The organism is Terriglobales bacterium (assembly GCA_035561515.1).
Classification (GTDB): Bacteria; Acidobacteriota; Terriglobia; order Terriglobales; family Acidobacteriaceae; genus DATMXP01.
Genome location: DATMXP010000039.1, coordinates 1 through 57671, shown reverse-complemented (window position 1 = coordinate 57671; position 57671 = coordinate 1). Strand labels below are relative to the sequence as shown.

The window sequence follows — 57671 nt, the reverse complement described above, 5'->3', positions numbered from 1 at the left end:
CGCGGAAATATTGTGCGCCCGGACACAATCCTGGACGTTCTTGGCGCCGACGCCATGCGCTACTTCCTGCTGCGCGAAGTGGTATTCGGTCAGGATGGATCGTTCTCGTTCGATGCGCTGGTGCAGCGGTTTAATGCCGATCTCGCCAACGGCCTCGGGAATGCGGCCAGCCGCACGCTCACCATGATCGACCGCTACTTCAAGAGCGAAATCCCGTATCCATCGGCGACAGCAACACGCACCGAAGCCGACAAGGCAATGGCGGAACTGGCAACTAGGACGATCGAAGAGACGAACCGACTTTTCGACGAGTACCAGTTCTCGAAGGCGCTGGAGACCATTTGGGGGCTGATCGGCGCTGTCGACAAGTACATCAAGGACAACGAGCCCTGGACGCTTGGCGATAAAACCGACGACGCAAGCCGCTCACGCCTGGCAACGATCTTGTACACGTCGGCAGAAGCACTCCGAATCGTGACGACACTTTCGCATCCGGTGATTCCGGAATCGACGGCAAAGATCTTTACGCAGCTTGGACTGGGAGATATCACCAAGGTCCGGCTCGATCAATTGAAATGGGGACAACTGGAGGTCGGCACCAAGCTGGGTAAAGTGGAACCGGTGTTTCCGCGTGCCGACAAATCAGTGATTGAAAGAATGCAAAACCTCGAAGAGCAGAACAAGCAAACCGTAGCGCCACAGGCGCAGGCAGCCGCAGCTGAACCGGCAGGGGCCGGGGCACAGGCCGGTCAGCCGGCGGCACAATCGGCAGCGGGTCCAACGGAAGCTGCCCCCGCAGCAACAAGTCCATATGCCGCGCCGATGGAGAAGATCACCATCGACGACTTCCTGAAGGTCGATCTGCGAGTTGCGCAGATCAAGGTCGCCGAAAAGGTAAAGGGCGCAGACAAGCTCTTGCGGTTGGAAATCGACCTCGGCTACGAACAGCGGCAGATTCTAGCCGGAATCGCGAAAGCGTACGATCCGCCGGAGCAGCTTGTCGGTCGGAAGATCATCATCGTCGCCAACCTTCAGCCCCGCAAGATGCGTGGGTTGGAGTCGAACGGCATGTTGCTGGCCGCATCGTTGGGCGAGGAAGGCAAGCCGATCCTCGCAAGTTTCCTGGAGGAAGTACCACCCGGGGCGAAACTGAAATAGCGTGATCCGTGGTTCGTGACCGGAGAGCCACGAATTACGAGCCACCATATGCTCGTTGATTCCCATTGCCATCTTGAAGGGCCGAGGTTCGCAGAAGACCGCGCGGACGCGCTTCGCCGTGCACACGAAGCCGGTATCGTCGCGTTGCTCGCGATCGGGAATGGCGATGGGCCCGACACTGCCGATTGCGCCGTCAAGTTCGCGGAAGCACAGGTAGCAGGCGAGTTCCCTTCCACGCCAAAAATCTATGCGTCTGTCGGCGTACATCCGCACGAAGCCCGGCTGGCGGACGCCGCTGCCCTCATGCGGCTGGAACAATGGGCGAAAAGTCCGCATGTAATTGCCTGGGGGGAAATTGGGCTCGACTACCACTACGATCATTCGCCGCGAGACGTACAGCAGCGCATCTTTGTAGAGCAGATGGAGATGGCGAAATCGGCTAGGTTGCCGATCATCATCCACAATCGACCGTCGGACAATTCTGAGAACGCTTGGGACGACCTTCTCCGACTCCTCCGTCAGCATTGGGCGACGAGTGGACTCGGTGGAATCCTGCATTGCTTCACCGGCGAGAAACATCATGCGACGTCGGCATTGCACATGGGTTTCATGATTTCGTTCGCCGGAAACGTTACGTATCCTAAGGCCATGAACATCCAGGAGGTCGCCCGAATGGCGCCACTGGAGAGGATTCTGGTGGAAACCGATTCGCCTTACCTGGCGCCCATACCCTGGCGTGGCAAAAGGAATGAGCCCGCGTACTTAGCGGAGACAGTGAAGTACATAGCGACAATTCGGGGCTTGACGGCAGAAGACTTGGGGCGTCAGACCGCGGAGAATTTCTACCGCTTCTTCAAACTCGAAATTCCAACCGGGGAAATCGTGCGATAGCGTACACTAGAAGTTTATGCCGGAGAACACCTTCGACATCGTCAGCAAGATAGACCACCAGGAAGTGAGCAACGCCGTCCAGCAGGCGCTGAAGGAGATCCATACGCGCTTTGACCTGAAGGACTCGAAGTCCGACATCACGCTGGACAAGGACTCGATCACGCTCGCCTCCGCGGATGAATACAAACTGAAAGCCGTTAACGACGTGCTCCAGGGGAAACTGGTGAAGCGCGGCGTTCCTCTCAAGGGGTTGAATTACGGTACGATTGAGCCTGCCGCGGGCAGCACCGTGCGTCAGAAGATCACGATGCAGCAGGGGATCCCGATCGAAAAAGCACGCGAGATCGTGAAGGCCATCAAGGACACAAAGAAGAAGGTCCAGGCATCGATCCAGGGTGATTTGGTGCGCGTGAGCGGCAAGGACCGCGACACGCTGCAGGAAATTATCACCCTCCTGCGTAACAAGGATTTCGGCATCGACATGCAGTTTACAAATTATCGCTCTAGTTAACGGGGAAACGGGGCTTGGCCACACCGGCAACAGGAAACGCGAAGGAAGTTTTCGATCTGCTGCGCGACGATCTCGCCGCTATCGAGCGGGAATTCGGACGCGGAACGGTCTCGAACGTGAAGGTCATCACGGAGATCGGTGAATACCTTCGTGCTGGAGGCGGAAAGCGCCTGCGCCCTGCCCTTTTATTGCTGTCAGCGCGGCTTTTCGAGCGCACAGGACGGACGCCGGTACGACTTGGAGCTGTGGTCGAAATCATCCACACCGCCACACTCGTTCACGACGACATCATTGACGAAGCTCAGACCCGCCGGGGACGCGCCGCCGCCAACACCCAGTGGGGCAACTCGAAATGCGTCCTTGCCGGTGACTGGCTCTACATGCAGGCCTTCAAGATCGCTCTTGAAGAGCGCAATCTGCGGATTCTCGACGTCCTAATCGAACTGACGCAGCAGATGGTGGAGGGCGAACTGCTCCAGATGCAGACGCTCGGCAAGTCGGTTTCGATGGACGAGTATCTCGATCTGATCTATCGGAAAACGGCCTGCCTGTTTTCCGTTTGCATGCGACTGGGCGCAATCGTGGGCAACGGCACCCCGGAGCAGGAAGAGAAACTCGGGTCGTACGGGAGAAATCTCGGCATGGCGTTCCAGATAGTGGACGACGTGCTCGATCTCACCGCGTCGGAAGAAGTGCTGGGCAAGCCAGTAGCCAGCGATCTACGCGAAGGCAAGGCAACGATGGCAGTTATCCACGCCATGGAGAATTGCACTCAAGCCGAGCGGTCGAAAATCAAAACCGTGCTTCATGAGCGGAAGTTCAACGGCGTGAGCCATTCGGAAATTCTCGACATCCTGACCCGCTACGGATCGCTGGATTACGCTATCGCGCGGGCCACCGAGTACGCCGAAACGGCGAGCAAGGCAATCTGTTCCTTCCCCGACTCAGAAAGCAAGCGGGCCCTGTTATGGGCGCCCGAGTTCGTGGTCGCGCGCGAAAAATAAAGGCGACCCTTTTCGGATCGCCCCTTCACTTCCGTTCGAACTAGTTCAGTCGCGCCACCTTATTCCCCTGCATCTCCGGCACAAACTGGTCCATCACCGCTTTGCGGAGCAGGTTCGGCGGCAGTAACCCCTGCGACAAGATGAAGTCATGGAACTTGTGGGCGTCGAATTTCTTTCCGAGCGCCTTCTCCACATCACTGCGCAGGGCGACTAGTTTCGTGTAGCCGTAAAAGTATGAGGTCGCCTGTCCGGGTGAGCGGAACGTGTAGCGCTGCACTTCGCTCGTCGCCATGGCGTCCGACAGCACAACGTCGTCTGTCAGCACTTTGTGCGCCTGTTCCGGTGTCACTTTGCCCATCTGGAGTTCGGGATCAAGGAATGCCCGGGCAGCGCGGTGCAGCCGGAACTGCAGCGATACCAATTGCCCTTCCAGCGGCATATAGGGGAGCAGTATCTTCTCGGCGTAAAGGCCCCACCCTTCCACGTTGGTGCTGTTGAACGCGTACAAAGCACGTGCGATCGAGATACCGTTCTCCACCATCGCGTCGAACTGTAGCTCGTGCCCAGGACGACCCTCGTGCGCGGTCAGTGTCCACGAAGCGGCGGCGTACGTGAAGTCGTCGAACTTTTGTTCCTTCCCCTTTTCCTTCGACGGGAAACTCAACGGAAGAACGAATTCTCCTGCTTCTCCGGTATTTCCAATCAGGCGTGGCGGACGCATATTGGGAGCCGGCACGGCGGCGCTTTCCGCCTCGCTCGCCAGACGTATACGCATCGGGCGCGACGGCAGCGTCACCAGTTTCTCTCGCCGGATGATGTCTTCAATTTCACCGATACGCTTTTTGTAGTTGGCCAGGATCGATTCGCCCGTCCACTGCTCTTTCTTCAACTCGCGAATAACATCGCGGTAATCGGTCGATTTCCAGCCACGCTGGCTGGCGATCTTCGGCGCCAGGGCTTGCATTTCCTTCTGGATATCGTTGAAGGCGGCATGCGCCACATCGGCGAGTTGTTGTGGCGGCAAGTCCACGCCAACCCGCTCCAGCGAGTACGCGTAAAGCTCCGGAGGAAGCCGGAAATCTGTTCGGGCTTTGGGCAATACCTTCGCGCGCACAAAGTCGTTGTATTCGGCCAGTTGTGCTTTCAACTTCGCCAAGGGTTCTTCGTAACCCGTGATCCCGTATTTCTTAAATAGACCCTCAATTCCGCTTATGAACGAGGACCCGTTGGCGAGATCTGTTTCCAGTTCTCCCTTAAAAGGACCGATTCGACCTGGAAGATTGAGCTTTTCAGCAATATGCGCTTCTGCCAGTTTTGTGACAGGGGTATAGCCTTCTTCCATTCCGGCGTATTTACGCAACCGGACAAGTGCCGCTTTGCGGCGTTCGGGAGCGATCTGGTCATCCAGCAGAGATCTCAGACCGTAGAACACGGTTCGGTTCATGTCGAAGTAAGGTATTTCTAGTCTCTCGGAAAGATCGATGCCGTGAATGTCCTTTTTGGCATTGTCGATCATGATCGCGAGGTCCTGGCGTACGTGCTCGTCCTTTTCCTTCGCAAGCCTGGACTGAAGTTCCTCGATCGCAGCCAGCAGATCCTTTTTGTACCTTTGTTCACGGTTCGGCTTGAGGTCGAAGATCTGCTCGTCAACCCCGTCCACCCCGCTCTGCTGAGCACCTTCGGGGTTGTACCTAGCTTCCAGGTCTAGCAAGACCTTGGCATTTTCGTTGCTGCGCTGGACCCAGGCAGGCACCACGTGCGAGACTCCTTGCTTCTCCTGCGCCATCGTGAACGAGCACGTAAATGAAAGCGCCGCAATTGCCCCGAGCAGGGCGCGAGTTATCTGCATTCCAATGTTCTCCAAATTGTGAGCGTCTCCCGAAAACCGAATCTATTCCAAGAATAGACGATTGGTGTTCCGTTAGGTTATGTACGCACTGCAATCCCCTGAAGTTCGAACCTGCCGTTGCGCAGGAGCGGTCCGGAACCGATGAATGCCCGAGCGGGCAGCGGGCCTTTGAAGCAAGCGCGATAGCGTTCATTGAATTGGTCAAAAAGTGAGAGATCCGGGCAGAATATCTGTACGTACACGAGGTCGTCCATCGTTAGACCGGCCGTTGCGAGCACATCTTGCACGCCATCGAGCAGCAAGGTAATCTCCGCGTCGACATTCTCGGGCACCACGCCCGTCTTCGGGTCGATTCCAATACGGCCGGAAAGGTAAAGAGTATTTCCGACAAGGACAGCGTCGCTGAACGGCAGGTTGTGCCGGCGGTCGGGAAGGTTGATATGCCTTGTTTCCTGCAAAGATTCCTCCTGCTGAGGCTATTTAGATGTGTACTTAGGAATCCGGCTGCAGATTCGGTACACTTGCCCGCAATGCCGAGCGAAGTCGAAGTCAAATTCCATGTCGACGATTTGAACGCACTGCGCGAGCGTCTGCAGAAAATTGGGTTCCAGGAGATTACGCCCCGGACGCACGAATTCAACACTCTCTATGACAGCAACGGACGCCTGCGGCGTCGTGGCGAGTTGCTGCGTATCCGGAAATATGGCGACCGCTGGGTGCTGACTCACAAGGCCAAGTCACACGACGCACGACACAAAACGCGATTGGAGACGGAGACAAGAATCGAAGACGGAGAGGCTCTGGGCAGGATTTTCGAATCACTCGGATTCGATCCGCAATTCAGCTACGAGAAGTTCCGTAGTGAGTGGACTGATGGGCAAGGCCACGTCGTACTCGACGAAACCCCCATCGGCGACTTCGGCGAGATCGAGGGTAGCCCCGGCTGGATCGATGCCATCGCACAAAAGATCGGAGTAGACGAAGCCAACTACATCACCAAGAGCTACGCAGATCTCTTCTTCGACTGGACGAACAAACACAACAGTTGGGCCAAAAACATGACCTTCGCCGAAGTCAAATCGAAATAGCCTAGGCGGCTGTGTGAGCCAGACGCTGCCTGGCTTCGCTGTACCCAACACTGGCGTAATAGATCGCCCGATCGTAAAAGTTCGTCAGCGCCTGCAGAAACTCCAACTCACCGTACAGGGCGAGCGCACCGTCCGACATCGCCTCTCGCCGCAAATAAGCCCAGAGATGTTCCTTGGTCATCAGCATGGAGGCAAGAAACTGGTGCAACGGGACCTCTGCCGCGCGCCGTGCCCCTAGCTCCTTGTAACGGACTTCCACGTCGCTGTCGGTCTTCGTCATCAGCCACTCGCCCAGGTTCTGATAGACCTGGAGCACGGCTTCGCGCAGCTCGTACACGGGTATCTCCCGGTACGCCGTGGTGCGTTCCGATGTTTGCAGCTTCTGAACAAGGCTGTCAGCCAGTTGTTCCGAATGAGATTCGATCAGTCTAACCAGTCGAAGAGCTACCATACTTTTTCGATGAGGGCGCCCCGCTTGTGGATCGATAAAATGTTGTTATACGAACAATAAACGGGGGCTGCCATCCTCGCCTCCACATCATGTACTAACCCCGTCAGAAGGCGAATGACTCACAAAACGAAAGCCCCAGCCGAATTTCGACTGGGGCCTTCAGTTGCCTTTTAAATCAGGCGTTTATACCGCAACACTTTTTGTACTTCTTGCCTGATCCGCATGGGCAGGGATCGTTGCGTCCGACCTTTGCGGCCGCACGAACCACCTGCTGCACCTGTCCGGCATCACCCGAACCCGCCATGCGCGCCTGCTGTAGCTCGCGCTTTTTCTTGCGAAGGAATTCTTCTTCCAGATCGTCCACGCTGGTCTGGTGACGCCGCGGACGGCGGCCGTCGCCATCATGGCCATGTTCAACCACAGGTTGCGGTGCCTGCTGCGCCTGTTGCTGATCCGCACCAATCACCTGCATCAGGTACAGATATCGCGTGGTGTCTTCTTCGAAGCGCGACATCATGTCTTCGAACATGCTGAAGGATTCTTTCTTGTACTCTACAAGCGGATCGTGCTGCCCATAGCCGCGCAGTCCGATGCCTTCCTTCAGATGATCCATGTTCAACAAGTGCTCTTTCCAAAGTTGGTCGAGCACGCTGAGCATGATCATGCGCTCGTGATAGCGCATCGCTTCAGAACCGATCAGTCTCTCCTTGGCCTCGTAGCGCTCCTTCAGCTTTTCGAAGACGCGGTCACCAAGTTCCTGACGGCTGAGTTGAGTGGCATCTATGCCTTCAGCCAGGATGTCCACACCAAAGCGGGTGAAGATCGCATCCTTCAGGCCCTTGGTATCCCAATCCTCGGGATGGACGTCCTTATCGGCGAACTTGTCCATCTGCTGGCCAAGGATGTCAGCCACGTAGTCTTCCAGGATGAGGTCTTTCTGATCGAGCCCTTCAAGCAGTTGATGACGAAGGCTGTACACCGCCTCGCGCTGCTTGTTCATGACGTCGTCATACTCAAGCAGGTGTTTACGGGCTTCGAAGTTCTGTGCTTCGACCGCCTTCTGGGCTGCTTCAATACGGCGCGTGATCAACCCGGACTCGATCGGAATTCCTTCTTCCATCCCCAGCCGTTGAAGCAGGTTGCTGACCCACTCCTTGGCGAAGATCCTCATCAGGTCATCTTCCAGAGACAGGTAGAAGCGGGAGGAACCCGGGTCGCCCTGGCGGCCGGCGCGTCCGCGAAGCTGGTTGTCGATGCGCCGCGCTTCGTGCCGCTCCGTGCCGAGGATGTGCAGGCCTCCGGCACTCACGACCTGCTGGTGCTCGGCGTCCGTCTCCGATTTGTAACGGGCGAAGGTGCTCTCCCACTCAGAGGTCGGACACTCAAACTCCGCACCCTGGTAGTACCAGAGCGTAATTCCCTCGCGATGCCGGTGCTCAATTTCGCCGCCCGTCTGTTGAACGGCGGTGGCGATGCCCTTCTTGACCAGTTCCTGCTTCGCCATGAATTCAGCGTTGCCGCCAAGCAAGATGTCCGTGCCGCGGCCGGCCATGTTGGTGGCAATCGTTACCATGCCCAGACGCCCGGCCTGTGCAACGATTTCAGCTTCCTTCTCGTGGTATTTGGCGTTCAACACCACGTGCTTCACGCCTTTGCGCTTCAGAATGTCGGAGAGCCGCTCGGACTTTTCGATCGAGGTAGTACCGACCAGGATCGGCTGCCCTTTTTCGTGCAGTTTCGCAATCTCGTCGGAAACCGCGAAATACTTCTCCTTCTCCGTCCGGTAGACGATGTCTGGATTTTCAACGCGCAAAAGTGGGCGGTTCGTCGGGATGACAACTACTTCCAACTTGTAGATCTTGTCGAATTCCGGAGCTTCCGTTTCCGCCGTACCGGTCATGCCGGCCAGTTTCTTGTACATGCGGAAGTAGTTCTGGAAGGTGATGGTGGCGAGCGTCTGGTTCTCGCGCTCGATCTTGACGTTTTCCTTCGCTTCGATCGCCTGGTGCAGGCCGTCGGACCAGCGGCGTCCCGGCATCAGTCGACCGGTGAACTCATCAACGATGATGACTTCACCATCTTTCACCACGTACTCGACATCGCGGCGATACAGCGCATGGGCTTTGACGCCGGTCTCCACGTGGTGTTTCAGGTCCCAGTTCTCAGGATCGGCGATGTTGTCGATCCCGAGCATCTGCTCAACTTTCGCCCAACCTTCTTCCGTGATCGTGATCGTCTTGTGCTTCTCGTCCACGACGAAGTCGCCCGTGTACTGCTTCGGCTCACCCTGTGGAACGGGGATTTCCTCGCCCTTCTCCATCCGGGGAATGATCTTGTTGACGCGAGCGTACTTGTCGGTGGATTCCTCACTGGCGCCGCTGATGATCAGCGGAGTCCGGGCTTCGTCGATCAAGATCGAGTCAACTTCGTCCACGATGGAGAAGTTGTGCCCGCGCTGCACGCAGTCGCGCAGGTCGAACTTCATGTTGTCGCGGAGATAGTCGAATCCGAACTCGTTGTTGGTGCCGTACGTAACATCGGCCCCGTAAGCGGCACGGCGCTCTTCGTCATCGAGATCGTGGATGATAACTCCGACCGTCAATCCGAGGAAGGTATAGATCTTGCCCATCCACTCGGAGTCGCGCTTCGCCAGGTAGTCGTTGACCGTGACCACGTGGACGCCACGTCCGGGCAGTGCGTTGAGGTACACGGGGAGGGTAGCCACCAAGGTCTTACCTTCACCGGTTTTCATTTCGGAGATCTTGCCCTGGTGCAGAACCATGCCGCCGATCAACTGCACATCAAAGTGACGCATGTTCAGGATGCGGCGTCCGGCCTCGCGCACGACGGCGAAAGCCTCAGGCAAAAGCTCGTTCAGAACTTCGTTCTCGATGCGGCGCTTTTCGTCATCAAGCGTCTTGGCGCGGGAAAGGTCATTGACTTCCCCGTTTTCCTCGTCGACCGTGGCAGTTTGCGTTTCGAGCGACATGTGCTTGGTACGCTCGACGATGCGCTGGCGAAACTCTTCTGTCTTGGCACGCAACTCGTCGTCAGAAAGCTTCTGCATCTCCGGTTCCAGCGCGTTGATCTGCTGGACCACGGGCATCATCTTCTTGATTTCCCGCTCGTTCTTGGTACCGAAAACCTTACCTAAAAGGGTGTTGATCAAGCTGTTTTTTCCTTGTGCGGATCAGCGGAACTGGTCTTCAACCGTTTGCCCTTGCTACAGGGCAGTTCAGGGCACAGTAGTCCTCCATATAGGCTATCACGCTACTCAGGTATTAGATGACCTTGCGGGGCGAACGGCGCGGGAGTCGAACAGGTATAATTTCCGGCAAGAAGGGGTGAGCATGAAATCCGCACGTGTCATTTGGCTCGTAGTTCTCGTCTTTGCCGGCGTCCTGCTGGCGCAGGTCGCAAAAGAGTTTGGTTCCAAGGACTCCTCGAAATGGACTGCCACCACCCAGGAATCCGCCACGAACGACGCCCAAAAGGAATGGCTGAACAAAGGAAAAGCCGAGACCATCCAGGGAGAAGTGGTAGACGTCTCCTGCTACATGCAGCTTGGTAAGACCGGCGAAAAGCACATGGATTGCGGCGCCAAATGCGTACGCAACGGACAGCCCATTGGCATCCTGACCTCGTCGAAGGAGCTTTACCTCGTCATCCCGGAAGAACATCATCCGCGGCGTGACGGGCAGACCAACATCCGAGATGCCTTTGCCGCCCAGATGGGCAAGCAGGTAAAGGTCACTGGAATGGTCCAGCAAACGCCCCAGGGCAAGGCCATCTTTGTCAGCAACATGGAAGTGCAGAAGGCTGGAGCTTAGCTCCGTTTTCCGGAAGCCGGTCGGTTCGCCGACCGGTTTCTCTATTTTTGGACGGAAGTTCCGATTAATCGGGAGAAAACCTCGTTGGACACCAGTCGGCCCCGTGCCGTCAGCCTCACGTAGCCATCCTCAACTTCAATCAGGCCAACCTCAGCCATTTCCGCCAGTTCCTCCCGAAACGCGATGTTGGCGGCTGTGCCGTAACGCTCTGCAAGTTCCTCCAATTCCACCCCCCTAACCGTGCGCATGCCCAGAAAGAAAGCCTCTTCGATGGCCGCATCAAGGCTGATGGGGGTAGTCTCCACGGTTGCGCCGGATACGTACTGCTCCAGGTTGTCGCTGGTTGCGAATCGCACGGCGTCGAGGCCCGTCCCGGTCGGGGCTGGAAGCATGGAATGAGCGTCGACTCCAAAGCCGAAATACGGCTGACGGGTCCAGTATTTTAGGTTGTGCTTCGATTGCCAGACGTCTCGGGCGAAGTTAGAAATTTCGTATTGGCACACCCCGGCACCGTTCAGGCTCTCAACTGCGCGTTCGTATAAATCGGCGGTCAAGTCATCATCGGGAACGTGATGGGCATGGTAGCGAGTGCCTCCGGCGATCAGTTCTCTTCCCAAGCGCGAATCTTCATCAACCTCGAGCATGTATACGCTCGCGTGGGGCACGCCTGTCCCTATGGTCTGCGATAAGGACTGCTCCCAGCTTTCGCGTGTTTGGTGCGGAAGGCCAGCTATCAGGTCGATACTGATATTTGTGATCCCCGCTGACCGAAGCCGCTCGATCTCTTCCAGTGTCACCTGTCGGGTGTGCAGACGCGCGACGCTGGACGCTTCTTTATCGATGAACGACTGCACACCCAGGCTGACCCGGTTAACGCCGCAATCGAGCAGGGTTTCGATGACTTCATGCGTCAGCGTGCCGGGGGCGCATTCGACAGTGACTTCCGCATTCGGCTCTACCGTGAAAGTGTTTCGGACTGCCTCGAAGATGCGCTTCAACTGTTCGGGTTCGAGCAGGGTGGGCGTACCCCCGCCCAGATAGATGGAGTCAGCCTCGCGCTCCCATTCACCGCCGACCTGAGCGGCTAGTCTCTCGGAAGCGGAAATATCCGCAACGATTCGATCCACGTAGCGTCTGAAGACCTGCTTGGAGAAGACGCCCGAGGCGAAGTTGCAGTATGAGCATTTCGTCTTGCAGAACGGGATCGAGATGTAGATGCCGAGGGGCACATCCAAAGTATCTCAGTTTTTCGGTATGTCGGTTCATCAGTTCTGGCAAAGCCGCTTACAAACGAATGCCAACCCCTCCAGAGCTTACTGACAGACTGATGAACTGATAGACTGACGAACTCTTCATGAAGCGCGTCGTCATCACCGGCATGGGGGTTGTTTCCCCCAACGGCATCGGAAACCAGGCCTTTACCGAAGCCGTGCTCGCGGGCAACAGTGGGGTGCGGCGTATTTCCCGGTTCGATCCCAGCGAACTCGCCGTACAGATTGCCGGCGAAGTACCGGATTTCAATGAGGAAGCCTGGTACGACCCCTTTGAGCGCAAGCATGTGTCGCGCTCGGTCCCGATGGCGATCTGTGCCACCGCCGAAGCGCTCGCCGATTCCGGCCTGAATCCCGACTCCATGTCGATCGACGACAAGCGGCAGGTCGGTGTCGTCCTCGGTACAGGCGGCGGTGCGCAGGACTTTTCCGAAGCCCAATACATCAGCTGGCTGACCGGCAAGGAACGGCAGGCGAGCCTCTACGCCATCCCGAGCGGCACGATGGGGACGATGTCGAGCGAAATTAGCATGCGCTTTGGATTCCGCGGCATGTCGCAAGTAGTGACCAGCGGCTGCACGTCTTCTACGGACGCCATCGGATACGCCTATCGCCAGATCCAGGCAGGAGTCTTGCCCATGATCGTGACCGGCGGCGTGGATACACCAATAGCGTTGGGCATCGTGAAGGGCTTTTGCCTTATGCGAATCATGACCAGTTCCTGGAACCACGCGCCAGAACGTGGCTCGCGCCCATTTACGGCGAATCGCGATGGCTTCGTGCTTGCCGAAGGCTCATGGATGTTTGTGCTCGAGGAACTGGAACACGCCCGAGCTCGGGAGGCGAAAATCTACGCGGAGGTCGCCGGTCACGGTTCGACATGCGAGGCTTTCCACCGTGTTCGCCTCGAGAGTCCCGAGGAGCCCGCTCGCGCGATTCAATTGGCTTTAGGGGAAGCAGGAATAACCTCAAGCGATATCCAGTACGTCAACCTGCACGGTACCTCGACGGTTCTGAACGACCGCATCGAAACTCAGGCAATGAAGATTGCCTTCGGCACCCGCGCCTACAAGATCCCCATGTCGTCATTGAAATCCCAGATCGGACATCCTCAGGGTGCGTGCGGAGCCGCTGGAGTGGCCGCTACCCTCATTGCGATGGAGTGCAGCCAACTTCCGCCCACGATCAACCTCGATTTGCCCGATCCGGAATGCGATCTCGACTACATCCCGGAATCGGGCCGGCGAGCGAAGGTCGAACATGCCGTCTGCAACTGCATTGCCTTCGGATCGAAAAACTCCGCATTAGTCCTTCGCAAAGTCAGTTGAGTTAAATTCCTGCGCCCTTGAGCACCCGCCCACCATCTAAAATAGTTCGCAATGGCCGCAGAAGAGGAAGTACTAGGAAAAGCATATGACAGCCGCTTGATGAAGCGGTTGCTCGGATACTTGCGGCCATACCGCTGGCAGGTTCTTACCGCGCTTGGCGCGATTATCCTGAAAGCCGCCGCCGACGTGGTCGGTCCGTATCTCACCAAAACCGCGGTAGATAAGTATCTCGTCAAGGTACCCGGTAGCCATTCTGTTCTTGATCCCTGGCTCAGCTCTTCTCCCCTGACGGGCATTGCCCAGATCGGCGCGATGTATGTCGGACTGCTCGGGCTCAGCTTCTTCCTCGAATTCCTTCAGACCTACTTCATGCAGTGGACCGGTCAGAAGGTGATGTTCGATCTGCGCTCGCAGATCTTCCGCCACCTTCAGGAGATGCACGTAGGCTTCTTCGACAAGAATCCCGTGGGCAGGCTTGTCACCCGCGTGACCACTGACGTGGATGCGCTGAACGAAATGTTCACTGCCGGCGTGGTCTCCATTTTCGAGGACATCTTTGTGCTGATCGGCATCCTGCTGATCATGCTTCAGATGGACTGGAAGCTGGCGCTGCTCACGTTCGCCGTGCTTCCCCTCATCATGTTCGCCACGCGCATTTTCCGGCGTAGCGTTCGTGAAAGCTATCGCCGGATCCGCATTGCCATTGCTCGGATCAACTCGTACCTGCAGGAACACGTCAGCGGCATGATGGTGCTTCAGCTCTTCAACCGCGAGCAGAAGGCTTACAACAAGTTCGAGGACATCAATAGGGCCCACATGCTGGCGTTCAAGGACGCCATCATGGCTTACGCGGTTTACTACCCTATCGTCGAAATTCTTTCGTCAGTCGCAATCGCGTTCGTCATCTTCTTCGGCGGGCATCAGGTTCTCCGCGAAGCCACCACCCTTGGGGTATTGGTCGCGTTCATCCAGTATGCGCAGCGATTCTTCCGGCCTATTCAAGACCTGAGCGAAAAATACAACATCCTGCAATCGGCCATGGCGTCCAGCGAGCGCATTTTCAAGCTCCTCGATACCCCTGCCGAAGTCACTTCTCCGGAACACCCGCAGAAAGTAGAGGGGCCGGGTCGGATCGAGTTCGACCACGTCTGGTTCGCCTATCGGACCATCCCGGCTGAAGACGAAGCAAAAAAGAACGGCGATAAGCCGGTTCCGATTACCGATGGCAAACCTGGCGATCCCGACTGGATTCTGCGCGACGTGTCGTTCACCGTCGAACCGGGAGAGAATGTGGCCATCGTCGGCCATACCGGTGCGGGTAAGACGACCATCATCTCCCTGCTTATGCGCTTCTACGACGTGCAAAAGGGAGCGATCCGTCTGGATGGAGTGGACATCCGAAAAATGGAGTTGAGCGACCTGCGCCGCCGCATCTCAGTCGTTTTACAGGACCCGTTCCTCTTCACCGGGACGATAGAGCAGAACATCCGTCTCGGCTCCGACTGGATCTCCGACCAGATGCTCCAGGATGCCGCGGAAGAGGTCAACATTGCCGAGTTCATTCGCTCCCTGCCGAACGGTTACAAGGAACCGGTGAACGAGCGCGGCACCACGCTTTCGACTGGGCAAAAACAGCTCATTTCGTTTGCCCGGGCATTGGCTCACAATCCCAGGATTCTCATCCTCGACGAAGCGACTTCCAGTGTGGACACCGAAACGGAAATGCGAGTTCGCGAAGCTCTGACGAAACTCGTGGAAGGGCGCACGTCCGTGGTCATTGCGCACCGCCTTTCTACGATCCAGCGCGCCGACAAGATCATCGTGATGCACAAGGGCCGGGTCCGCGAGATGGGCTCGCACCAGCAACTGCTCGCGCAGCGCGGCATTTACTACAAGCTGTATCAGTTGCAGTACAAGGATCAGGAACTCCCGGCGGCCAATGCGACTTCGCCACAGCTAACCATCAGCGGCGACGATTAGTCGCATCTATGCCGATTTCTGGGGCACCGGCCGCTTCCATCCCTTCAGCCATCCCGGCTCTCGAACCGCTTCTTCGTGCATGCGTTTCAGTCGCGCGGAGAGGATCCCGGCTCTGCCGAGATATCCAACCGGCACTCTCGGGTCTTCGCGCTTGACCACCGGCAATCGTCCGATGTCGTTCCCCAACATCTTCACCGCCGCGTCGTGTAGCGATTCGTCCGGATATGCCACAACCAGTTCCGTCCTGCCCGCCTGCAAAACGGTACCTTCTCCTGACATTTCTTCCTCGAAGTTCCGCAGGAGGTCGCCACGCGTGATAATGCCGGCCAATTTCCCGTCTTCGTTCACAATCAGGAAGCCCTGGTGGCGAAGGAATTCCGGGTCGCGGTTGGAGATCCGGTCCGCCAGATCGCGAACCATCATGTCAGCACGCACAGATGGCGGGTTCGTATCCATCACTTCCGCCACGCTCACTTCCAGCAGGACGTCGGCCTCGTAATCCTGGTTGATGCGGAGTCCCCGGCGCGCAAGCTTTTCCGTCATGATGCTCGTCTTCATGAACATCATTCCAATCCCGTCCGCGATGACGCATACCAGCATTAACGGGAGCACAGAGTTGTAGTCTCGCGTCAATTCGAAGGCAAAAATGATGAACGTGAATGTCGCTCTCGATGCCGCACCGAATACCGCGCCCATGGCCACCAGAGCGAATGCACCCGGCGCAAGATGGACTCCCGGTATGAGACGGTTCGTAATCAGTGCGAATGCCGATCCCATCGCGGCACTCGCCATGAACATGGGTGCCAGCAGCCCGCCCGAAGTACCTGAACCGATACTGATGACCAGCGCCAGAGACTTGAAGACAAGCACAATGAGCAACGTCTCAAGCGCGAGTTTCGATGTCAGGATGTCGGAGATAGTGTCATATCCAACGCCGAGTACCCGCGGCACGAAGTAGCCGATAATGCCCAGTCCCAATGCTCCGATCGCGGGCCACCACAATGGATCAACCGGCAGCCGTTCAAAGCTGTCTTCAACCCAATACAGCACTTTCGTAAAACCGACCGCGGCAAACCCGCAAACCACCCCAAGCAGGACATACCATGGCAACGATCCGGGAACGCCGAAATCCACAGGACCGACCTGAAACATCGGTCCTCCTCCCATGAGCAACAGGTGCACACTGGTCGCGAGAGTAGAGGCAATCACCAGCGGGATAAATGACCGCGAACGAAACTCAAAGAGCAGCAGTTCGATGGCAAGAATCACGGCAGCGATCGGCGTGCTGAATGTTGCGGCCATGCCTGCCGCGGCGCCGCAGGCAAGCAGGACTTTTCGCTCCGCCGCGGTCGTGTGCAGAATCTGACCCAGCAATGATCCGACCGCTCCGCCGGTCTGGATAATCGGGCCTTCCGCACCGAACGGACCACCCGTCCCGATCGCGATCGCCGCAGAGATCGGCTTCAGAACCGCCACACGGGGCTGGATACGGCTTCGCCCCGTGAGCACAGCCTCCATCGCTTCCGGGATCCCATGGCCGCGTATTTTCGACGAGCCGTACTTCGCCATGAAGCCCACGATGATCGCGCCAACCACCGGAACTACAATCACCCACGAACCGAGCCTATGCAACTGCGGACTGCGGAACACGAATGACCACTCCTGGAAGAACGCCAGGTTCGTCAGCAGCCCGATGAGGTTGTAAAGAAGGTAAGCGATCACTCCAGCGGCGAGTCCGATTACGGCGGACAGGCAGCTGACCATCAACATCCGAAAGTTGACGGTATCGGATGGCGGAATACGGCTGGGCGCTTGTGAGACGGAGGTATCCTTCGAATTCAATTGAGCAGTCTTCCTATCCGGATCGAATGGAAGTCGCTCGTTGCTCCGCTATTTCTGGGAGGCCAGTACCTTTTTCAGCGCACCCACCAGCGCGGGCCCCTTACTGCGCAATTCGTCCCGGTGCAGCAAGGCCATGGCGCGCAGCAGCTTTTCCCCTTTGGGCGTCAGTTCGAGCAGCACCTGCCGGCGATCTTCTCCGCCGCGGGTCCGCTTTACCAGCCCACGCACCTCCAGCCGATCCACCAGTTCCACCGTGCTGTGATGGTGAATCTGCAACCGTTCGGCGATGTGCGTGATGGTGGTCGGAACACCTGCGGGAAGCCCTTTCACTGAAAGCATCAGCAGATACTGCTGTGGCTTTAAGTCATGTTCCCGCAGTATCTCCTCGCTTTTCCGAAGAAAACGCCGGATGTTGTAACGGAACTCCGCCAGAGCCTGAATGTCCTGCAAACTGATCTCTTCCTTTGAGACGGCCATTCGATCCACCCACATTATATCGTATTACGATAGAAATCAGGCCCACAGGAATTGCACTCAGGCAGGCGCATCCCCAAAAACACGCTTGCCCGACTCCTCCAGCCTGTAAGGTACGTTCTGGTCGAAAAGGCTAGCGTCCGGCTGCCCTCAAGTCAATGAGACAAATCCAGGTTTGCCGCAAACTCGCTCACATTTAGAATGTTCAGTTCTCACTCCTGTGTTGTGCGCGACAGGGGGAGCCCGAGGAGATAACTGAGTGATTGCCCGCTATACCCGTCCCGAGATGGGCCGCATTTGGAGTGATGAATCCAGGTTCCGGAAATGGCTTGAGGTCGAACTTGCTGCAACGGCAACTCTGTCGGAAGCCGGACTCGTGCCAAAACATGCCGCCGCCATGATCCGGCGCCGTGCCGATTTCGAGTTGGACCGCATCCACCAGATCGAAGCAGAAGTGAAGCACGATGTGATCGCTTTCACCACAGCCGTTGCCGAAAAAATCGGCCCCGAATCGCGCTGGTTGCACTACGGACTCACCTCGAACGACGTCGTCGACACGGCCCAAGCCCTGCTCGTAAAGGATGCATCGGCCATCATCCGCAAGGACCTCGAGGAATTGGAAGCAGTGTTGCGCCGTCGCGCATTGGAGTTTCGGCACACCCCCCAGATCGGCCGCACGCACGGTGTGCACGCCGAGCCGATTACCTTCGGGTTGAAACTCGCCAATTTCTACGATGAGGTCACGCGCGACATCGCCCGGTTCGAGCGTGCATCGGAAGAAATGCGCGTCGGCAAGTTCTCGGGGGCCGTGGGCAACGGTGCGCACCTGGATCCTGACCTCGAAGTAAAGATTTGCCGCCGGCTTGGCTTGGAGGTCGCTCCCATCACCTCGCAGGTGATCCAACGCGACCGCCACGCGAACTACGTCGCGGTGCTCGCCGTGATCGCCTGCACGCTTGACCGGATCGCCACTGAAGTTCGTCACTTGCAGCGCACCGAGGTACGCGAAGCCGAAGAGTTTTTCAGCGAAAAACAAAAGGGTTCGTCCGCCATGCCGCACAAGCGGAACCCAATCACTTGCGAGCAGATCAGCGGACTGGCTCGGGTAATCCGTGCCAATGCACAAGCAGCCTTTGAGAACGTTGCGCTGTGGCACGAACGCGACATTTCGCACTCATCGGTCGAACGCATCATTCTCCCCGACTCGACCATCCTGCTTGATTACCTGCTGGTGAAAACCACCGACCTGATCGACCGCCTGTTGGTATACCCGGAGCGCATGCAAGCCAACCTCGACAGCACTGGCGGACTGGTATTCAGCGGCCAGTTGCTGCTGGATCTGGTCGAGAACGGGGTCCTACGCGAAGACGCTTACCGCATCGTCCAGCGCAATGCCATGCGGGCATGGAAGGAAGGGCTGAACTTCAGGGAACTCGTGCTTAGCGACCCCGAAATTGCGGGACGTGTGTCCGCAGCGGACCTGGAGTACGCTTTTGATCAGAGCCGCCAGCTCAAGAACGTCGACAAGATTTTCGTCCGTGTCTTCGGCAAAGAGGTTCTCCGGAAACCGGTTCGCACTCGCTCCGGCAAACCCTCGAAAAAGCGGGGTAGATAGGCCTGTTTTGCCAATCCATCACGCTGCGATGTGACGGATGACAACGACGTTGTTTTGCACCCTGCATAGGATGGAGCTGTTGGAATCGCATCCTGATCTCTAGACGGGGGCTTCAATGTCGGAACTTTTTGAGCAAGAAGTGGAAATGGAAAAGAGGTCATCTTGGGGACCTCTTCTGCTGGTTGTTCTCCTCGTTGGGTCGGTGCTGGGCGGCATCGGCTATTACGTTTTCCAGATGAAAAAGGGACTGTCGCAGGATGAAGCGACCTCCGTTATCAGCACAATGCTGAAGTCGAAAGGCACCAGCATTCATTTCCACGTCGGAAAAGTCGTATCGGACATGGACGAGCAGGCCAAAGACCCTCATTACAAACTGCTCGCAAAAGCCGGCTACCTCGAGGTAAAAGATCTTGCGTGGAACTCAATCAACGTCAGCGTCACCCCCGCTGGCGACAAGGAATTCGCCTCTGTCCCTGGTTTCAAGAAATGGGAGAATCCGGACAAGACGACTTCTTACGAGATTCCTCTGGCGACCCGCGAACTGGTGAAGGTCAACTCCATCACCATGCATGGCCCGAGTTCGGCCAAGGTGGAGTACGAGTGGAATTGGAAGACCACGGACGTTGGCAACTTGTTCGACGCCTCCAGCCCGACTGTTAAGGCCTTTACCACCTGGGATCGCAGCAAACTGATTGAAAAATACGGAGCCGACTTCTACAAGGGCGACAATAAGAAGGAAACCGTCGTAATGGTGAAGGGCGACAACGGTTGGAAAATCTCTGCTGAATAATAGAAGGCCATCCGGCTTTCAGGCGCAGCGGCTCGCTGCGCCTTTTCATTGCCGGTTGATCATCGAAGCGACAAAACCCGCGCCAAACCCGTTATCGATGTTTACCACGCTCACGTTCGACGCACAGGAGTTCAACATTCCCAATAGAGCTGCAAGCCCTTGGAATGACGCTCCATAACCAATACTGGTGGGCACCGCGATTACTGGCACCCCGACCAAACCGCCCACCACGCTTGGTAATGCGCCTTCCATGCCCGCACACACAATCACTACTCGCGCCTTGCTGAAGACATCGCGACTCGCAAGCAGGCGGTGGATCCCCGCCACGCCGACGTCGTAAAGATGATCGACATCGTTCCCCATGATTTCCGCAGTCACCACTGCTTCCTCGGCGACCGGGATGTCGCTGGTGCCGGCGGAAATCACGGCTACCCTGCCCTTGCCGTACTTTTTGCGATCCTGTTTCAACGTGATGCAGCGGGCCAGGGCGTGATACTCGGCCTTGCTAACCTTCTTACGCACCTCCTCGAATTGCTCGATCGTGGCGCGCGTCGCAAGAACATTGTGGCTGCGGGCGGAAAGGCGCTCGAAAATGTTTGCCACCTGTGAGGCTGTTTTGCCCTGGGAAAAGATCACCTCCGGCATGCCCACCCGGACGCTACGGTGGTGATCTACCTTGGCAAAGCCGAGGTCTTCGAATGGCATGTGCTGGAGCTGCTGCACCGCCTCGTCCGGCGAGAGCTTGCCTTGTTTTACTTTCTGGAACAGCTTCTTAAGTTGATCGGCATTCATGAAGCACGAGCCCGAATCAGCTTACCATCTGCTGCTGTCGGCTTGCTCGTGTGGGCACAAGTCGCTCGGTGGTTTGAAGATACAGCGACTTTGCCGAACCTGGTTTTGATAGGTCCTTGAAATACACTTTGCGCAACAACCGCTTGCCGACAGTTCCGCGAAGATAGGCCATATACAATTCGCTGCCCAGCAGTTGGCCCAGCATTGTGGCTGCAGCTGCACGGTGCGATTCACCCCACCGCTCCTGCGCGCTCATTGTTTTGGCGACTCTGCGGAACTCAGCACGGTTCTTCTCATAGTGTTTGTGGACCAGGACCCAATCGAGAAGCGAGTGGAACGCTTGCCGGGAAAGCCCAGCCTGTTCGGTTTCGGCATCCGACTTCAGGTATTCGGAATAGACGCTCGCCTCGGTGTAAAGCTTTCGGCTCGGGCACAGGACCTTCGATCCGAAGTAGCCAAGCGCGACCTCGATTACTCCGGCATAAAAGCGGTCTTCCTCTCCAGTCAGCTTGGGAATTCCGCCTCGACATGCGCTGAATACGAACCGTGAAGCCTGCTCGGCGGCCCATGGCATGCGGAACTCGTGCGCCACGATCACGTTACGTTCAGGTACGTAGTAGCTGCCCAGTTCACGGATGGCGGTGGTCACTTCCTGCACTCTGGTGCTCATGCGGCGATATAACAGGCGCTCGAGTTGTTCTTCTCCCTTGACGCACCAGACCTCCGGCAACTCATCCACGAGGAACGAAGGCGCACGGTCTCCACGAGCGGCGTACAGGTTCAAGTTCAGGAACCGAAAGAGAGTTCCGATGAGGTTATAGAAACTTGGGGCCAGATCTAGCTTTCCCGCGCGTTCCAGTTTCCATCGCTCGATGCAGAGCCGGTAATGCTCGTATTTTTCAAGCGGAGTGGCTGAAAAAACGCACACCACGCCGTGATTTACTTCCACGGCTTCGACCAGATCCTGTGGCTCGCCTGCCGAAAGCCAATAGAGTGCGTCCACGTTTTGCAGCACCGTGAGCATCTGATCGCGCGGCCGCAGTTCTCGGATAAGCTTTGGCAGGTGATTCGGCGCTAGGTGCGATTCGCCGAACAGAACCACGGTGACCGCGTTCGGATGCGTCTTCCGAATTTCAGAAATCTTGGCGGCAGCGTGCCGGTCGCGGGCACGGATGCTGCGCATGTCTTGTCTCGGCGTACAGTCGAGCCCAAACACCTTCACGCCGGCGGCACGGGCCCGTTCCATCAATTCGCGGAACGGCTGCCAATCGTATCCCCAATCGGTCTCGAAACGGATTCGGCTGCGCAGCTCATCACTATCGATTTCTCGACGTTGCCACTCATCCAGAATGTGCTGATCGCTGGCGACAATCGCCTCCACCCCAAGCACCACTTCTTTTCCTGTCGTGACAAGTTTCTCAACCAGTTGCGCGGTGAAACGTTGCGAGGCGGGCAACGCGTGGTAGTCTCCAACCAGGATCGTTTCCGCCGAGGAGAGCATTTGATCGATGTCGCTCGTAGCGAGTACGCGGCGGTAGGTCTGGAACGCATCATTGAAGTCGCGCAGGTACTTGCGCCGGCACTTGCTATCGGTAGCTCGAATCGTACGCTCCACTTCGGCGAGCGCATGCAGTTGTGCAGCGCTGCGGCGGAAGCGTAGTAGTGGATTCGTAGCCATGTCCCCAGGCAGCTGCGCACGCAAGACACTTGACTTGGGCGAACTGCTGTTCCTATCCTCACCCGTCCGGAGGAACTTCGGAGGGATTCTTTAGGAGATTAGATGCAAGTACATTGGCATGGAGACACACTGAATTTGACCGTCGCCACAACCGGCGCCAGTGGCTCCATATTCCTCCAGCAACTGCTACGGATCCTCGATACCGACCCCCGGGTCGGCTGTGTGAACCTGATCGCCTCCGACAGTGCTCTGCGCGTCATGGCCGAGGAACTCGACCTCAAAGGCCGTAGTAATCTCGTGGAGCAGGTACTTGGGACGAAGTCTTCGAAGGTTGTTCAGCAGAGCAACGATGACATCGGTGCCAACGTGGCGAGTGGTTCGTATCCAACCGACGGAATGATCGTCATCCCTTGCAGCATGGGAACCCTGGCTCGCATCGCGAACGGAATCGCTGAGCGCCTGATCGAACGCGCGGCCGATGTGTGCCTGAAAGAAACACGTCGCCTGGTACTCTGCGTCCGCGAAACACCGTTGAACAAGATTCACATTCGCAACATGTACCGTGCCGCGGATGCAGGAGCAACCATCTTCCCTCTCATACCTGCACTCTATAATCGTCCCGACTCGATCGAGGAAATCGCGCGCCAGTTCGCTTACCGCGTGCTCCAGCACGTTGGACTGCCGAACGACGGGATGTATCGCTGGAAGATATAGCTGCGAAATCAAGTGACATGGAAGTTACCTCCCGTCTCAAGAAAGGCACTCTAAAAATTCCAGAGCTGGCTTTGACAGCCCAAAACACTGTGTACTAATCTGTAACTACACTGAGAGAGGAGGTGGTCCAGACAATCTATGAGTTCTGATAGTCATAGTTACATTAGCCACAGTGAGGTGCTTGAGGTCTAAGGCGTCTCGCCTTAACTCCTCCGCTCGGCTTTCGGTTTGAGTTCAGTGGCGGCAGCAGTTGCTGTAAGCCGAAAAGCCCAGTGTCTGAGACCCCGTAAGGGAGACCGCCTCAGGCCAATTTCAACGAGCTACCGGACGCCCCGGAATCCTACCGCTACGGATTCTGGGGCGTTGTTATTTGCAGGCTATCCCCTTCTTCTCAAATCCCTTCCGGATCGCTTCGGCCGTTTTGCCTATGAGTTCCAGGGAAGGAAGCTCTTTCGGCGTAACCCAGCGCGCATCGGCAACATCAGTCGCCGCATGGAGTTCACCCGAAATGACCTCGCAGTGAAAGTCCACCAGTACGAAGTGAAACTCGGTTTTCCCGTGAGAATCCGGCCAGATATTCTCGAAAACATCCACCACTTCTCCGGCCTTCACCATGAGTCCGGTTTCTTCGAGCACTTCCCTTTCCACCCCAGCACGCAGGGTCTCGCCAACTTCAAGCACGCCACCCGGCACAGTCCATTCACCTTTGCGGGGCTCGTACGCACGCTGCACGATAAGCGCGCGGCCATCATGGATGATGACAGCACCAACGCCCACGATCGGGCGCTCAGGGTAAGAGCGGTTCATGCCTACATGATAAAAGCGGAGGCCTTGACCTCCGCTGTAAACTTCGTGGTCAGTTACGAGAAAAACCCTCTCGGGTTCATGTCAACGATCTTCCAACCCTTTCGGCCGCGCTCGAGCTCGAACCGTATCTGTGAGTTCTTCCGTTGGGGCATCGATTCCGTTCCGCGCGGGATCTCTTCCATGCTGAAGTCGACCAGGATCACGCCCTTCGGTCCTTCAACCGTCGTCTGCACAATACGAAAGTGAACGCGGAAGGAGTCGTACTTGTCGAACATGGCTTGAATCTGGTCTTCGAAGCTGAGGAAGCCGTCGAACTTGTCACCATCGAAAGCGGAAAGCATCCGGCGCTGGCTGTGCCCTTCGAGGCCTTCGCGTAGATCTTCCATTACATTACGTGCGACGGCGTCGGAAAAAACTTCCGAATCGAGTTCGTCCTGGGAAGCCCCCTTTTTCTTGTCTTTCTTCTTCTTATCCTTGGAATCTTCCTGCTTGCTCGAGTCGTCGCCCGAGGGGGCAGATGCCTGTGCCACCACTAATCCGCACAGCGAAAGCGAAACGGCAACTGCCATCATCCAACGTAGCTTCTTCATAAAGCCCTCATCCGTAGATTAAACCAGAGCAGACCACGGCTGAAGATAACTGGTAGCCCAAGCACGGCATCCGCCGCTGTCCTGAATCCGCTTTGTTAAACACTGATGAAACGCCCTGCATTTCGGTATATTGCTAAGGATGACAACGCCCCCGAATCTGCCTGAGATACCCCCGAGCCCGCCCGAGCCGGTTCCGCCTAGCAGCGAGAATCCTCCCTGGACTCTTTGGGATGTCGCCATTCTGGGCGCTGTCACCTTGGCTGTACTCGGTATCCTGCTCTTCATGGCCGTGGGCGTTGCCAGGCATTACAGCCCCGGCGTTTCGGCCGAACTACTACTGAAGAGCGCCAAGGTCATCATTCCCGCCCAGGTCGCGGGCTACGTCCTGGTTCTGCTTTGCATGGTCGCTCTAGTGCGTGTTCGCGGACTACGTTTCTGGAAAGGTATTGGCTGGTTCTGGCCGGATAAGTGGTACTTGCCGCTGGCCCTTGGCTTGGCACTGTCAATCTCAATCCAGCTTCTTTCTGTTCTGCTGCCCATCCCGAAGCAACTCCCGATTGAAGAAATGTTCAGCGACACTCTCGGCGTCTACCTCCTCGCCATTTTCGGAGTTACCGTCGCACCTCTCATGGAAGAACTGTTCTTCCGCGGACTTCTTTATCCTGCCCTCGCCCGCCGAGTCGGTATAGTCGCGTCCGTTATCGTCACTTCGTTGCTGTTTACCAGCGTGCATGCGTCTCAACTCGCACGCGCCTGGGCGCCACTTCTGCTGCTGTTCACCGTCGCCCTTGCCCTTACCATTACTCGCGTGCGAACTCGCTCCGTCGCATCCAGTTTCCTGGTCCATGTGGGCTATAACTTCGGCCTGTTCACGGCGCTTTTCATCGCCACCAGCGGTTTCCGAAACTTGGAGAACATGCGCTAACTTCTCCACCTGTTACACTGCAATCACTTTATTCGAGCAGAGGACTTATGCCAGCACTCACCCCTCGTCAGGAACTGCTTTCTCTTTTAGCTAAGCAGTCTTTTCGTCTTGGCGAATTCAAGCTCTCTTCAGGCGGCACAAGCGACTATTACATTGATTGCCGCACCACTACGCTTCACGCTGAGGGTGCGCGCCTGACCGGCCGTGTTTTCCTCGATGAAATTTTCCGGCACGGATGGGAACCGGACGCAATCGGCGGACTCACCATGGGCGCCGATCCCATCGTCGTCTCTGCCGCCATGCTCAGTGCGCAGCAGAGTCAATCGCGACGCCCGCGCCCCGACACCGCTCCCGGACCGGCCGATTACCACCAGATCCACGGTTTCCTCGTCCGCAAAGCCGAAAAAGCCCATGGAACCGGTCAACGTATCGAAGGGTTCCGCAGAAAAGGAGCCAAGGTCGTAATCGTGGATGATGTTTGCACCACCGGCTCATCCACCATCCAGGCCATTGAAGCCGCTCGCGAGTTCGGCTTCGAGGTCGTGGGCGTGATCTGCTTGGTGGAACGCGAGGAAGCAAAGGGTCGCGCAGCGGTCGAGAGAGCTGCTGCCCCTGCGCCTTTTGTGTGTATCTTTACCGCAGACGATATTCGCGCCGAGCACCTGCGCCAGAAACACGAAGACCCAGGCTCGGAATAACCGGCCTGGGTCTCAGCTTAGTTACATCTTCTTGCGTAGAAACGCAGGCACATCCAGATCGTCCTGCTCGTACGTCCCCTTTGCATTGCTCGTAACTTCGTCGATCGAACGCACTTCCCTCTGCGGAACGTGTGTATGGGTCGGTGGCGGAGGCGGTACGGCCGCCGCTGCCCGCTCCACATGAACCGGTTCGGGTTCGTCCATCGGTGGCTCTGGCGCAGTGGCCACCACCGGAGGCAGATTCGCGGGAGGCGTATAGACCGACGCAGTGCGCGTATGGGATATCGCAGCCGCAGCGTGCGTCACCCGATCAGGTCGCCGCGCCTGGTCTTTGAAACCCGTTGCGATCACCGTGATCTTCACCTCGTCCTTCATCTTCTCGTCCAGCACAGCTCCGAAGATGATGTTGGCATCTTCGTGCGCGGCGCTCTGGATTATGGTCGAAGCCTCGTTCACTTCCGCCAGTCTCAGGTTCGCCGAACCCGTGATATTGATCAGGATTCCGCGTGCGCCATCGATTGCGCCCGCTTCAAGCAACGGAGATGCAATCGCCCGCTGCGCCGCCTCGATGGCACGATCTTCACCCTTCGCCGTCGCGGTTCCCATCACCGCGTAACCCATCCCTGCCATGATCGCCTTCACGTCAGCAAAGTCACGGTTGATGATGCCCGGGATGGTAATGATGTCGGAAATTCCCTGCACAGCTTGCCGCAGGATGTCGTCGGCGACACGGAACGATTGGAAGAACCCAGCATCCCGTGCGACGGCGAGCAGTTTCTCGTTAGGGATTACGATCAGCGTATCCACGCAGTCGAGCAGTTCCTGTAATCCGCGGTCTGCCTGTTGAAGTCTGCGCCGTCCTTCGAATGCGAACGGCTTCGTTACGACGGCAACCGTCAAGGCGCCCATTTCACTCGCCAATGAGGCAATGATGGGGGCCGCCCCCGTTCCGGTTCCGCCGCCAAGGCCGGTGGTCACGAACACCATGTCCGCACCTTCCAGCGACTCGATGATCTTGTCTGCATCTTCCAGCGCTGCCTTGCGCCCGACTTCAGGATTCGCTCCCGCGCCAAGCCCATTTGTAAGCTTTACGCCGATCTGGAGTTTCTGCGCTGCACGCGACATCTTCAACGCCTGCAGGTCGGTGTTGGCGACGATGAACTCCACGCCTTCCACCTGTGCATCGATCATTCGGTTGACGGCATTGCCACCACCCCCGCCCACGCCGATCACCTTAATCTTCGCGTTGTTGGTGATGTCGTCGTGAAACTGTATGCGGATGTCTCTCTCGTCCATTAAGCACCTTCGAATTTTGCGCAGGTCGCCCCAACCTGCGGCTGGACCTTAACTGCCCGTCCTCGCAAACAACTTCTTCAGCTTCGAGCCTAAACCTGTGTCTTGCTGCGATTGCAGCATTCGTGCCTTGTAGGCGTATAGGAGAATTCCGATCGCCGTCGCATATTCCGGCTCCGCCAATTCGGAAGGCATTTTCGATAAGGACGCCGGCAAGCCCAGGCGAATGGGTTTGCGCAGCACATCCTCGGCTATTTCCGCGATGTGGTTAAGTTTCGAGCCTCCACCGGTCAGTACGATTCCCGCCGGAATCAGGTCCATCATTCCGGCCTGCCGCAGATGCTCACGCATGATCTCAAACAACTCTCGTGCTCGTGGCTCGATGATCTCGCCCAGCAAACGTTGCGGCATCAGCCGCGACGGACGATCTCCCACCGACGTGACTTCAATCTCGGTGCTTTCCGGGATCCGAGTTACGATGGCGCACCCGAACATGCGCTTTACCTTCTCGGCATCCGCCAGCGGAGTCCGCAATCCTACGGAAACGTCGTTCGTGAAGTGATCGCCGCCGACTGGCACAACGCCCGTGTGAATCACCGCCCCCTCATGGAAGACAATCAGGTCCGACGATCCCGCGCCGATATCAACCAGGCAAACGCCCAGTTCACGCTCGTCCTGCCGTAGCACCGCATCGGCACATACCAGCGCTTCGAACACCGTATCGTCAACGTGGATACCCGCCCGGTTCAACGTACTCACGACGTTCTGGGTCGCGGCCGTGGACGCCGTTACGACGTGGACTTTGACCTCCAGCTTATTGCCGATCATCCCCGCTGGATCGTGCAATCCCGGTTGGTCATCGAGGATGAACTCCTGCGGCAGCAGGTGAAGAATCTGCCTGTCCTGCGGAAGGTTGATTGATCGCGCCCGCTCCACCGAAAGCCGGATGTCGTCTCGCGTCACTTCCCGCGCCCGCGAACCCATCACGATTCCGCCTTGGCTCGTGATTCCGCGGATGTGCGACCCCGCTACGCCTACCACCGCATGCTCAATCGGTGCTCCCACCGCGTTCTCAGCTTTCTCAACCGCCTGCTGCACGGACGAGATCGCTTTCTCCAGGTCGATGATCACGCCCTTACGCGATCCACGGGATTCGCAAATCCCGTGCGCGAGATATCTCGGCCCTGCATCGCTCATTTCGGCCACCAACACGCATGTTTTCGCGCTGCCTACGTCGATGGCCGTCAACAAATTGTTCTCTGCCTTGCTCATGAATCCTTGGGAACCTGATCTCTTTCCCTGCTATTTCAATCACCCGACGTCCTCACGTAAATAGGACGCCTAACCTATCTCTTCTTTTTCACCGGCTTCTTGATCGGCTTTGCCGCCGCTTTCGCAACGCGCTTCGAGGGAGCAGGCTTCGCCGGAACGGGCTTCTCCACCACCGGCTCCTTCGCCGCATCCGGATTCACAATCACCTGCCGGTCGTAACGCAAATCCACCGACGCCAACTTGTCTACCTGCTGGCGCCATTGCTGCAGGTTCGCCTTATAGATCCTGAAGCGCTCGGCAAAATTGCCCGATCCAAGGTGCACCAGCACCTCACCCTGCGGGTCACTCACCGTCACTTTCACATCTTCCGGGTCCGCCAGGTCCACTTCGCTCAAGTCCTGCGAGTACCTGGTTCCGTCCGCATCCAGTTCGCTGACCAACTGCGTAAAGATCTTCATTCGCGCCGCCCGCGTCGAAAGCGGCTCCGACTCACCCATCCCCACGATCACGGGGAACGAATACTTCTTCGAACTGTTGGGCGGAAGTTCCATCACCACGCCGTGTGAATCCACCAGCACGATGCGGTTCCCCAACTGCGCGAAGGCCACCGGCGTCCGTTCCGTCACCGTCACTCTTAAACGGTTCGGCAGCAGCCTCGCCACGGCCGCCGACTCCACCCACGGAATCTCCTCCAGTTGCTTCTTGCGCTCGTCCAGCGGGATGAAGAAAACATTCTTCCCAATGTCCCCGCCCATCACTTCCATGATCTGCCGCCGCGAAACATTTTGAACGCCGGCAATCTCCAGTTGATCACTCGACTCCAGCCGGAAGCGCCACGATTTCTCGCCATAGCTGTAGATCACTGCGGCAGTTCCACCGATCGCGGCAGCCACCGCAAGCACGATTGCGGCAATCTTGATCCGGCTCGCCGCTTTCTTCGGCAGCGCCCCGCGGCGCACAGGAACCCGCTTCTGCCCGCGCAAAAACGGCGACTGTTCTTCGGAATCGAGATCAAGGAAGCGCGAATCCGGCGCGGAATCGTCCGGCGGCGTCGAGGCTCGCGATCCCGAGCGGGTCGCAATGTCCTCATCCGGGATGAGTGGACCGTTATTCCGCGCCATCAAAACTGGTCAAATCGTAGAGAAACGCCGTCTCAAAACTATAACGTTTCTAGACCGTTTCGAGTAGGGAAATTTAGGTTTTTGTACCTGTTTTGTGGATAAAAATCAGGTTGGTTGCGCGCTGGGTTGACCGACCGACCCAGCGTTATCTATGCCGCAAGATCTGAGCCCACATCAGCGCTGTAAATATCAGAACAAACGTGGTCTGCAGCGACACAACCATCCAATAGCGCTTGGGCCGTTCTTTGCGTGTTGTATCTGTTCCGAAGTGGCCATTCAGAAGCTTCCCCGAAATCAATTGGTACGCGCAACTACAAATGAGGAACGCCGTCAGGACCGAAACAAATACCTTCTCGCCAGTCGTGCCTGTCCAACCCCCAACGGGAGATAACTCACCGAGCAACTCCTTCCCTGGACTTCAGCGCCTCCACCAACAGCGGCCCCAACTGGTATACGCTGCCCGCACCCAGAGTCATGATGATGTCCCCCGGTCTCGCCACCGACGCTGCCGCGACCACCGCATCCTCCGAGGAATTCACGTACATCGCCGGCCTGCCTGCCTCGGCGATCTTCTTGCACAACGCCTCAGCCGTCACCCCCGGAATCGGTTGCTCGCTCGCCGGATAGATATCCAGCACGAACAGACTGTCGGCATCTCGGAACGCCGTCGCAAACTCCGGCATTAACGCTTGTGTCCTGGTGTATCGATGTGGCTGGAAGATCACGTGGACCTTTCTCTCACAGAACTGCTTCGCCGCCTGCAGGGTCGCCCGGATCTCGGTCGGATGATGCCCGTAATCGTCGATCACCCGCACGCCATCCACCTCACCCTTCAGTTGGAAGCGCCGGTCCACGCCGCGGAAGGTCTCGAGTGCGTACTGAATGCTGTAGATCGGGATATCCAGTCCTACGCCGACCGCAATCGATGCCGTCGCATTCAGCACGTTGTGCATCCCCGGCACATTCAGGCTGAAATCGCCCAGATACTTTCCGTTGTACTCCACGCCAAAACGGTTCAGCGCCTTGGGAGAACTCTGCGGCGCGTCCGACTTCGCCACAACCACCCGAAAATCCGATCCCTCGCGCGTTCCATACGTCACATACCGCCGCTTCAATCGCGGCAAAAGCGCCCGCAGTGGATCGTCGTCGTTACATACCACCAGCATTCCATAGAACGGCACGCGATCCATGAAGTCCACGAACGTGTTCTCCACATCCGCCATGTCGGAATACGTATCTATGTGCTCACGGTCGATATTGGTCACCACCGACAGAATCGGCGACAGTTTCAGAAACGACCGGTCGCTCTCATCGGCCTCGGCGATCAGGTACTGCGACTTCCCCAGCCGCGCATTCGAGCCCAACGCATCCACACGCCCGCCAACCACCACCGTCGGATCCAGGTTCCCCGCTGCTAGCACCGCCGCCACCATCGACGTCGTCGACGTCTTCCCGTGCATCCCGGCGATGGCAATCCCGTACTTCAGGCGCATCAACTCCGCCAGCATCTCGGCGCGCTGGATCACCGGAATCTTCAGCGTGTGCGCTTCGGCCACCTCAGGATTCGCCTTCGAGATCGCCGAACTGGTCACCACCACCTCGGCGCCATGAATGTTCTCCGCCCGATGTCCCTCGAAGATCAATGCGCCAAACTTCTTCAGCCGATCCGTAACCGCGGACTCGCGCAGGTCCGACCCGGAAACCTTGTATCCAAGATTGAGCAGCACCTCGGCAATACCACTCATGCCAATGCCGCCAATACCCACGAAATGTATGCGCTGGATTTTTGCGAACAAAGCAGTTCTCTGTAATCAGGAATCAATGTCTGTAGAACGATATCAGGCTTACCGATGGCAAGGTAGTGGCTGGCCAGAATGGCCCGATGGCTTAATAACCCGATGGCCCGATGAGTCCCACCGCAATTTCCGCCACCCGTCCTGCCGCGTCTTTGTGCGACATCCTTCGGGCGTTCTCAGCCATTTCGCTCAACCGCGCAGGATTCGAAAACAACTCCACAATTGCCGACGCCAGTCCCTCCGACGTCAACTCGCTTTCCGGCAGCAGCACCGCTCCGCCGGCATTCGCGATAGCCTCGGCATTCTTCCGCTGATGATCGTCAGCCGCTCGAGGAAATGGAATAAAGATAGCCGGCTTCCCTGCTGCCGTGATCTCCGCCACCGTACTTGCCCCCGACCGGCAGACGATCAGGTCCGCCTCCACAAACGCCCGAGGCATATCGTCGATGAATGGCCTCACATCGGCGCTGATTCCTGTGGCCGCATATCCGGCCTGGACCGGCTCCAGTTCCTTCGCGCCCGTCTGGTGCACGATTCGCAGGTTCGGCAGACGCTCCCGGAGAACTGGCAGCGCCGCGACCACCGCATTATTGATTGCCCTCGCGCCCTGCGATCCGCCGAATACCAGCAGCGACGGCGTTGCACCGACCGGCCTCGGCGGAATCTCAAAGAACGCCTTCCGAACCGGCACGCCCGTAACGGTGCAATTCGGCAAAAACCGGCACGTCTCCTCGAAGTGCACGCAGGATGCCTTAGCCGTTTTCGCCGCGAGTCGGTTCGCCAGTCCCGGTATCACATTCGGCTCAAAGATCACACTCGGAACTCTTCGCAGCGCGGCTGCCAGCATCGCCGGGCCCGAGGCATACCCCCCGACTCCAATCACCACATCCGGCCTGAATCTCCCAAACAGCGAGGAACAGCGCAACACGGCCCTGGGCAGATCGAACAGAGTCTTTGCCCGCGTCACCACCGACACGTTCTTCAGCGCGCCTACTTCCACCAGTTCCAGCCGGTATCCCGCCTGCGGAACCAGTCTCGTCTCAATCCCGCGCGCCGTACCGATGAACATGATCTCCGCGCCATAGCGGTCGCGAAGCTCATTCGCAATCGCCAGCGCCGGAATCACATGTCCCCCGGTTCCGCCTCCAGCTAAAACTGCACGCATGCTCATAAGTAGCGCCGGCGACTCGCCGGCTGTCGTGCGGGCGACCCTCCCGCGCTATTCCGCCTGTTGCGTAATGTTCAGCAGCACCCCGACACTCGCCAGCATTACGAACAGCGACGATCCGCCATACGAAATGAACGGCAACGGAATGCCCTTGGTCGGCAGCAGCGACAACACCACGCTGATGTTGAAGAACGCCTGGATACAAATCATCGCGACAATGCCGGTCGCCAGGTATCGTCCGAATGTGTCGCGCGTGACGACCGCCGCCCTCACCCCGCGAAACAGAAATGTCGCGAACAGTGAGACCACGAACAGGGTCCCCAACAGCCCGAACTCTTCCCCGATTACCGCAAAGATGAAATCCGTGTGTGGCTCTGGCAGGAAGAACAGCTTCTGCTTGCCCTCCATCAGGCCCATGCCCGTCAGGCCGCCGGTCGAAACCGAAATCAGCGACTGAATGATGTGGAAGCCCTTTCCCAGCGGATCGGCAAACGGATCCATGAACGCCAGGATTCGCTGATGCCGCCACGGCACTCGCCACACCAGGAAATAGAAGACAACCGGCGCCGCCGCCAACGGATACAGGAAGTACTTCAGGTTCATCCCCGCCACGAACAACACCGAGAGCGTGATCGCCGCAATCGCTACCGCCGTCCCGAGGTCCGGTTGCAGGGCGATCAGTCCCGCCATCAGCACCGACGGCGCAACCGCCGGAACCAATGTGTGCTTCCAGTCTTCCATCTGTTTAACGCGTGTCTCGAGGAAGTACGCCAGGTAGATGATGATCGCCGGCTTCGCCAACTCACTTGGCTGGAAACTCAGGACACCCAAACGGAACCACCGGTGCGTGTTGTGCGATCGATCGAGAAAGAATACCGATATCAGCAGCAGCGTCGTCAGTCCGATCAGCGAAAACACGATGGCAGGTCGACGGTAATGCCGATAGTCCACCTTCATCAGCAGGAACATCGCCAGCACGCCTGCTACAGCCCACGCAAATTGCTTGCCGACAAACGCGTACGGCGAGCCGAACCTCTCCTTTGCCATCACCGCCGACGCGCTGAACACCATGATGAGCCCGACAAAAACGAGCAGCAGTGTTACGGTGAACAACGTTTTGTCGACACTGACTCGTTTCGCCATTCAGCTTTAGTTTCCGGCCGGACGTTTACCAAATGCTAACTAGTCAGAAGTAGCATCTTTGGCCGTAGAAATGAAGTCCCTGAGCGGGTTCAGCCAAAGAAACTTGTGGATTCGCCGCATTCATCTGCGAACACCCGAATGTCCTCTAGACAGTAACCAGCGTGCCGCCCCACATCGGCACACACTCGAGCCACTAACTACTAATCACCAACGACTTCTTCTCCGCCGCCCTCACCAGTTCTTTAAACACCTGCCCTCGATGCTCGTAGCTGTTGAACTGATCGAAACTCGCGCACGCCGGAGCCAGCACCACCACGTCTCCCGGCGCCGCCGCCTCCAGCGCCTTCCGTACTGCAACTTCAATTGTCCCGGCCTTCGTGATCTCTGCCGAGCCGGCAATATGCGATTCGATCTTCTCCGCCGCCGCGCCTACGGTGTAAACACGCTTCACGCGCTCCTGCAGAAGTGGTTTCAGAACGGTGTAATCGCTGCCCTTGTCCTTGCCGCCGAGAATGATGTGAATGTTCTTCGGAAACGACTCCAGTGCTTTGATCGTCGCATCGACATTTGTCGCTTTCGAGTCGTTATAGAACTCCACGCCATTAATCGTTGCGACATACTCCAACCGGTGCTCGACGGCCTTGAAGTTCTTCACCGCCTCACGAATCTTCCCCGCCGGGACACCGAGGATCACACCGATCGTCACCGCAGCCAGCACGTTTTCGACATTGTGGGTGCCCTTCAACTGCATCTCGCCGACACCCATCACGTCGTGCTCGCCCTTCGCATCCTTATAGGCGATTCGCTCTCCGCGTACGAATGCGCCCGCATCGACCGGTCTTTTGCGGCTGAACCAGCGCAACTGCGCCTTCAGCCCTTGTGCCATCTTCGCGGCCTCAGCGTCATCGGCATTCAACACTGCAAAATCTGTCGCCGACTGATTCTCGAAAATCCGCCGCTTCGCTTCCCAATAGATTTCAAACGTCCCGTGCCGATCCAGATGATCCGGCGTCACATTCAACACCACCGCCACCTTCGGACAGAACTTCTCGATCGTCTCCAGTTGGAAGCTTGAAATCTCCAGAACCGAATAGCTGTCGTCCGTGCTGTCCGGAACCAGCGAGATTGCCGGCGTGCCGATATTTCCTCCAACAAGCGTCTTCACTCCGCCTGCCGCAATCACATCTCCTGCCAGCGCCGTCGTCGTTGTCTTCCCATTTGACCCGGTGATCGCGACCAGCTTTCCCTTCAGGAACCGCGCCGCTAGCTCGACTTCGCCGATGATCGGAATGCCCAGTTTTCTCGCCGGTCCCAGCGCCGGAGCATTCACCGGGACTCCCGGAGAAATCACGATCATGTCCTGCTTCTGGAATGTCCGTTCACCATGCCCACCGGTCTCCACGGCAATTCCGTTATCCAACAGCACCGGAATATGCTCGTGCAGTTCGGCCTCGCTCTTCGAATCGGACACCGACACCTTCGCGCCACGCTCTTTCAGGAACAGCGCCGACGCGACACCAGACTTCCCCAGGCCGACCACCAGCACTCGCTTGCCATTCACATCCAATGAATTCGTCATAAGAGCACTCGCTACCAGCCTACCTCAGCTTCAGCGTCGTCAGTGCAAACAGCGCGAAGATCAGCGCCGCAATCCAGAACCGCACGATCACCTTCGACTCGCTCCAGCCCATCAGTTCAAAATGATGATGCAGCGGCGCCATCTTAAAGATGCGCTTCTTCCTTAGCTTGTAGGAACCAACCTGCAGGATCACCGACACAGCTTCGATCACAAACACACCGCCGATGAATGGCAGCAACAGTTCCTGCTTGATAATGACTGCCACTGTCCCGATCGCGCCGCCGAGCCCGAGCGAGCCCACGTCACCCATGAACACTTCCGCCGGATGCGCGTTGTACCACAAAAACCCAATGCTCGCGCCCACCATGGCCCCGCAGAAGACGGTCAACTCCCCTACCTGCGGCAATTTCTGCAATTCCAGGTAGTCCGCGAACACCGCGTGACCGCTCACATACGTGAGCACCGTCAGCGCCCCCGCGGCGATCACCGTGCATCCGATCGCCAGGCCATCAAGCCCATCGGTAAGGTTGACGGCGTTTGTCGATCCCACCAGTACCAGCGCTACGAACGCGATAAATGGCAAAAATGCGATCGGCCACAAGTGCCACACCGAAAACAACGGCGTAATTACAAGGTCCGGCTTGAACTTCTTGAAGAACGGCACAATCAGGTGCGTCGAATAATCGCCGTGTGCCTGGAACAGGATCAGCACCACCGCTACCACCACCGCAGTCAGAATCTGCAGCATCAGCTTTGTGCGGCCCGTTAGCCCCAGGTTCCGCCGGTGCTTCATCTTCAGGTAATCATCGGCGAACCCGATCGACGCAAACGAAAGCGTCGACAGCATCGCCAGCCAGACATACTGGTTTCTCAGGTCGGCCCACAGCAGTGTCGGGATTAGGAACGACACCACAATCAACACTCCGCCCATAGTCGGCGTTCCGGCCTTCTTTTGATGTGCTTGTGGACCTTCTTCGCGGATGTACTGCCCGATCTGGAATTCACGCAGCTTACGGATAATCGCCGGCCCGATGATCAGCGCCATGAACAACGCCGTAAGACTGGCGAATGCTGTGCGAAACGTCAGGTATCGAAAAATGCGAAAGGGAGTGAAGTAATGAAATAAGACTTCGTACAGCAGCCAATAGAGCAAACGCTATCTCCTTCTCTCCCCTAACTTCTGTCCACCACGGCGAAGCAGCGGTTCAACTGACCAGCCCCTTCCACTCCTCGAGTGCCTTCTCCAACTTCACGCCGCGCGATGCCTTTAACAACACCGCGTCACCGGGCTTGGTGTTCGCTGCCAACCATGCGCCCGCTTCTTCCGGCGACTCGACGAATTCCGCCTTCAACCCCGAAGCCGCCGCCGCTTCCACCATCGGCTTCGCCAGTCCCCGGACTCCCACCAACTCCGTTACGCCACGCTCGGCCATGTAGCGACCACAATCACGGTGCAGTTGCTCGCCCGAGGGACCAAGTTCCAGCATCTCTCCGGCGACCACGATGTGCCGTTTTGCCTGCATCGCCTGCAAGGCATCCACCATCGACTGAAGGGCTTTCGGATTGGAATTGTAACAATCGTTGACCACGGTGGCGCCGCCAATTTCCAAAATCTCGCCGCGTTTGTCAGCTGGCACCAATGAAGCCAATGCCCCGACTGCATCCTTCAACGTAAGCCCCTGCTCCAGCCCGACCGCCACCGCAGCCAGCGCGTTATGGACGTTATGCTTCCCTACCAGCGGCAATCGCGCAGGTACTCGCTCGCCCTGCGCGACAACGTCGAACTCAACCCCTTCCACCCCATGCTCCACGACGTTAACTGCGCGAACATCCGCCCGATCGTTAGTCCCGAAGTAGACCGCACGCCCTGCCCGCCCCTCGTTGAACTTCGAAACCAGCGGATCATCCGCATTCAGGATTGCCACCCCATCTTTCGGCAGCGCATCGACCAGTTCCTTCTTCGCCTTCGCAATACCTTCGATGGAATCGAAAAATTCCAGGTGAACCGGGGCGACCAGTGTCACCACACCCACATTCGGCTCCGCGATCTTCGCCAACGCCGTGATCTCGCCCGCGTGGTTCATGCCCATTTCGCTGACGTAAATCTCCGTCTCCGGCTGGATTCGCAGCAGTTGCATAGGGAGCCCAAAGTGATTGTTCAGATTCCCTTCCGACTTCAGCACCTTGTATTTCGTCGCCAGCACGTGCGCGATGGCCTCTTTGGTAGTGGTCTTTCCCGCGGACCCGGTTACCCCGATCACCGTGCGACCCCACATCCTCCGCACTTCTCGCGCAAGCACCTGTAACGCGAGCAGTGGATCATCCACCCGCAACACGTTGCCTGATCCTGTGAAGTCCTTTCGGACCACCGCCCCCGCAGCCCCACGCTCCAGCGCTCCAGCAACGAACTCGTGGCCGTCGAAACGGTCTCCCTTGATGGCGAAAAACAACTCGCCCGGAGCGACCGTCCGCGAATCAATCGAATACCCGTTCACCGAACGTGATACGTCAAACTGCCCTGAAGCTCCCACTACTCCTGCAATTTGCCCGATCGTAAGGTTCATGCCCGCTGACCCGCCAAGTTTTTCGTGTAACCCATTTCGTGCATCAGTTCGCGCGCGACCTCCGCATCGTCAAACGGCGCCACGCCCTCACGCGTTGTCTGGGTCTTTTCGTGACCCTTGCCGGCAATCAGCACAATATCTCCCGGTTGCGCCCGATGCAGCGCCACGTCGATCGCCTTTCGACGATCCGGCTCGACCAGGAACTCTGTTCCCGTTTTCTTAACGCCGGGCTTCGCATCTTCAATAATTGCCAACGGATCTTCGCTTCGGGGGTTGTCTGATGTCACAATCACGAAGTCACTCCCGCGTCCCGCGGCTTCTCCCATCAGCGGACGCTTCGCCCGATCCCGGTCGCCGCCACATCCGAAAATCGTGATTACCTTCCCGCCCGACTTCGACACAAACTCCCTCGCCAGCGACGTCAAGTTCTTCAGCGCATCATCCGTGTGCGCATAGTCCACCACCACCGTAAACGGCTGACCACACTGGATCGGCTGGAATCTACCCGGCACATTCTCCAGCGCCGCAACACCGGTCGTAATCAACTCCGAATCACACCCGCGCGCCCACGCCGCCGCACTCGCCGCCAGGATGTTGTACACATTTACCCTGCCAATCAGCGGAGACCACATGGGCAACGCTCCGCTCGGCGTCACCATATCGAACCGCGTCCCCTTCAGACCGATGTCCACCTTCGTCGCATGGAAATCACCGGAATCCAGCCCGTACGTCACCACCTCGGAGCCCTTCTTCTTACTGAACTTCACCAGTTCGCGCCCGTACTCATCATCTATATTGATCACCGCCACGCGCGGCCTGTCCGTCCCGCATCCCTCGAACAGGATCTTTTTCGACGCGAAGTAGCTCTCCATCGTCTTGTGATAGTCGAGATGATCGCGCGTGAGGTTGGTGAATACCGCAACGTCATACGGGATCCCGTACACCCGTTGCTGCTCCAGCGCATGCGACGAAACTTCCATCACCGTCTCGGTCGCGCCGTTCGCCAACGCCTCGGCGAACATCCGATTCAGTTCCAGAGACTCCGGCGTCGTATGCGGAGCCGGGATCACCTTCCCCAGCACGTGATACTCAATCGTTCCCACCAGCACCGTTCGTTCACGATGCTTATTCAGGATGGCTTCGATCAGGAACGTAGTCGTGGTCTTTCCGTTTGTGCCTGTAACACCCGTGTTAGCCAGCTTCTCCGCCGGACGCCCATAGAAGTTCGCGCTCACTCGCGCCAGTGCTCTCCGCCCATGCGGAACCCGCGCCCACGCCACTCGGGCAATGGGTGCCCCATCGGTGCCCGCCCCTTTGGCGCCTGTTGCAAAAGCGCCGGTTTCATCGGTGGAATCCGACACCACCGCCACCGCGCCGTTTTCAATCGCTTTGGTTATGTATCGATTTCCGTCGGTGCTTTCGCCTTTCATGGCGACAAACAGGTTCCCCGGTTGCACCCGGCGCGAGTCGTACTCAACACCACTGATTTCTGGATTAACAGCGTCCGGATTACCGCCCGTCGAGAGGACCTCAGCGCCGTCTAACACTTGAAGGAATTTCATGCACTGCGATTATAGAAGCCAAAATAACCACAACCGCCACGAACGAACCTGACTAAAACAACCTCGTGTCCCTTGGTGCACTTGGGGGTCGACTTATCGGCTGAACCTCACCGCCACCCGTCCCCCCGCGGGCATCCGCGATCCCGGCGGAGGCGACTGCTCCCGTGCCGTACCCGACCCAATCACGTTCAGTTCAATCCCATTTGTCTGTGCCATCTCGATCGCCGACCGCAGGCTCTTCCCAAGGAACGACGGAACCGTCGGGCCGCCGCCCACGTCCAGCACCACGGTTCCATTCGGCTGCACCGGATCTGGCGGAGGGGGCAGTTGCGCGATTGTCTCCTTCTTCGCCGGAGCACCTTTCATCGCCGCCCGCATCGGTGCCGAAATTGACTTCGTCGGAAGCTGGGCCGGAGGCGTTTCGTCCTGCGCCACTTCGATCGGCTCTCCCACATGCTGACCGCTCTCTTCGAGTTCTTCGTCCTTCACTTTCGCGCGCAGCATCCGCAGCTTGTCGTTCTTCGACTCCACGTCGTGCGGCACGTGCATATACGCCAGCACCTGCTGCGCGATACGCGCAAACACCGGCGCGGAAATCTGGCCGCCCTGGTGGAGCCCCTTGGCCGAATCGATGCTCACGATAATGCTGATCGCCGGGTTGTTCACCGGCGCAAATCCTGAGAACGACGCGACATAATCTGTATGCGAATACCGGCCCGTCTTCGGATCGACTTTCTGCGCTGTGCCCGTCTTTCCTGCCGACGTGTATCCGTCCAGGATCGCCCGGCGTCCGGTTCCGAAGAGCACCACCTGTTCCATCATCTGGCGCATCTGCGCCGCCGTCATGGTCGAAATCACTCTCCGCGTCTGTGGAGGCTTGAACGAAATCGTCTGCGGCCCAGTTGTATTCGGCTTCATGACGCCCGCAACAATCCTCGGCGGCGTGTAAACGCCGTCGTTCGCGATCGTCGACACCATCGACACCGCCTGCAGCGGAGTTACACCGATCTCCTGCCCGATCGACATGGCGCCAATCGAAACCTTCGACCACTTATTCGTCGGCTTCGCCAGTCCGCGCGTTTCTCCGGGCAACTCGATTCCTGTCTGCTGCCCGAATCCGTACTCGCGGATGTACTTATAGAACCGGTCTTCCCCAAGCCTGAGCGCCGCTTTCACTGCTGCTACGTCGCTCGATTTGGCGAACGCCTCCGTCGCGTTTACCGTTCCCACCGGGTGCGGATCGTGAATCACCAGTCCGTTCACGTTAATCGCGCCGCCCTGGGTGTCGATCATCTCCGTCGGCTTCATCAGCCCTTCGTTCATTGCGGCCGAATACGTAACAATCTTGAAGATCGATCCCGGCTCGAAAACGTCCGTCACTGCGTGATTCTTCAACATCGCCGGCGTGATCTTTCTCGTGCTGTTCGGGTCGAATGTCGGACGGTTCACCAAGGCCAGAATCTCGCCCGTTCGCGGATTCTGGACCACCGCCCATGCTGCGACGGCCTTGGTCTCCTCCATCGCCCTGTCGATCTCCCGCTCGACGATCCACTGGATCTTCTCGTCGATTGTCAGCACCAGGTTGTCGCCGGCCTCGGGCTTCTTCTCCACGCGCGCAAAACGGCGTCGCCGGGCATCCATGGAAATCATCATCGTCCCGGGTTTTCCGGCCATCGTGTCCTGGTACACGTGTTCCAGGCCGGCAAGCCCTTCATCGTCCATGCCGACATAACCCAACACCTGGGCCGCCAGTTCCCGCTTCGGGTAGTACCGTTTCGATTCTTGCTGAAAATAGATCCCGCGCAGATTCAGCGAGCGAATTCTGGCGCTGACGTCGGCATCGAGCTTTCTCGCAATCCAGCAGAACGAGTGCGAAGCCTTCATCTTCGCCAGCAGGTCTTTCGAATCCATCTTCAAGATGCCCGCCAGCAGGTTCGCCGTGTTGATCTGGTCGGGAACTTCGCTCGGCACCGCGAACACCGAATCCACGTTCACCGACATCGCCAGTTCATGGCCATTGCGGTCATAGATCAGGCCTCGACGCGGCGACACGTCGATCGTGCGCTGCTGTTGCCGCGCTGCGCGTTGCTGGAACTCGCCGTACTTAATGACCTGTAGTTGGACTAAGCGGAAGAAGACTGCAAACACCCAGAGGAAAAGGATGCCCCCGAGTACATAAAGACGCTTGGTCGCGCCGCCATTCGATGATGACTTACTCCCTGCCAACAGTCGCCCCAGAAACTTCTGAACCAGAAAGATCTTTCGCAGTGCTTACCAGCCTTTGCGGTTAAACAAGCAAATGGCGGCTCGTAAGCCGCCATTTCAAGACCATGGCCCGGCTGCTTGCTCGCTTCGGGGGAACGCGTCAAGCATCGGCTGTTTGACCTCCCGGACCACTCAGTAAACCTAGGGTGTTGACACCACCACCACGTCCGACATTCTCGCCAGCACCGGACCCGAATTCGCATCCGTTGTCATTTCCATCCGCATCACCTGACCCGCATCAGGCGATTGCAGCCCCATCTGCCGCGCGATGGCATCAATCCGCTCCGGATCGCGTAACTGCGCTACATCCAGCCGCAGCAACCGGTTTGCTTCCGCGATGCTGTCGTGCTTCGCTTTCAGGTCCTCGATCTTGTAGCCGTACTCGATCGCACTGAAGTGCTGCCACGCGTACAGCATCACCAGCGCGAACAACATGCACAGCGCGACGGAGAACATCCGCATCTCGCGCTTGCGCTTCGGATCGTCCACTTTCACCAGCCGTGAATTGTCGATCTGCTTGGCGAAGTAAACCTCAGGTGTCACCGCCCAGGACTGACGCCCGCTCTGGAATTGCTGTTTGCGGCGCCCTGTTTCCTGCGACCACGTCTGTGTACCCACCGGATTTGCTAGCGCTGGTGCAGCCATTTACGCGACTCCGTACCAAACCTGTTGATTCGCCACTTCATAAAGGAAGCCCGGCATCATTTGCATCTGCGGCATCTGGGGCTTCGCCTCCACCGTCTCCGGTGTGCGCGCATGCTCTTCCGCGCGCTTCACAATGTTCATCAAGTCGTCGATCATCGTTCCGTTAAACATGAGCCACCTCCGTGGCCTACCTACTTCCCTGGCAGATCTTTTGTCGGCGCTTACACCTTCAGAATTTCCAGCGCCCTGCACTTCTTCACATCTCCCACAGTGTTTTCCACTCCGCTGTGGATCAAACCTTTGCCGCCGCCCTCAGCTTTGCGCTTCGCGACCGCGGATTGCTTTCGATCTCTTCTTCCGTTGCGGTGACCGGCTTTTTCGTCAGCACCTCGTACCAGCCTTTCTGCGCTCCTTCCCGCATCGCGTCTTTCACGATTCGGTCTTCCAGCGAGTGAAAGCTGATGATCACCACCCGGCCGTCCTTCTTTAACGCGGTCGGCGCGCTACTCAGCAGCGCCCTTACATCGTCTAGTTCACGGTTTACGAATATTCGGATTGCCTGGAAAGTTCTCGTCGCCGGGTGAATTCGCTCGAATTTCATTGGCCGGGCCGCGGCCGATATCACTTCTACTAAATGTTGCGTAGACCTTATCGGCCGCGCCCGAACAATGGCTCTGGCGATTCTCCGCGACCTCCTTTCCTCACCGAATTCGTAAATCACATTCGCGAGACTCGTCTCGTCCATGCGATTTACCACTTGATCGGCGGAGTCCCCCACCGTCGGATTCATTCGCATATCCAACGGGCCTTCCGCCTGAAAACTGAATCCGCGGCTCGCATCCTCCAACTGCAGCGAGCTCACACCCAGGTCAGCCAACAGTCCGTCTATCGAATTTGCTTCCATCACTTCGCTCAACCCCACAAACGAACCGTGATGGAAACTCATCTCCGGCCAGTCCCCTTTCAACTCCGCCGGAGGATCGCTCAACTTCTGCCGTGCCCGCTCCAGCGCCGCCGGATCCTTATCGAATCCGATCAGCCTGCCTTCGCGCCCCAGCAGTCTGGCGATCTCGTAACTGTGACCTCCCAGGCCCAACGTGGCGTCCACATACGTCCCGCCACGCCGAACGGCTAAGAAATCGATCGCTTCTTTTAAAAGAACCGGTATGTGACTGAACTTCGTCTCCGCCACATTGCCCTCTAGGGGCCTAAATTCCCAACTCGTCTAAAGCCTTCTGATCGGCTTCCGTGAAGCCCTGCTCCACTTCCGCCTTCACCTGCTCCATCACCTGCACTTCCAGGTGATTCAGGTAACCCATAACGGCCACATCGCCCTTCAGTGCCGCCGACTCACGCAGCAACTGGGGCAACAACAACCGGCCCTGTCCGTCCATTTCCACGGCTTGGCCGTAATAGTTCGTAACCGTCAAAAACCGCTTCTTCGACGGATTGAAGTTCGAAAGCCCGTTCAGCTTCGCCTCGATCCGTTCCCATTCTTCGAAGGGATACAGTTGGGCAACCTTCCCATCCATCGAAGTGATGTAAAATTTGGCGCCGTACTTCTCGTCGATCACCCGCTTGAAGTCCGCAGGGACCTTGATCCGTCCCTTCTCGTCGACTCGGGTTGGGTGATTGCCGCGAAACATCGAATCCCCTTAAAGAGGTAAAAGTGACGCTTTCCGGTCTCAACTTCGGGCTGTTTTCGGTTCTCAGTTCGCTTACTCCACTCATTGCGAATCGGCCGCCTGACTTGCCCACCGGAGCTTCCTACTGCTCCACTTTATACCACTTTCGACCACAATCCTACCTCTAAAGGTTGCGCTGTCAATCACTTTTTTCAAGGTGAGACGTGTGGAAATCCATGCCTTTGGACGAGCACCAGCTCTGGTGTTTTTAAAAATGGTGACCCCTACATCTTGCGTTTACCTTCGAGGTTCAGTTTTTCCTTTTTCGGGAATGATTTTGGGGCTTTTGCCAAATCCCTAAAAAACTGAGGAAATCGCCCCGATCCAGCTACTCTCAGTTCCTCCTCTGAAATGGGGTATCCGTCCCTCCCTCGCTTCCCATTTTGGGCATGGCTCGTCCCTCTGAACCGAGGGGTCACCGTGAAAGTCCGTAAACTTCGAGCGCTCTCTATCGTCGCGTCTGGGTTTCTTTTGTTCGGCCCCCAGGGGTTTGCCGCCGACACCGTCACCACCGCCGAACCTTCCAAACCCGTCGTTTACATCCCACGCATCTCCTCAGCGCCCAAGCTTTCGGATTTCGAAGGACTCCAGCCAATTACGCCTCTCGCCCAGTCCATGAGTAAGGTGGATCAGTTCGTTACCCGTGAGCCTGTGTTTGGCAAACTCCCTACGCAAGCAACGGAAGTCTTCCTCGGATACACCGACCAGAACCTCTATATGGTGTTTCTCGCGCACGACACCGACCCGAAACGCATCCGTTCCCACATGAGCCGCCGCGAAGACGTCGACGATGATGATCAGATTGGCTTCTTCTTCGACACCTTTGCCGATCAGCAGAATGCCTACCTCTTTTATGTGAACCCGAAGGGGATCCAGCAGGACGGCACCGTCGCACAAGGCCAGAATTTTTCTCTTGCCTGGGACGGCATTTGGAAAGACGACGCGAAAGTCACCGACAAGGGCTACATGGTCCTGATCGAGATCCCCTTCAAGACTTTGCGGTTCCGCTCCGCTGGCGACAACACCTGGCGTTTCATCTTTCACCGCGCAGCATCAGGAGCAAATGAGCAGTCGTACTACCCTGCTTTTCAGCGTGGACGCCCATATCCACCTTTTCAGGACATGGCGGAACTGAAGGGACTGGAAGGTGTAAAGCCAGGCAAGAATATCTATCTGAATCCCTACTTCGTCGGCCGTGCGTTTCGGTCGATCGACAATCGCGACCTTAGCAATCTCTCTTTCACCGGTAAGGCCGCCGATCCCCGCGTCGGACTCGACGCCAAGGCCGTCATCAAGAATAGCCTCGTTCTCGACGCCACCATCAACCCTGATTTCGCTCAGGTCGAATCGGACGAACCGCAAGTCACCGTGAATCAGCGCTTCGAGACCTTCTTCCCCGAGAAGCGCCCGTTCTTTATTGAAAACTCCGGCTACTTCGTCACGCCTATCAATCTGGTGTTCACGCGTCGCATAGCCGACCCCTTATACGGCGGACGTGCCACCGGCAAAATTGGTAAGTGGGCGATCGGTGCTCTCTTCGCGAACGACCGAGCACCAGGCAAAGTCGTCCTCGACAACGATCCTCTTCGTGATCGCTCGGCAAAATATGGAATCCTTCGCTTGAACCGCGAACTCGGCGGCGAGAACACGCTTGGCGTTCTCTACACCGATCGCACTCTCGACTCTCCGCCCGACACCGATTGCGGGCGCCGGTTCTGCTCCGCCACCGTGAACCGCGTCGGCGGCGTCGACGGACACTTTCGCTTCAGCCCAAACACGCAGACGTCCTTTCAGGTAGTGAAGTCGCGTAGCGCCTACAACGACGGCACCTCGTTCAGCGGTCACGACGCCTACGGCATCATCCGTCGCACCACCCGCACCTGGGATCTCGCCACTTCTTATCGCGACGTGTCCGAGGGATTCGAAACCCTCACCGGATTCTTCGAACGCCCCGACCTTCGCCATTGGATTTCGACAGGTACCTACACCAGGTATGGCGACGGGCATCCGTTCGTCGCTCATGGGCCAAGTCTTCGCAGCGAACTACTCTGGGACCAGAGCGGCCTGATGACCGGTTACCTGGCCCGGCTCCAATACAACTTCAATTTCGCCAATCAAAGTAATGTAAATCCGTTCGTCGAACTTGAACACGAACGCCTGCGCCCGGTCGACTTCGGCGGACTCACCACCAGCCGCGACTATCCACACCATCGTTATGGAATCAACTGGTTCAAACGCGGCAGCGTCATGCGTTGGAATGGCGGCTTTTCCGTGGGACAGAAGACCAACTACGCATCGCCGGATGGCATTCCCCGCCTTTCTGATGCTATGGATCTTGAGTTCAACGCTATCGTGCGCGGTGGCAAAGGCATCACCGTCGAGAACACGTATCTTTGGAGTCGCATCGCCGATCAGCAGACCAGTCGCGTCGCCTTCAACGACCACATCTTCCGTCAGAAATGGAATTTGCAGTTCACGCGTGAGATGTCGCTACGCTTCATCACTCAGTACGAAGCCACCCTCGCCAACCCCACTCTCGCCGCTCTGCCGCAGCGGAAGAACCTGAACTTCGATCTACTTTTCACGTACCTGCTAAACCCGGGCACAGCGCTCTATGTGGGTTACAACAGCAACATGCAGAATCTCGACCGCGCGCTTTATTACAATTCCGGCGACTACGGCCGCTCCGACAAGTTCCTCAATGACGGCCGCCAGATCTTTGTGAAGCTGTCGTACCTGTTCCGTTTCTGATTTGTTCCACCACAGTCCCTTGGAAAGAAGTGCGGCACAGACATTCTCGTCTGTGCCGCGCACAACTGGTCCCGCAACGCGCTTCACTATCGGATTCCGAAGTCACTCACCTAGTTCGATCTTCTTGTTGTTGTAGTCGATTGAGACCCGGCCATATCGGCTGAGTAGGTCCTGACCGATGAGCCCGTCCACCTTCACACCATAGATCTTCGACACGCTCTCCAGGCGCATCACCATAACCGGAATTCGAAACCCGCGATCTGAAGTCAGTTTCAGGTCGGCCTCGCGGACAATCGCCTCCGCTCTCAATCCGGGACCGTTGGACGAAAAGCGCGCCGTCACCAGGTCTACTTGGTTCAATCCGGCTAGCTCGGGACTGACGACCGTCTGGTCGGCGCCGGTATCCACAATAAGATTGGCCGTGCGTCCGTTCACGACCGCCTCCACGATCATCACCCTACGGGGCTGGAGTTCCCGGTAGCTGATTGACTGGGCTGCTGCCGCGGATACCAGAAGTGCGAGCACAATTCCTAACTTTCCCCACATACTCACCTCACCTTTGCAACGGAAGGTGCTTTGGGGACGCCCCTATCTCAATGGTTTCCGCCTCATACGGACCGCAAATCCACCTCACTCGGCAAACCGCTGAAAGGACTGGTGTTAATTCAAACCTCATTCGTCCCTGAATGGGGCAAAACGCCACGGTCAATGCTAAACTTCGAGCACCTGAGCTGGTGGTGAGGAATGCCGGACATACATAAAGCTGGAAATGCGCGGTTTGGTCCCTTCGAAATCGACTTCTCCAGCAGAGAACTGCGCAAGCATGGCTTGAAACTCAAGATCTCCGGCCAGCCGATCCAAATTCTCGAGATGCTCCTGGAGACCCCCGCCGAGGTGGTTTCCCGCGAACAGATCCGTGAGCGCCTGTGGCCAGCTAACACCTTCGTCGATTTCGATCACGGCCTCAACGCCGCTATCAACAAATTGCGTGAAGCTCTTGGCGACTCTGCCGATAGCCCGCGCTACATCGAGACCGTGCCACGACGCGGATACCGTTTCATCGCCGACGTCCTGCCAGCAAACGGAAACGGCACCGGCACACCGGAGACCAAACCAGACGTCAAGCCGGCGCCCGTGATGATCACGAGTCCGGCTAAACATCCACGACTCAGGCTTTTTACCATCACCTTAACGGCCGTCTGCCTTGTCGCCCTGCTGCTGGCCTATCTGCTCCTCCGGCAAAATAATGATTGGCGGGTCTCGATTGCCCGGGAAGCTCAGCTCACAACCAGCTCCGATCTGGCCGTCTACCCAACCTTCTCCCCCGATGCCACGCGATTGGCCTACAGTGTTGATCGCGGCCACGGCTATGAAATTGTGGTGCAGCAGATCGAGGGTGCTCAGCGTGAGCTACCCGTAACCGATGATGGCCAGCAGAACATCCAGGCAGCCTGGTCGCCCGATGGACAGGTCATCGCTTATCACTCGCGCAAGCGCCAGGGCATTTGGGCAATCCCCTCGCTCGGAGGTCCTCCTCGGCGCATCACCCACTTCGGTTCGCACCCCTCCTGGTCTCCAGACGGGAAATGGATAGCGTTCCAGTCTGGCCCGGTCAACGACCTCGGAGCGGATGCTCCGGGTGTCTTCGCCCCTTCCGTTCTCTGGATCGTTAGGCCCGACGGAACCGATGCTCGCCAGATCACAACGGCCGGCAATCCCGAGGGCGGACATGGTGCGCCATCGTGGTCGCCTGATGGCCGGCGCATCGTCTTCGTTTCTCTCATAACGCACACCACGCTGTTCACCGTTGACGTGCAATCCGGAGAAGTGAAGCCTGTCGGCAAACCTGCCCCTATCTACTTCGATCCGGTCTATTCCGCGGACGGCGCGAGCATCTTCTTCGGAATGATGAGTCCCACCGGCCTTGGTCTGTTTCAGATGCCAATCTCAAAGGACGGTTCCACGGGACAAGGCGAACCTGTACAACTGAAATCCGGTGACGTGCGCGTGCGAAACCTGGCGCTGTCACGCGACGGTACGAAGCTGCTTTACTCCGGTGTGACCCAAAGCTCCGGCATATGGTCGATTTCAGCCACCGGCAAGAAATTTGGCGAGCCTGTAGTGTTGCGGCAGCGCATGGGTGATCGCACGACTGTGCCGAAGATCTCTCCCGATGGGCAACGCGTGCTGGTTGCATCCTGGCGTACTGGGGTGTGCTGCGAAATCTGGATGGTGAACCGCGACGGAACGGGAGCCACCATGTTGACCGCCGAAGGAATTCATCCCAAATGGCTCCCGGACGGCAGGAACATTGTCTATATTTCGATACGCGGCAAAGTATACGCAGCCACCACGACCCACCTCCAGAAGCTGAACATAGACACGCGCGAGGCCGTCAACGTCGCCGAACTCTCAACCAACGTTCTTTCTCTCGATGTTTCTCCCGACGGACGCCTCGTCGTTTATCAGGTGCCGGCCAACGGCGCCACGAATCTCTGGACGCTCGACCTGAAAACCGGATCGCGGCAGCAGCTAACGTCAGGCAAGAACGTCCTTGTTTTCCCCGTCTGGTCGCCGGATGGACTTCAGATCGCCGCTAACTCCAAACGAAGAGATGACGATCAGGCTTTTATCGTTTCCGCAAAAGATGGCCATATAACGCAATTGACCTCCGACTCCGGCCAGCACTGGCCCGGCAGTTGGTCGAAGGACGGCAGGCAAGTGATTGCGGCTGTTCAGCATGATGGAATTTGGAACGTCTACTCCATCGACGTCGCCACTCGCACCGAGACTCCTCTCACTCGTTATACGCTGCAGAACGCTTACGTCCGTTACCCGCAGATTTCGCCAGACGGCAAGCAGGTTATTTACGAGCACACGGAAACCCGCGGCAACATCTGGATGCTTTCACTCACGCCCAGCCGAAAATAGAACAGAAGAAGGCTTGCGGTCACCTCGAATGCAACCAAAGCCCTCGGCTCTTCACCGATCAACCACGTCAGTTCTCGCTACTTCGGCCGCCACGATCGTTGATTCCACCTTCACACTATTCTTCCGCGCCAGACGAACAAGATAGCGGCCCGGCTTCAGTTTGGAGAAGCCATAGAACCCGTTGCCGTCCGTGAGTACCCGCATCGTTCGACGAAACAACGGGAATCCGCCTGCGCGACGCAATTCAATCTCGGCGCCATCCACAGGAGTTCCGTCCGCCTTGCGCACAGTTCCGGCAAGCCAACCAGTTTCGGGAGACTCCAGCCACTGCGGACGCGGTACCGCCACTGCGGTCGAGAAAACTGCCGGCGCTGAGCCAATGCCCTTGCTGAAGACAGCGAGGCTTACCTGCTGCGCCACGACTGGTGGCACACTCGTCGCGTCCGCGTTCGTCACCGGTTCACGTTTGATCGGACTAAAGTACGAAAAGATGGACACCCCATCCACTGTGTTTTTGCCCGCAGCTTTTCGAGTCCGTTCAATTTGCTGCACCACGTCCTCTTGCGCATTCAAATATCCGCCGACTCCCACCACCACGCTGCGGCCGAACCGGTTCTTCTTCTCATACTGAATCCAGCCGTCGTAGTATCCGCGTGTTACCGGATCCTGCTCGCGCGCGTAATTCATCGGAATCGCAGTATCGAGAATCCCTTCCTTCAGCCACCCCGACCAGTCCTGAAACACGCGCTGCATCGGCGCCACATTGGCGAAATCTTTGTAGTTCTTCGGAGGCGGTCCCCACGGAATCACCGCAGCGCTCACGCGTATGCGCGGATTGATCTCCTTCGCCTCCAGGTAAACGCGCCGGACCAACTGCGTAACTTGCTGTCGACGCCACTGAATAAATTGCTCGTCGTCAGGTTGTGGCATATCCGTCCGTTTCGTCGCGTACTGGAAGCGCTGAATACTCGCTGGGTTGTAGCCAACCGGTGATCCCCGCCCTGAACTTGTCTTCTCGTCTGTTTCTGGATAGCGGACGTAATCAAAGTGGATCCCGTCCAGCCGCGGATAATTCCTGACCACATTTGTATACAGCCGAGCCAGGTAGTCTGCGGCATCCGGATTCCCCGGATCCAGGAAATACCCCACCGGGAAAACCACCTTCCCATCCGGAGATTGCGTCAGCCACATATTCCGTTCGGTTGCCCCAGGACCGTGTAGGTTAAATGCGTGCCTCTCATTTTTTGGCGGAGCTGCATTCCTCCAGACCGGCATCGCGTTCATCCACGCATGCACCTCAATCCCCTGCTGATGAGCAAGCTCAATGATCGAACCGAGCGCATCGAACTTGCCGTCGTACGGCGGATCTTCAACCGGCGGCTCCACCGAGTTGATGTAGTACGCATCACCACGCCGCCGAACCTGCACGATCAGCACATTGAAGTTCCCATTCTTCGCGTCGAGCACAAGTTGGGCAGCTTCTTCCGGAGTGCGAATTCCCGCGTGAAATCCGTCAACCCAGATCGCGCGAAACTCAGGCTTGTCCACTTTCGAGTCCGGGACCTTCCCCGCGCACGGAGCACATACGGCAACGATGAAGCACGTAATTGCGATGATAAGAGAGCGTCCTCTGCGGAAGTTCATAGAGTGTGTCTTATTCCTTGATATGGAAGTTCGTACCTGTAAAAGCGGGCCTGCCGAAGCAGGCCCGACCAATTGCAAACAGAGGAGGCATTCTCAGAAGCGATACCGAATCGCTGCTTGCAGGAAGCGTGCACCGCCAAACCCGTCGGTGAAGAACCCGCGGGAATCAAATTGCGAACTGATCTGCCCGAAGGTCGTCGATGTCACCGCCTGAGTTGGATAACCGAACTGCGGGTGATTAAAGACGTTGTAAGCGTCAAGGCGCAACACCAGCGAATGGCCCTCGCTAATCTTTAGGTTCTTCGTGATTGCCATATCGAAGTTGTTGCGACCGGCCGCACGGAAGCCGTTGCGGTATTCGTTGTTCTTGTTGTTGATTCCCGGGTTGAACGCTGCCCCGAAACTGTTAACCGTCATCGTGTAGTTCGGGAAGAACGCGTCCGCCGGCACCTGGGATTGCGAATAGGTGGTTCTGGTTCCCGGCACGTAACGGCCGTTGTCGATCGACCGTCCATACACCGAAGCATCGAGTACGTTCGGACGGTCGTTCGCCACACCGTCAGCATTCAGGTCATAACTGCCGGCCGTGATGGTGAACGGAGTTCCCGACGCAAGAAGAGTTGTGCCAGACCAGGTCCAACCGCCAAGGATCCGCCCAAGCACGCCCTGTTGCGTCTTGAAGAATGGGAAGTCATACCCGTACGTAATCGTGAAACGATGCGGAGTATCGAACACCGAATATCCCTTCATCGATGCCGCCGAATCGTTCTGCAGGTAAGGCGTATTGGAATCCACGCCCATGTATGTGAATTCGGATCCGGTATCCAGCGCCTTCGAGAAGGTGTAAGCAGCCTGGAAGTTAATGCCATGCGTTGGCCGCTTGGTCACCAACACCTGTAGTGCATGGTAATACGACCAGGATCCGTTTTTGATTTGCGTGATACCGCCGTAACGCGCGTCAGGCCGGCGATAGTTTGCATACGTCTGGCTCAGCGAAATGCACTGATGTCCCGGCGACGGACTGATCGGCGTGGTGCTCGACAAGTTCGGATCAATGCAATCGAAGCTTACTCCCGCCCATCGCGCGGCAGTGCCATTCGCCTGGTCAGTGGGTGACCATTGGTTAACTGGTGGCGCCACAAACGGGAACTGTGCGCGGTTCAAGATGTTCATGAACGGCAACCCAATGCCCCGGTTCCCGACATAGGCAATGCTAAGCCCAGTCTGCGCGGGTAATTGCCGTTGCACCATCAGGTTCCACTGCTCCGCGTACGGTAGGGTAAGGTTCGGATCCACCGCGACCGGACTGATGCGTCCCGTCGGTGGGCCTGGTTGGAATGTAAATCCGCCAGTCGGATCCGCGATGCTTGTACCGCTTGTCATCGTGAATCCCATGTACGCTCCGTTCGGTGGATTGAAACGAATACTCGCGCCACCTTGCGAGAACGCCGACTGGAACCACCGGCCATGGAACAATCCAAAGCCGCCGCGCACAACCGTCTGGTCCGGACCGCCGGTTAATCTCCCCAGCACGCCCTCTTTAAACTGCGGGCTGTAGGCGAAACCAATACGCGGCTCGAAACCGTTGATGTCCCCGTAACCATAATCGACAAGGTTATCTACTTCACGTGGCGCTCGGACGTACTCGTTCCGGACGCCGAGGTTCAAGGTCAGGCTGGGCATTACACGATAATCAGCCTGGGCATAGAAGTTGAACTCCTTCAAACGGTTGCCGAGCCGAGCCGGTCCATACCCTTTCGTGAATGACCCGCCAACCATCACGCCGCGCAGGAAGTTGTAGTATCCGTCGCGGTATTCAAAGTTGTCGCCGGCTGCCGTCTGTACCCAGCCAGGACCACCCATCGACCAGTAGCCGCGAGTGTAGTTGTCCGAGAAGTCATTCAGTTGCGAGATGCGAACATCCGAACCAAAGCGCAAACGCAACTTCGTGTTCACTTCATAGCTGTGGTTATAAACGTACTGATAGTCCGTCTGATACCGCAGGATCGGGAAGTTGCCGGCGTTGCCGATGATCGATCCGTATGTGCCGCCGAACCGGAAGATCGGTGTATCGTTGCCGGCCATGATGTTGGCCAGGGTTGCGCGTCTACCTATTGCAAAACGGAACTCGCCCGTCTGGTAATTGCTGAAGGTATGCGTCAGCGTCAAACCCACGTTCTGCTGCGTGTTGTGATACGCGACAGCCTGCCCCAGGATCCAGTCCGTCCCCGGATTCGTCTCCTGTCGGCTCCACTGGTAACGCGACGAGAACGTGTTCCGATCGTTAATGTTCCAGTCCGCCCGCCCGCTCAAATCCTCCGAAGGATAGCTGTATTTAATCGGCATCGTATAAACACGGCAGGGTGGCGTCTTCGTATAGTTGAGACCGTCAATGGAGCCCTTCACCGTCGAAGATCCCGGACAAAGATTCGGACTGTTCGGCGCTGCATTGGGGAAACGGTCAATGATGCTCTGAATGAAAGCCCGATCGTCAGGGTTGGTTACCAGCGCATTCGGAGCTCGTTCGCTTGGCAGCAGAACCGAGTACGTGCTCTGGCGTCCGCCGCCGTTGCGGACACCTTCATAGCTGCCGAAGAAGAACAGCTTGTTGCTCAGCACCGGACCGCCAATGGTGCCGCCATAATCGTGACGTCTCCAGCTCGCAATCGGTGTCTTGTTGAAGTTCGCGTAATAGTTGTTCGCAAATCCCAGCGGGCTGTTGATCTCGTACAGGAATGCAGTCCCGTGGAAAAGGTTGGTGCCCTGTTTCGTCTGCACCAGCATCACCGCGCCGTATCCGCGTCCGAATTCGGCAGAGTAGTTGTTGGTTAGCACCTGCACTTCGGCGATCGAATCGATATTCACGTTCTGCCGGTGCTGGTTCTCCGAGGAATCGTCATTGTTCACTCCATTGACTTGGAACGTCGTGCCGCGCGTTCCAATGCCGTTGAAGTTAGCCGAGCTGCCGGACGATGCCGTCGGGTTGTTCTGGCCTGAAACCGGGTTGTTCTGGAACCCAGGAACCGTTTCCGCCAGTGTCATGATGTTGCGGCTCGGCAGCGGACGATCTTGTATCGTCCTTGTGTCGAACGTGTCTTTCACATCGCTGCCGGTGGTTTCAATCAATGGGGCTTCGCCGGTCACCTCGACCGTCTCCGCCACCGTCGCAGGTTTCAATGAGAAATCGGAAGTCGTTGTCGTGTTGAGGGTAACCAGAACCCCAGTTTTCTTTACGGTTGTAAAGCCAGTGGCCTTGGCCGTAATGCTGTACTTGCCAAGGGGAACAAAGCTGAAGGTATAAAAACCTTCCGCATTCGTTTTCGTTTCTCGTACAAGGCCGGTGTCTTCTCCACGCATCGACACGCCTGTATTGGGAATGACTGCGCCTTGTGCATCCACCACGCGCCCACTGAGCGTTCCTGTCACTGTCTGAGCCGCACCAGGCAGCACAAACAACAGCGCTACCACGAGCGCAAGTAAGAACAGCCTCATTTTCATTGGGAATGCCTCCTGAATGCCGCACAATGCCCTGGCTAACTCCGGCACTTTTCACGCTCTTTTAACCAGCGGCGCTGTTGGCCGGCGACTACGGCTAGTCTGGGGCCTCAAGCAAGGGGAATCGGTGGCGTCCGTATAATGGTCATACCTACGTAACGCTGCTGTGACGCGTATCACGTAACCGAGCGTCAAACTGCTGATTTACATCGGTTTTAGTCCACAGGGCGGCTGGCGCACGGGTCCCTTTCAATCGACACACACTTGAGGGTGCCCCATCCTTCCCCGTTGTTGGGAAGGGTGAGTAGTTTGTGCCTGGTGCCCCATATCTGCCTGCAGTTGGCAGATGTGGATTCCACCGACGTTCACGCTAGTAAGAGTCTTCGAGCGTTGACTCCTCCTCAGGGGGGCTGGTGGCCCACGTACCGCACCAGCTATACGGCTTCCGTGCCCCACTTTCACGTCTCGTCTTTTGAGACGTTAAGGGCCTGCCCTGAGCGAAGCCGAAGGGTGGGAGATCACCGTACTCCCTTCCCCGGAGGGTTGTGCGTCACCGACACAAACGCACGCGTTCACTACCCTTCTGCCATGACTCGGGGTCTCGTGCGGTTTTACCAGTTAGGTCAAACATTTCCTGACCTTAAGTTGTTATCGCGTCAGCCGAACTTCCCGAGCCCAAAGCGATACGAATTGTTTCTCCTTGCGCAGTGTCTCGGGAAACAGGAAGCGAGGTTCCATTGGGAGGCTCTGCTAGCCGGTGGGAAGCGATACTCGACAAGCTAATCGCCGGAAACCGTGTCAAGGAAGTCGACGAGACGAATAAAGATGAGAATCAAAAGTGGAAGGTGTACGGAAATCCATCGTTGAGGCTGAATGATGTTTACTAGGCGATCAGGAAATGTTGTTTCGACGCTCTTAGCTGCTGGGCTTCTATGCTTAGCCGCCCATGCACAGGAGCCGGCTCACTCCTTGGATCAGCTCGATGAAATGGTTGGTTTTCTGTACGCAGTTTACCCCACCCAGAATCTCGGTTCGGGACAAGTGCAAGTAACCTCATTTTTTAGCGGCAAAAGACCCCCTACTGGGGGATCTCAGATGCGTCTGACAATCCAGAACTGTCTCATGTCGGGCACTAGCTTCCCTACAGACAGAACCAAAGCTACTTTACCCAGTTGCGGTGAGCAACTCGCATCCGGTCCGAATTGGCTAGCCGCACGATTCTACACAGCGCGATCGGCAAACCGGATATACGTGAAGGATTTTCAAGTAACCGATGGCAGCCACTATAGGCAATGGCGGGCGGCTAAAGCACACTTTAATTCCGAAATTCATTGGACGAACGAAGACGCGTTGACGTATCTAAGAACCCTCGGTCCTCAGTACGGGCCTGATGCTCTCCAGAAACTCCTTCGGAACATTCCGTACAAAGCTATAACCTCCTACTCAAACTGCCGCTTGAAGCCAGAAACGGCGTCGTTTGTCGCCAAAATGACGAACTTCGATGACCAAGCGTTTTTCGAATGGAGGCTGGATGGAGAGACTCAAGGCAACAATGGGAAGTGCTACGCGACGTTCGAGCCGTTTGGAGGACTGCTCGTAAGCCTAAACGTAAACTGAGCTAAGAACAGTTCACCAGACCGTTGGCCCACGTACCGCACCAGCTATATCGCTTCCGTGCCCACCTTCGCGTCCGCTTTTTTTGATCTTGGAACAATTCTACAAAGCTGCTTGTTTTCATCAGGCAGAGGTAAACTGCTGGTGTGATGCTCAGAAAGTTAGCCATCGCGGCAGTGGTCGTCGCGCTCCTTTGGGTGGGCGGACTCTACCTGAAGCATCGGCGGATTACTTCCGGAATCGACAGGGTTCGGGTCGGGATGACCGCACCTGAAGTGATCGCTATTCTTGGTACTCCTGGGAAGATAAAGCCGTGTGAGGGTCTAGCCAAAGACCCGAACTGTGCAAAGGATTACGTTTACTACCCGCCGTTTGAAATTGTGAGCTGGTGGACGGTGTCCTTGGATTCTAGTGGTCGGGTTATGGACAAATTCCATTGGCAGTCGCCCTAAGGTGAAGGTGGATGGCCGAACCTTCGCGTTAGACTGACCTGGGTGGCCGGTCCTTTCGGCGTTTATGCCGAAAGGGCCGGACTACCACCACCGTTCACAGCTAGTTCTTTCAAATTACCCAATTACAAATTACCCAATTACCAATTGCTCCCTCCGGAACTTGTCAAGGGGGTCACGACGCCCTTTTCCCCGCAACATCTTGAAAACACTCGCAAAATAAATTTCAAAACCGTGGCATGTTGCCCCCACCCAACTTGCTATCCTGAAAATGTAGGTGGTGAAGACGAATTTCCCGTTTCACCACCGTTTGTTTTTTCTTTTTTGTCATTCTGACCCTGACGCTGAAACGAAGTGAAGCGGAAGGGGAAGAATCCCTATAGCTACCACCGACTCTTCAGGGAGGAG

General features: G+C 57.2%; 45 protein-coding genes (1 of these 45 running past the window's edge). 16 read left to right on the top strand and 29 right to left on the bottom strand.

Annotated features, from left to right (window positions below; genetic code table 11):
• The 4 genes in view from metG to VN577_16870 are tightly spaced (at most 48 nt apart) and all read left to right on the top strand, a layout consistent with a single transcriptional unit that may run on beyond the window.
• Positions 1–1158 carry the 3' portion of a methionine--tRNA ligase gene (metG, locus tag VN577_16885; GenBank protein ID HWR16502.1) on the top strand. It extends 897 nt beyond the left edge of the window, so the window shows 1158 of its 2055 coding nt (coding positions 898–2055); the start codon falls outside the window, past its left edge; the stop codon is at positions 1156–1158.
• A gap of 48 nt (positions 1159–1206) precedes the next feature.
• A complete protein-coding gene (locus VN577_16880; protein ID HWR16501.1) occupies positions 1207–2049 on the top strand; it encodes a TatD family hydrolase in 843 nt (280 codons plus the stop codon).
• 16 nt (positions 2050–2065) lie between these two features.
• A complete protein-coding gene (locus VN577_16875) occupies positions 2066–2560 on the top strand; it encodes a YajQ family cyclic di-GMP-binding protein (protein HWR16500.1) in 495 nt (164 codons plus the stop codon).
• A gap of 14 nt (positions 2561–2574) precedes the next feature.
• On the top strand, positions 2575–3564 hold the full coding sequence (locus tag VN577_16870) for a polyprenyl synthetase family protein (GenBank protein ID HWR16499.1): 990 nt from the start codon (positions 2575–2577) through the stop codon (positions 3562–3564).
• A gap of 40 nt (positions 3565–3604) precedes the next feature.
• Here the strand turns inward: VN577_16870 and VN577_16865 are convergent, their stop codons facing one another.
• Together VN577_16865 and VN577_16860 are read right to left on the bottom strand one after the other, a co-directional pair.
• Positions 3605–5413, bottom strand: coding sequence for a DUF885 domain-containing protein (locus tag VN577_16865; protein ID HWR16498.1), 1809 nt, complete (start codon positions 5411–5413; stop codon positions 3605–3607).
• Positions 5414–5490: 77 nt separating this feature from the next.
• Positions 5491–5871, bottom strand: coding sequence for a Rid family hydrolase (locus tag VN577_16860; protein ID HWR16497.1), 381 nt, complete (start codon positions 5869–5871; stop codon positions 5491–5493).
• A gap of 72 nt (positions 5872–5943) precedes the next feature.
• On the opposite strand from VN577_16860, the gene cyaB reads away from it, so the two are divergent.
• Positions 5944–6501: a class IV adenylate cyclase gene (cyaB, locus tag VN577_16855; GenBank protein HWR16496.1), complete on the top strand. Its 558-nt coding sequence runs from the start codon at positions 5944–5946 to the stop codon at positions 6499–6501.
• A 1-nt stretch (position 6502) separates the two neighbouring features.
• On the opposite strand, the gene VN577_16850 is transcribed toward cyaB, so the two are convergent.
• Both VN577_16850 and secA read right to left on the bottom strand, forming a co-directional pair.
• On the bottom strand, positions 6503–6952 hold the full coding sequence (locus tag VN577_16850; GenBank protein ID HWR16495.1) for a hypothetical protein: 450 nt from the start codon (positions 6950–6952) through the stop codon (positions 6503–6505).
• A 175-nt stretch (positions 6953–7127) separates the two neighbouring features.
• A complete protein-coding gene (secA, locus tag VN577_16845; protein HWR16494.1) occupies positions 7128–10121 on the bottom strand; it encodes a preprotein translocase subunit SecA in 2994 nt (997 codons plus the stop codon).
• A gap of 181 nt (positions 10122–10302) precedes the next feature.
• On the opposite strand from secA, the gene VN577_16840 reads away from it, so the two are divergent.
• Entirely contained in the window at positions 10303–10782 is a 480-nt protein-coding gene (locus VN577_16840; protein HWR16493.1) for a hypothetical protein, read from the top strand.
• 41 nt (positions 10783–10823) lie between these two features.
• Here VN577_16840 and hemW read toward each other — a convergent pair whose 3' ends face one another.
• A complete protein-coding gene (gene hemW, locus VN577_16835) occupies positions 10824–12011 on the bottom strand; it encodes a radical SAM family heme chaperone HemW (GenBank protein HWR16492.1) in 1188 nt (395 codons plus the stop codon).
• Between the two features lie 125 nt (positions 12012–12136).
• Here hemW and VN577_16830 point away from each other — a divergent pair, with 125 nt between their 5' ends.
• Together VN577_16830 and VN577_16825 are read left to right on the top strand one after the other, a co-directional pair.
• Complete coding sequence (locus tag VN577_16830; protein HWR16491.1) at positions 12137–13381, top strand: beta-ketoacyl-[acyl-carrier-protein] synthase family protein; 1245 nt, start codon at positions 12137–12139, stop codon at positions 13379–13381.
• 51 nt (positions 13382–13432) lie between these two features.
• On the top strand, positions 13433–15361 hold the full coding sequence (locus tag VN577_16825; protein HWR16490.1) for an ABC transporter ATP-binding protein: 1929 nt from the start codon (positions 13433–13435) through the stop codon (positions 15359–15361).
• A gap of 6 nt (positions 15362–15367) precedes the next feature.
• On the opposite strand, the gene VN577_16820 is transcribed toward VN577_16825, so the two are convergent.
• Complete coding sequence (locus VN577_16820; GenBank protein HWR16489.1) at positions 15368–17203, bottom strand: chloride channel protein; 1836 nt, start codon at positions 17201–17203, stop codon at positions 15368–15370.
• A gap of 48 nt (positions 17204–17251) precedes the next feature.
• Entirely contained in the window at positions 17252–17680 is a 429-nt protein-coding gene (locus VN577_16815) for a MarR family transcriptional regulator (GenBank protein HWR16488.1), read from the bottom strand.
• Positions 17681–17936: 256 nt separating this feature from the next.
• Here VN577_16815 and purB point away from each other — a divergent pair, with 256 nt between their 5' ends.
• Positions 17937–19292 carry an adenylosuccinate lyase gene (gene purB, locus VN577_16810; protein HWR16487.1) on the top strand — a complete coding sequence of 452 codons (1356 nt, stop codon included), beginning with the start codon at positions 17937–17939 and terminating at the stop codon, positions 19290–19292.
• Positions 19293–19407: 115 nt separating this feature from the next.
• Positions 19408–20082, top strand: a complete 675-nt coding sequence (locus tag VN577_16805; GenBank protein HWR16486.1) for a hypothetical protein — start codon at positions 19408–19410, stop codon at positions 20080–20082.
• Positions 20083–20127: 45 nt separating this feature from the next.
• Here the strand turns inward: VN577_16805 and larB are convergent, their stop codons facing one another.
• Both larB and VN577_16795 read right to left on the bottom strand, forming a co-directional pair.
• A complete protein-coding gene (gene larB / locus VN577_16800) occupies positions 20128–20874 on the bottom strand; it encodes a nickel pincer cofactor biosynthesis protein LarB (protein HWR16485.1) in 747 nt (248 codons plus the stop codon).
• Between the two features lie 16 nt (positions 20875–20890).
• Positions 20891–22552, bottom strand: a complete 1662-nt coding sequence (locus VN577_16795) for a ChaN family lipoprotein (protein HWR16484.1) — start codon at positions 22550–22552, stop codon at positions 20891–20893.
• Positions 22553–22654: 102 nt separating this feature from the next.
• Between VN577_16795 and VN577_16790 the strand changes: the two genes are divergently transcribed.
• Positions 22655–23266, top strand: coding sequence for a UbiX family flavin prenyltransferase (locus tag VN577_16790; GenBank protein ID HWR16483.1), 612 nt, complete (start codon positions 22655–22657; stop codon positions 23264–23266).
• A 366-nt stretch (positions 23267–23632) separates the two neighbouring features.
• Here the strand turns inward: VN577_16790 and VN577_16785 are convergent, their stop codons facing one another.
• Together VN577_16785 and VN577_16780 are read right to left on the bottom strand one after the other, a co-directional pair.
• On the bottom strand, positions 23633–24073 hold the full coding sequence (locus VN577_16785; protein HWR16482.1) for an NUDIX hydrolase: 441 nt from the start codon (positions 24071–24073) through the stop codon (positions 23633–23635).
• Between the two features lie 53 nt (positions 24074–24126).
• The gene (locus tag VN577_16780) at positions 24127–24663 is read right to left on the bottom strand and encodes a hypothetical protein (GenBank protein HWR16481.1); all 537 of its coding nucleotides are present in this window, start codon (positions 24661–24663) and stop codon (positions 24127–24129) included.
• A gap of 139 nt (positions 24664–24802) precedes the next feature.
• On the opposite strand from VN577_16780, the gene VN577_16775 reads away from it, so the two are divergent.
• Positions 24803–25588 (top strand): CPBP family intramembrane glutamic endopeptidase, encoded by a 786-nt coding sequence (locus VN577_16775; protein ID HWR16480.1) that lies wholly within the window; start codon positions 24803–24805, stop codon positions 25586–25588.
• Positions 25589–25635: 47 nt separating this feature from the next.
• Positions 25636–26286, top strand: a complete 651-nt coding sequence (pyrE, locus tag VN577_16770) for an orotate phosphoribosyltransferase (GenBank protein HWR16479.1) — start codon at positions 25636–25638, stop codon at positions 26284–26286.
• Positions 26287–26307: 21 nt separating this feature from the next.
• On the opposite strand, the gene ftsZ is transcribed toward pyrE, so the two are convergent.
• The 15 genes from ftsZ to VN577_16695 all read right to left on the bottom strand — a co-directional run bounded on the left by ftsZ (position 26308) and on the right by VN577_16695 (position 44340).
• Complete coding sequence (ftsZ, locus tag VN577_16765) at positions 26308–27582, bottom strand: cell division protein FtsZ (GenBank protein HWR16478.1); 1275 nt, start codon at positions 27580–27582, stop codon at positions 26308–26310.
• A gap of 48 nt (positions 27583–27630) precedes the next feature.
• Entirely contained in the window at positions 27631–28851 is a 1221-nt protein-coding gene (ftsA, locus tag VN577_16760) for a cell division protein FtsA (protein HWR16477.1), read from the bottom strand.
• A gap of 74 nt (positions 28852–28925) precedes the next feature.
• Positions 28926–29972 (bottom strand): FtsQ-type POTRA domain-containing protein, encoded by a 1047-nt coding sequence (locus VN577_16755; GenBank protein HWR16476.1) that lies wholly within the window; start codon positions 29970–29972, stop codon positions 28926–28928.
• 392 nt (positions 29973–30364) lie between these two features.
• Positions 30365–31768: a UDP-N-acetylmuramate--L-alanine ligase gene (murC, locus tag VN577_16750; GenBank protein HWR16475.1), complete on the bottom strand. Its 1404-nt coding sequence runs from the start codon at positions 31766–31768 to the stop codon at positions 30365–30367.
• Between the two features lie 91 nt (positions 31769–31859).
• Positions 31860–32939, bottom strand: coding sequence for an undecaprenyldiphospho-muramoylpentapeptide beta-N-acetylglucosaminyltransferase (gene murG, locus VN577_16745; GenBank protein ID HWR16474.1), 1080 nt, complete (start codon positions 32937–32939; stop codon positions 31860–31862).
• Positions 32940–32987: 48 nt separating this feature from the next.
• Positions 32988–34079: a putative lipid II flippase FtsW gene (gene ftsW / locus VN577_16740; GenBank protein HWR16473.1), complete on the bottom strand. Its 1092-nt coding sequence runs from the start codon at positions 34077–34079 to the stop codon at positions 32988–32990.
• Between the two features lie 193 nt (positions 34080–34272).
• On the bottom strand, positions 34273–35658 hold the full coding sequence (murD, locus tag VN577_16735) for a UDP-N-acetylmuramoyl-L-alanine--D-glutamate ligase (GenBank protein ID HWR16472.1): 1386 nt from the start codon (positions 35656–35658) through the stop codon (positions 34273–34275).
• A 19-nt stretch (positions 35659–35677) separates the two neighbouring features.
• Complete coding sequence (gene mraY, locus VN577_16730; protein ID HWR16471.1) at positions 35678–36811, bottom strand: phospho-N-acetylmuramoyl-pentapeptide-transferase; 1134 nt, start codon at positions 36809–36811, stop codon at positions 35678–35680.
• A 52-nt stretch (positions 36812–36863) separates the two neighbouring features.
• Positions 36864–38222, bottom strand: coding sequence for a UDP-N-acetylmuramoyl-tripeptide--D-alanyl-D-alanine ligase (gene murF, locus VN577_16725; protein ID HWR16470.1), 1359 nt, complete (start codon positions 38220–38222; stop codon positions 36864–36866).
• Positions 38219–39784, bottom strand: coding sequence for a UDP-N-acetylmuramoyl-L-alanyl-D-glutamate--2,6-diaminopimelate ligase (locus VN577_16720; GenBank protein HWR16469.1), 1566 nt, complete (start codon positions 39782–39784; stop codon positions 38219–38221). The genes murF and VN577_16720 overlap by 4 nt, the downstream gene beginning before the upstream one ends.
• Before the next feature lie 93 nt (positions 39785–39877).
• Positions 39878–42010 (bottom strand): penicillin-binding protein, encoded by a 2133-nt coding sequence (locus tag VN577_16715; protein ID HWR16468.1) that lies wholly within the window; start codon positions 42008–42010, stop codon positions 39878–39880.
• A gap of 180 nt (positions 42011–42190) precedes the next feature.
• Positions 42191–42694 (bottom strand): hypothetical protein, encoded by a 504-nt coding sequence (locus VN577_16710; protein ID HWR16467.1) that lies wholly within the window; start codon positions 42692–42694, stop codon positions 42191–42193.
• Positions 42695–42865: a hypothetical protein gene (locus VN577_16705; protein ID HWR16466.1), complete on the bottom strand. Its 171-nt coding sequence runs from the start codon at positions 42863–42865 to the stop codon at positions 42695–42697.
• A gap of 121 nt (positions 42866–42986) precedes the next feature.
• The gene (gene rsmH, locus VN577_16700) at positions 42987–43886 is read right to left on the bottom strand and encodes a 16S rRNA (cytosine(1402)-N(4))-methyltransferase RsmH (protein ID HWR16465.1); all 900 of its coding nucleotides are present in this window, start codon (positions 43884–43886) and stop codon (positions 42987–42989) included.
• A gap of 16 nt (positions 43887–43902) precedes the next feature.
• Positions 43903–44340, bottom strand: a complete 438-nt coding sequence (locus VN577_16695; protein HWR16464.1) for a division/cell wall cluster transcriptional repressor MraZ — start codon at positions 44338–44340, stop codon at positions 43903–43905.
• Between the two features lie 459 nt (positions 44341–44799).
• Between VN577_16695 and VN577_16690 the strand changes: the two genes are divergently transcribed.
• Positions 44800–47130, top strand: coding sequence for a DUF5916 domain-containing protein (locus tag VN577_16690; protein HWR16463.1), 2331 nt, complete (start codon positions 44800–44802; stop codon positions 47128–47130).
• Positions 47131–47232: 102 nt separating this feature from the next.
• Here VN577_16690 and VN577_16685 read toward each other — a convergent pair whose 3' ends face one another.
• The gene (locus tag VN577_16685; protein ID HWR16462.1) at positions 47233–47676 is read right to left on the bottom strand and encodes a retropepsin-like aspartic protease; all 444 of its coding nucleotides are present in this window, start codon (positions 47674–47676) and stop codon (positions 47233–47235) included.
• A gap of 198 nt (positions 47677–47874) precedes the next feature.
• Between VN577_16685 and VN577_16680 the strand changes: the two genes are divergently transcribed.
• Positions 47875–50061 carry a winged helix-turn-helix domain-containing protein gene (locus tag VN577_16680; protein ID HWR16461.1) on the top strand — a complete coding sequence of 729 codons (2187 nt, stop codon included), beginning with the start codon at positions 47875–47877 and terminating at the stop codon, positions 50059–50061.
• Positions 50062–50112: 51 nt separating this feature from the next.
• Here VN577_16680 and VN577_16675 read toward each other — a convergent pair whose 3' ends face one another.
• Together VN577_16675 and VN577_16670 are read right to left on the bottom strand one after the other, a co-directional pair.
• Positions 50113–51705, bottom strand: coding sequence for a family 10 glycosylhydrolase (locus VN577_16675; protein HWR16460.1), 1593 nt, complete (start codon positions 51703–51705; stop codon positions 50113–50115).
• Positions 51706–51798: 93 nt separating this feature from the next.
• Positions 51799–55197 (bottom strand): TonB-dependent receptor, encoded by a 3399-nt coding sequence (locus VN577_16670; protein HWR16459.1) that lies wholly within the window; start codon positions 55195–55197, stop codon positions 51799–51801.
• 1766 nt (positions 55198–56963) lie between these two features.
• On the opposite strand from VN577_16670, the gene VN577_16665 reads away from it, so the two are divergent.
• Positions 56964–57266 (top strand): hypothetical protein, encoded by a 303-nt coding sequence (locus VN577_16665; protein HWR16458.1) that lies wholly within the window; start codon positions 56964–56966, stop codon positions 57264–57266.
• The last annotated feature ends 405 nt before the right edge of the window (positions 57267–57671 follow it).

What these genes read in the sequence shown, in the direction of transcription:
- VN577_16880 (HWR16501.1), top strand. Translation starts at nt 1,207, where the DNA reads ATGCTCGTTGATTCCCATTGCCATCTTGAAGGGCCGAGGTTCGCAGAA.
- VN577_16875 (HWR16500.1), top strand. Translation starts at nt 2,066, where the DNA reads ATGCCGGAGAACACCTTCGACATCGTCAGCAAGATAGACCACCAGGAA.
- VN577_16865 (HWR16498.1), bottom strand. Translation starts at nt 5,413, where the DNA reads ATGCAGATAACTCGCGCCCTGCTCGGGGCAATTGCGGCGCTTTCATTT.
- cyaB (HWR16496.1), top strand. Translation starts at nt 5,944, where the DNA reads ATGCCGAGCGAAGTCGAAGTCAAATTCCATGTCGACGATTTGAACGCA.
- VN577_16850 (HWR16495.1), bottom strand. Translation starts at nt 6,952, where the DNA reads ATGGTAGCTCTTCGACTGGTTAGACTGATCGAATCTCATTCGGAACAA.
- VN577_16840 (HWR16493.1), top strand. Translation starts at nt 10,303, where the DNA reads ATGAAATCCGCACGTGTCATTTGGCTCGTAGTTCTCGTCTTTGCCGGC.
- VN577_16830 (HWR16491.1), top strand. Translation starts at nt 12,137, where the DNA reads ATGAAGCGCGTCGTCATCACCGGCATGGGGGTTGTTTCCCCCAACGGC.
- VN577_16825 (HWR16490.1), top strand. Translation starts at nt 13,433, where the DNA reads ATGGCCGCAGAAGAGGAAGTACTAGGAAAAGCATATGACAGCCGCTTG.
- VN577_16815 (HWR16488.1), bottom strand. Translation starts at nt 17,680, where the DNA reads ATGGCCGTCTCAAAGGAAGAGATCAGTTTGCAGGACATTCAGGCTCTG.
- VN577_16805 (HWR16486.1), top strand. Translation starts at nt 19,408, where the DNA reads ATGTCGGAACTTTTTGAGCAAGAAGTGGAAATGGAAAAGAGGTCATCT.
- larB (HWR16485.1), bottom strand. Translation starts at nt 20,874, where the DNA reads ATGAATGCCGATCAACTTAAGAAGCTGTTCCAGAAAGTAAAACAAGGC.
- VN577_16795 (HWR16484.1), bottom strand. Translation starts at nt 22,552, where the DNA reads ATGGCTACGAATCCACTACTACGCTTCCGCCGCAGCGCTGCACAACTG.
- VN577_16790 (HWR16483.1), top strand. Translation starts at nt 22,655, where the DNA reads ATGCAAGTACATTGGCATGGAGACACACTGAATTTGACCGTCGCCACA.
- VN577_16785 (HWR16482.1), bottom strand. Translation starts at nt 24,073, where the DNA reads ATGAACCGCTCTTACCCTGAGCGCCCGATCGTGGGCGTTGGTGCTGTC.
- VN577_16780 (HWR16481.1), bottom strand. Translation starts at nt 24,663, where the DNA reads ATGAAGAAGCTACGTTGGATGATGGCAGTTGCCGTTTCGCTTTCGCTG.
- VN577_16775 (HWR16480.1), top strand. Translation starts at nt 24,803, where the DNA reads ATGACAACGCCCCCGAATCTGCCTGAGATACCCCCGAGCCCGCCCGAG.
- pyrE (HWR16479.1), top strand. Translation starts at nt 25,636, where the DNA reads ATGCCAGCACTCACCCCTCGTCAGGAACTGCTTTCTCTTTTAGCTAAG.
- ftsZ (HWR16478.1), bottom strand. Translation starts at nt 27,582, where the DNA reads ATGGACGAGAGAGACATCCGCATACAGTTTCACGACGACATCACCAAC.
- ftsA (HWR16477.1), bottom strand. Translation starts at nt 28,851, where the DNA reads ATGAGCAAGGCAGAGAACAATTTGTTGACGGCCATCGACGTAGGCAGC.
- VN577_16755 (HWR16476.1), bottom strand. Translation starts at nt 29,972, where the DNA reads ATGGCGCGGAATAACGGTCCACTCATCCCGGATGAGGACATTGCGACC.
- murG (HWR16474.1), bottom strand. Translation starts at nt 32,939, where the DNA reads ATGAGCATGCGTGCAGTTTTAGCTGGAGGCGGAACCGGGGGACATGTG.
- ftsW (HWR16473.1), bottom strand. Translation starts at nt 34,079, where the DNA reads ATGGCGAAACGAGTCAGTGTCGACAAAACGTTGTTCACCGTAACACTG.
- murD (HWR16472.1), bottom strand. Translation starts at nt 35,658, where the DNA reads ATGACGAATTCATTGGATGTGAATGGCAAGCGAGTGCTGGTGGTCGGC.
- murF (HWR16470.1), bottom strand. Translation starts at nt 38,222, where the DNA reads ATGAACCTTACGATCGGGCAAATTGCAGGAGTAGTGGGAGCTTCAGGG.
- VN577_16720 (HWR16469.1), bottom strand. Translation starts at nt 39,784, where the DNA reads ATGAAATTCCTTCAAGTGTTAGACGGCGCTGAGGTCCTCTCGACGGGC.
- VN577_16710 (HWR16467.1), bottom strand. Translation starts at nt 42,694, where the DNA reads ATGGCTGCACCAGCGCTAGCAAATCCGGTGGGTACACAGACGTGGTCG.
- VN577_16705 (HWR16466.1), bottom strand. Translation starts at nt 42,865, where the DNA reads ATGTTTAACGGAACGATGATCGACGACTTGATGAACATTGTGAAGCGC.
- VN577_16695 (HWR16464.1), bottom strand. Translation starts at nt 44,340, where the DNA reads ATGTTTCGCGGCAATCACCCAACCCGAGTCGACGAGAAGGGACGGATC.
- VN577_16685 (HWR16462.1), bottom strand. Translation starts at nt 47,676, where the DNA reads ATGTGGGGAAAGTTAGGAATTGTGCTCGCACTTCTGGTATCCGCGGCA.
- VN577_16680 (HWR16461.1), top strand. Translation starts at nt 47,875, where the DNA reads ATGCCGGACATACATAAAGCTGGAAATGCGCGGTTTGGTCCCTTCGAA.
- VN577_16675 (HWR16460.1), bottom strand. Translation starts at nt 51,705, where the DNA reads ATGAACTTCCGCAGAGGACGCTCTCTTATCATCGCAATTACGTGCTTC.
- VN577_16670 (HWR16459.1), bottom strand. Translation starts at nt 55,197, where the DNA reads ATGAGGCTGTTCTTACTTGCGCTCGTGGTAGCGCTGTTGTTTGTGCTG.
- VN577_16665 (HWR16458.1), top strand. Translation starts at nt 56,964, where the DNA reads ATGCTCAGAAAGTTAGCCATCGCGGCAGTGGTCGTCGCGCTCCTTTGG.